The 52,531-nt window shown below is 63.8% G+C and carries 49 protein-coding genes and 2 tRNA genes; 35 read left to right on the plus strand and 16 right to left on the minus strand.

Translation table 11 applies throughout. From position 1 onward, the window contains the following. Positions 1-1,290: 1,290 nt before the first annotated feature. A complete protein-coding gene (locus AAGA11_11825; protein ID MEM9603545.1) occupies positions 1,291-3,084 on the minus strand; it encodes a hypothetical protein in 1,794 nt (597 codons plus the stop codon). A gap of 2,302 nt (positions 3,085-5,386) precedes the next feature. Here AAGA11_11825 and AAGA11_11830 point away from each other — a divergent pair. Both AAGA11_11830 and AAGA11_11835 read left to right on the plus strand, forming a co-directional pair. After that, entirely contained in the window at positions 5,387-5,920 is a 534-nt protein-coding gene (locus AAGA11_11830; GenBank protein ID MEM9603546.1) for a hypothetical protein, read from the plus strand. A gap of 215 nt (positions 5,921-6,135) precedes the next feature. After that, positions 6,136-6,615 carry a hypothetical protein gene (locus AAGA11_11835; protein ID MEM9603547.1) on the plus strand — a complete coding sequence of 160 codons (480 nt, stop codon included), beginning with the start codon at positions 6,136-6,138 and terminating at the stop codon, positions 6,613-6,615. A gap of 446 nt (positions 6,616-7,061) precedes the next feature. On the opposite strand, the gene AAGA11_11840 is transcribed toward AAGA11_11835, so the two are convergent. Continuing rightward, positions 7,062-7,138 (minus strand) — tRNA-Arg (locus AAGA11_11840). Positions 7,139-7,328: 190 nt separating this feature from the next. On the opposite strand from AAGA11_11840, the gene AAGA11_11845 reads away from it, so the two are divergent. Then, positions 7,329-7,823 (plus strand): c-type cytochrome, encoded by a 495-nt coding sequence (locus AAGA11_11845; GenBank protein ID MEM9603548.1) that lies wholly within the window; start codon positions 7,329-7,331, stop codon positions 7,821-7,823. 52 nt (positions 7,824-7,875) lie between these two features. Here AAGA11_11845 and AAGA11_11850 read toward each other — a convergent pair whose 3' ends face one another. Continuing rightward, entirely contained in the window at positions 7,876-9,042 is a 1,167-nt protein-coding gene (locus tag AAGA11_11850; protein ID MEM9603549.1) for a cation:proton antiporter, read from the minus strand. Between the two features lie 167 nt (positions 9,043-9,209). On the opposite strand from AAGA11_11850, the gene AAGA11_11855 reads away from it, so the two are divergent. The 3 genes from AAGA11_11855 (at position 9,210) to AAGA11_11865 (ending at position 11,169) form a co-directional block, all read left to right on the plus strand. Continuing rightward, positions 9,210-9,635: a rhodanese-like domain-containing protein gene (locus AAGA11_11855; protein ID MEM9603550.1), complete on the plus strand. Its 426-nt coding sequence runs from the start codon at positions 9,210-9,212 to the stop codon at positions 9,633-9,635. Positions 9,636-9,697: 62 nt separating this feature from the next. Then, on the plus strand, positions 9,698-10,162 hold the full coding sequence (gene secB / locus AAGA11_11860; GenBank protein MEM9603551.1) for a protein-export chaperone SecB: 465 nt from the start codon (positions 9,698-9,700) through the stop codon (positions 10,160-10,162). Between the two features lie 8 nt (positions 10,163-10,170). Then, positions 10,171-11,169, plus strand: coding sequence for an NAD(P)H-dependent glycerol-3-phosphate dehydrogenase (locus AAGA11_11865; GenBank protein ID MEM9603552.1), 999 nt, complete (start codon positions 10,171-10,173; stop codon positions 11,167-11,169). 7 nt (positions 11,170-11,176) lie between these two features. Here AAGA11_11865 and AAGA11_11870 read toward each other — a convergent pair whose 3' ends face one another. Then, positions 11,177-11,719 carry a hypothetical protein gene (locus tag AAGA11_11870; protein ID MEM9603553.1) on the minus strand — a complete coding sequence of 181 codons (543 nt, stop codon included), beginning with the start codon at positions 11,717-11,719 and terminating at the stop codon, positions 11,177-11,179. Between the two features lie 95 nt (positions 11,720-11,814). Continuing rightward, a complete protein-coding gene (locus AAGA11_11875) occupies positions 11,815-12,279 on the minus strand; it encodes a TrmH family RNA methyltransferase (protein MEM9603554.1) in 465 nt (154 codons plus the stop codon). 130 nt (positions 12,280-12,409) lie between these two features. On the opposite strand from AAGA11_11875, the gene AAGA11_11880 reads away from it, so the two are divergent. The 12 genes from AAGA11_11880 to AAGA11_11935 all read left to right on the plus strand — a co-directional run bounded on the left by AAGA11_11880 (position 12,410) and on the right by AAGA11_11935 (position 26,702). Continuing rightward, complete coding sequence (locus AAGA11_11880; protein MEM9603555.1) at positions 12,410-14,131, plus strand: AAA family ATPase; 1,722 nt, start codon at positions 12,410-12,412, stop codon at positions 14,129-14,131. A gap of 137 nt (positions 14,132-14,268) precedes the next feature. Then, a complete protein-coding gene (locus tag AAGA11_11885) occupies positions 14,269-15,822 on the plus strand; it encodes a hypothetical protein (protein MEM9603556.1) in 1,554 nt (517 codons plus the stop codon). After that, entirely contained in the window at positions 15,819-16,388 is a 570-nt protein-coding gene (locus AAGA11_11890; protein MEM9603557.1) for a hypothetical protein, read from the plus strand. Before AAGA11_11885 ends, AAGA11_11890 begins: the two co-directional genes overlap by 4 nt. Next, positions 16,385-17,983 (plus strand): GspE/PulE family protein, encoded by a 1,599-nt coding sequence (locus AAGA11_11895; GenBank protein ID MEM9603558.1) that lies wholly within the window; start codon positions 16,385-16,387, stop codon positions 17,981-17,983. The genes AAGA11_11890 and AAGA11_11895 overlap by 4 nt, the downstream gene beginning before the upstream one ends. Beyond that, positions 17,976-19,166 (plus strand): type II secretion system F family protein, encoded by a 1,191-nt coding sequence (locus AAGA11_11900; protein MEM9603559.1) that lies wholly within the window; start codon positions 17,976-17,978, stop codon positions 19,164-19,166. Before AAGA11_11895 ends, AAGA11_11900 begins: the two co-directional genes overlap by 8 nt. Next, entirely contained in the window at positions 19,163-20,482 is a 1,320-nt protein-coding gene (locus AAGA11_11905) for a hypothetical protein (GenBank protein MEM9603560.1), read from the plus strand. Before AAGA11_11900 ends, AAGA11_11905 begins: the two co-directional genes overlap by 4 nt. Beyond that, positions 20,475-20,996 carry a hypothetical protein gene (locus AAGA11_11910; protein ID MEM9603561.1) on the plus strand — a complete coding sequence of 174 codons (522 nt, stop codon included), beginning with the start codon at positions 20,475-20,477 and terminating at the stop codon, positions 20,994-20,996. Before AAGA11_11905 ends, AAGA11_11910 begins: the two co-directional genes overlap by 8 nt. Then, complete coding sequence (locus AAGA11_11915; protein ID MEM9603562.1) at positions 20,993-21,241, plus strand: hypothetical protein; 249 nt, start codon at positions 20,993-20,995, stop codon at positions 21,239-21,241. The genes AAGA11_11910 and AAGA11_11915 overlap by 4 nt, the downstream gene beginning before the upstream one ends. Positions 21,242-21,261: 20 nt before the next feature. Then, positions 21,262-22,413, plus strand: coding sequence for a hypothetical protein (locus tag AAGA11_11920; GenBank protein MEM9603563.1), 1,152 nt, complete (start codon positions 21,262-21,264; stop codon positions 22,411-22,413). After that, complete coding sequence (locus tag AAGA11_11925) at positions 22,413-23,126, plus strand: prepilin-type N-terminal cleavage/methylation domain-containing protein (GenBank protein ID MEM9603564.1); 714 nt, start codon at positions 22,413-22,415, stop codon at positions 23,124-23,126. Before AAGA11_11920 ends, AAGA11_11925 begins: the two co-directional genes overlap by 1 nt. Before the next feature lie 167 nt (positions 23,127-23,293). Further along, positions 23,294-24,553, plus strand: a complete 1,260-nt coding sequence (locus AAGA11_11930; protein ID MEM9603565.1) for an ABC transporter substrate-binding protein — start codon at positions 23,294-23,296, stop codon at positions 24,551-24,553. 49 nt (positions 24,554-24,602) lie between these two features. Further along, entirely contained in the window at positions 24,603-26,702 is a 2,100-nt protein-coding gene (locus tag AAGA11_11935) for an ATP-binding protein (GenBank protein MEM9603566.1), read from the plus strand. Positions 26,703-26,765: 63 nt separating this feature from the next. Here the strand turns inward: AAGA11_11935 and AAGA11_11940 are convergent, their stop codons facing one another. The 9 genes from AAGA11_11940 to hisD form a co-directional block, all read right to left on the minus strand. Then, positions 26,766-28,202: an aldehyde dehydrogenase family protein gene (locus AAGA11_11940; GenBank protein MEM9603567.1), complete on the minus strand. Its 1,437-nt coding sequence runs from the start codon at positions 28,200-28,202 to the stop codon at positions 26,766-26,768. 248 nt (positions 28,203-28,450) lie between these two features. Further along, positions 28,451-28,957, minus strand: a complete 507-nt coding sequence (locus tag AAGA11_11945; GenBank protein MEM9603568.1) for a YbaK/EbsC family protein — start codon at positions 28,955-28,957, stop codon at positions 28,451-28,453. 63 nt (positions 28,958-29,020) lie between these two features. Then, the gene (locus tag AAGA11_11950; protein MEM9603569.1) at positions 29,021-30,166 is read right to left on the minus strand and encodes a Gfo/Idh/MocA family oxidoreductase; all 1,146 of its coding nucleotides are present in this window, start codon (positions 30,164-30,166) and stop codon (positions 29,021-29,023) included. Continuing rightward, positions 30,167-30,856 (minus strand): sugar phosphate isomerase/epimerase, encoded by a 690-nt coding sequence (locus tag AAGA11_11955; protein MEM9603570.1) that lies wholly within the window; start codon positions 30,854-30,856, stop codon positions 30,167-30,169. A 90-nt stretch (positions 30,857-30,946) separates the two neighbouring features. Next, positions 30,947-32,125, minus strand: a complete 1,179-nt coding sequence (locus AAGA11_11960; GenBank protein ID MEM9603571.1) for an alpha-hydroxy acid oxidase — start codon at positions 32,123-32,125, stop codon at positions 30,947-30,949. Continuing rightward, positions 32,118-32,681, minus strand: coding sequence for a thiamine pyrophosphate-dependent enzyme (locus tag AAGA11_11965; GenBank protein ID MEM9603572.1), 564 nt, complete (start codon positions 32,679-32,681; stop codon positions 32,118-32,120). The genes AAGA11_11960 and AAGA11_11965 overlap by 8 nt, the downstream gene beginning before the upstream one ends. A 1-nt stretch (position 32,682) precedes the next feature. Then, the gene (gene comD, locus AAGA11_11970; GenBank protein ID MEM9603573.1) at positions 32,683-33,180 is read right to left on the minus strand and encodes a sulfopyruvate decarboxylase subunit alpha; all 498 of its coding nucleotides are present in this window, start codon (positions 33,178-33,180) and stop codon (positions 32,683-32,685) included. Between the two features lie 30 nt (positions 33,181-33,210). Next, positions 33,211-33,975 carry an SDR family oxidoreductase gene (locus tag AAGA11_11975; protein MEM9603574.1) on the minus strand — a complete coding sequence of 255 codons (765 nt, stop codon included), beginning with the start codon at positions 33,973-33,975 and terminating at the stop codon, positions 33,211-33,213. Beyond that, the gene (hisD, locus tag AAGA11_11980) at positions 33,972-35,273 is read right to left on the minus strand and encodes a histidinol dehydrogenase (GenBank protein MEM9603575.1); all 1,302 of its coding nucleotides are present in this window, start codon (positions 35,271-35,273) and stop codon (positions 33,972-33,974) included. Before hisD ends, AAGA11_11975 begins: the two co-directional genes overlap by 4 nt. A gap of 119 nt (positions 35,274-35,392) precedes the next feature. On the opposite strand from hisD, the gene AAGA11_11985 reads away from it, so the two are divergent. The 4 genes from AAGA11_11985 to AAGA11_12000 all read left to right on the plus strand — a co-directional run bounded on the left by AAGA11_11985 (position 35,393) and on the right by AAGA11_12000 (position 40,251). Next, on the plus strand, positions 35,393-36,415 hold the full coding sequence (locus tag AAGA11_11985; GenBank protein ID MEM9603576.1) for a LacI family DNA-binding transcriptional regulator: 1,023 nt from the start codon (positions 35,393-35,395) through the stop codon (positions 36,413-36,415). A 119-nt stretch (positions 36,416-36,534) separates the two neighbouring features. Next, on the plus strand, positions 36,535-37,500 hold the full coding sequence (locus AAGA11_11990) for an arginase family protein (protein MEM9603577.1): 966 nt from the start codon (positions 36,535-36,537) through the stop codon (positions 37,498-37,500). Further along, entirely contained in the window at positions 37,497-38,465 is a 969-nt protein-coding gene (locus AAGA11_11995) for an agmatinase (GenBank protein ID MEM9603578.1), read from the plus strand. Before AAGA11_11990 ends, AAGA11_11995 begins: the two co-directional genes overlap by 4 nt. 73 nt (positions 38,466-38,538) lie before the next feature. Beyond that, positions 38,539-40,251 carry a bifunctional sulfate adenylyltransferase/adenylylsulfate kinase gene (locus AAGA11_12000; GenBank protein ID MEM9603579.1) on the plus strand — a complete coding sequence of 571 codons (1,713 nt, stop codon included), beginning with the start codon at positions 38,539-38,541 and terminating at the stop codon, positions 40,249-40,251. A gap of 24 nt (positions 40,252-40,275) precedes the next feature. On the opposite strand, the gene AAGA11_12005 is transcribed toward AAGA11_12000, so the two are convergent. Next, positions 40,276-41,121 (minus strand): LysR family transcriptional regulator, encoded by an 846-nt coding sequence (locus tag AAGA11_12005; GenBank protein ID MEM9603580.1) that lies wholly within the window; start codon positions 41,119-41,121, stop codon positions 40,276-40,278. 173 nt (positions 41,122-41,294) lie between these two features. Here AAGA11_12005 and AAGA11_12010 point away from each other — a divergent pair, with 173 nt between their 5' ends. The 9 genes from AAGA11_12010 to AAGA11_12050 all read left to right on the plus strand — a co-directional run bounded on the left by AAGA11_12010 (position 41,295) and on the right by AAGA11_12050 (position 48,421). Continuing rightward, a complete protein-coding gene (locus AAGA11_12010) occupies positions 41,295-41,795 on the plus strand; it encodes a flavin reductase family protein (protein MEM9603581.1) in 501 nt (166 codons plus the stop codon). A 16-nt stretch (positions 41,796-41,811) separates the two neighbouring features. Then, the gene (locus AAGA11_12015) at positions 41,812-43,269 is read left to right on the plus strand and encodes an aldehyde dehydrogenase (GenBank protein ID MEM9603582.1); all 1,458 of its coding nucleotides are present in this window, start codon (positions 41,812-41,814) and stop codon (positions 43,267-43,269) included. 27 nt (positions 43,270-43,296) lie between these two features. Then, on the plus strand, positions 43,297-44,337 hold the full coding sequence (locus AAGA11_12020) for an LLM class flavin-dependent oxidoreductase (GenBank protein ID MEM9603583.1): 1,041 nt from the start codon (positions 43,297-43,299) through the stop codon (positions 44,335-44,337). Between the two features lie 3 nt (positions 44,338-44,340). After that, the gene (locus AAGA11_12025; GenBank protein MEM9603584.1) at positions 44,341-44,946 is read left to right on the plus strand and encodes an amino acid synthesis family protein; all 606 of its coding nucleotides are present in this window, start codon (positions 44,341-44,343) and stop codon (positions 44,944-44,946) included. Further along, complete coding sequence (locus AAGA11_12030) at positions 44,943-45,755, plus strand: alpha/beta fold hydrolase (GenBank protein MEM9603585.1); 813 nt, start codon at positions 44,943-44,945, stop codon at positions 45,753-45,755. The genes AAGA11_12025 and AAGA11_12030 overlap by 4 nt, the downstream gene beginning before the upstream one ends. Positions 45,756-45,765: 10 nt before the next feature. Beyond that, positions 45,766-47,454, plus strand: coding sequence for a thiamine pyrophosphate-binding protein (locus AAGA11_12035; GenBank protein ID MEM9603586.1), 1,689 nt, complete (start codon positions 45,766-45,768; stop codon positions 47,452-47,454). 6 nt (positions 47,455-47,460) lie between these two features. Beyond that, positions 47,461-47,835: a carboxymuconolactone decarboxylase family protein gene (locus AAGA11_12040; GenBank protein MEM9603587.1), complete on the plus strand. Its 375-nt coding sequence runs from the start codon at positions 47,461-47,463 to the stop codon at positions 47,833-47,835. 51 nt (positions 47,836-47,886) lie between these two features. Further along, positions 47,887-48,192 carry a YciI family protein gene (locus AAGA11_12045; protein MEM9603588.1) on the plus strand — a complete coding sequence of 102 codons (306 nt, stop codon included), beginning with the start codon at positions 47,887-47,889 and terminating at the stop codon, positions 48,190-48,192. A gap of 154 nt (positions 48,193-48,346) precedes the next feature. After that, positions 48,347-48,421, plus strand: a tRNA-Val gene (locus tag AAGA11_12050). 20 nt (positions 48,422-48,441) lie between these two features. Here the strand turns inward: AAGA11_12050 and AAGA11_12055 are convergent. Further along, positions 48,442-48,963, minus strand: a complete 522-nt coding sequence (locus AAGA11_12055) for a pyridoxamine 5'-phosphate oxidase family protein (GenBank protein MEM9603589.1) — start codon at positions 48,961-48,963, stop codon at positions 48,442-48,444. A gap of 95 nt (positions 48,964-49,058) precedes the next feature. Between AAGA11_12055 and AAGA11_12060 the strand changes: the two genes are divergently transcribed. From AAGA11_12060 to wecC, 4 genes are all read left to right on the plus strand, one after another. After that, positions 49,059-49,487, plus strand: a complete 429-nt coding sequence (locus tag AAGA11_12060) for a PIN domain-containing protein (GenBank protein ID MEM9603590.1) — start codon at positions 49,059-49,061, stop codon at positions 49,485-49,487. Continuing rightward, positions 49,480-49,704 (plus strand): toxin-antitoxin system HicB family antitoxin, encoded by a 225-nt coding sequence (locus tag AAGA11_12065; protein MEM9603591.1) that lies wholly within the window; start codon positions 49,480-49,482, stop codon positions 49,702-49,704. The genes AAGA11_12060 and AAGA11_12065 overlap by 8 nt, the downstream gene beginning before the upstream one ends. Before the next feature lie 408 nt (positions 49,705-50,112). Beyond that, positions 50,113-51,231, plus strand: a complete 1,119-nt coding sequence (wecB, locus tag AAGA11_12070) for a UDP-N-acetylglucosamine 2-epimerase (non-hydrolyzing) (GenBank protein ID MEM9603592.1) — start codon at positions 50,113-50,115, stop codon at positions 51,229-51,231. Further along, positions 51,221-52,471: a UDP-N-acetyl-D-mannosamine dehydrogenase gene (wecC, locus tag AAGA11_12075; protein MEM9603593.1), complete on the plus strand. Its 1,251-nt coding sequence runs from the start codon at positions 51,221-51,223 to the stop codon at positions 52,469-52,471. Before wecB ends, wecC begins: the two co-directional genes overlap by 11 nt. Positions 52,472-52,531: the final 60 nt, after the last annotated feature.

Here is a 52,531-nt window from a genome sequence, read left to right on the forward strand (position 1 = left end):
CGGGCGGCCTGTCGGCCGTCCCAAACGGCGTTGCCGTTTGGTCAAACGACCGTTCTTACCTGGACGGAGTGTGCCAAACAATAACGGCCACCCTGGGGTGACCGTTTTGGTTTGGCGCGCATCGACGAAAAGTTTTCGAACACGCTTTCTGAGGAATTTAGCAGATGGGAGACCTATCTCCAAGCAGAAAAAATCAATATTTCTCAAGCGCTTAGACAAGCGGTGGCTCGGAACGCTTCGGCTGGTGTGAGCTCACCACCAGATCGGGCCAAACCGCCCGACAAATCATCCCGCAACGCGGCATCACGCAGCCCTAAACCACGGGGGCTGACACGATGAGAGATGTTACAGATTTCAGCTTTGATGAAGAGCACGTCGCCGTCCGTCGTTCCCGGCGGGTGGTTGCGACTAACACTCCGACCCTTGCTGCGACGAGCCCGCCGGTTAATGACCAACCAGTTGTCAAAGACCAACAAGAGATAGAGGAGCCTGCAGCGCCGCCGGTCGCCTCTGAGTTCAACTTTGCTAGTGCTCCGAAGGTCACTGCTAAACCGGCCTCACCGCGCATCACGCTGCGCCTGACAGCGGGCGCGTTCAAGGAGGTGCAGGCGGTCAGGTCATGCTGTCGAGACACCTCTGCAACCGTGGTTTTCCCTTTGAGGATATCCAGCACAACCTGCGTCTTGCGCTTGGCTGTCCAGCGTTTGATATCGGACTCTGAATCCACCATGTCTTCTGCCTCCTCGCCGCACTATATCCTGTGCAGCTATAGAGGGGGTCAGTTCACCCATACCTTAATTCGATTCGCTTCCGAGCGATCCAATCAACGTTAGATTGACAAGGTGGGAATTGTCGATGACGATGGTGTGGCGAGTTGCGTATTTATGCCGATCCACTTGCTTTATCGAACCATATTCGCAATTCGGTTGCTACTGACAGCTGAGCAATTTATATTGTCTAGTGAGCGTGCCAGTGTAAGCAATCCGTTGCAATCAGTTCTTGGTTGTTGTACCAGCGTAACAGACGTCTTCTAACGCACCCGTGCTTGTGTATTGGCAGTAAACACCGTAGCTCGTGGGTTTGCAAGTGAAGGGATATGTGGTACTACTGATTGCAACAAATCTCATGTTTGAGAGTTCTACCAAAAACCTGCCTTAGGGCTAGCAGACGCAAAAAATCTAGCAATTCTTTAACTGATAGTGCAACGATGGGTCGCACAATCTGATTTCGTCGCCCACGTCAGCGATCTGCTAGTAGAAAACAAGCGGGCGCGCCACTCGCACGAACCGCTTACGAGATATCCCGAATGTGACTACCCTCGACTGATGATAAGCCTATATATCTTTTTGGAAGATTTATCTCGTCTGCTTCGAATGCATTTTTGAGAATTTCTACAAAGCCCTTCTCAGCTTCGATATTGGTGGTATATATCAAGAAAGTTGAGACGGATTGAGTTGGATGGGCTGTGGTGGTGTCGTGGACGATATCAAAAAAGGGAAATACACGCACGCTCGTTTGGTGTTTTTTTACTGCATATAGTCTTGTCACTCCAATAGTTTTACTCATTGAGCCCATCATGCCCGCAACGTCGAGCAAGAGCTGTCCTTTGTATGCATAGTTATTCGGAGTTGGAACCTGAGTCTTCATGTACTCAGAGCTGTTGTAGAATCTGAAGTCTGTGCAGAAAGTACCGTTGGCAGTGGCATATTGAAGGCCGTGCCTGCGAAGTAACTTGTCGACAAAAGGAGTCATTGCTCCTATTGCTTGATCAGAAAATATTTTTTGCACCTCCATTGGGCACAGCCTATGGCTTTTTTCAACTGCAACAAAAGCCCTGTAGGGCATAAATATTACATCTTGAGCTTCCTCCTCAATAGCTCCTTCGCGCCCATCAGGCGGCTCTCTTTTTAGAAAGCAGTACTCGGCTGTGAAGATATCATCTTCTCCGTTATTCTTGATTTCTAGTGAGGCGCTCTTAGAGAAAAACCTAAATCTACTATTAGGCCCAATATTATCGTCATGAACATAATATGTGGAAGCGTGATGAGAGTTTGGTATTATGCTGTGATTTCCAGTATATTCCGATAGATCGGTGCTCTGTCGGTAACCAGTTACGCATATGGCGTGCTGAGATAAGTTCTCGCTACCGTCGCTTTGGGATAGCTCGTCTTTGTTGACAATATAGTTTCCCGCTAAAACAACCGGCACTCCCAGATGGAGAAAAGGGGTGAGAAACTTGTTTAGTTTCTTGCCGGACAGCATATGGAGCGCATGCTTTCCAAGGTTGTTAAACGTCTCATCATGTCCATCTATTGCGGAAAGGTTCACGTTCGAGCCTGCTTCGTCACTCAGAAGTGCGCACAGTTGCGAGTCTGAAAGCCATAAAGCAACACCATCGCCGGTGTCCATTGGCTCTAAACCAGATGATTTAATAGCCTCTCCTATATGCCCAGACTCCCAGCCCTTTGCGGGAAAAATTCGATGTCCAGTCGAGTAGTTTTTGATTGCCGCTTCGGTTATCTCAGCTACAGTTGGTGTTCGGTAGTGAACAGAGTTTGCGGACGCATACAGCTGGGACCAGACAGCAACAGTGGAGCATACAGATACTTCCATATCCTGTTGCTGCCAGGGTATGCCTTCTATGCTTAGGTTTAAGGTCCCGATGCTAAAACTGTGTCTATAGGACCGACACATTATTCTCGGGTTGATTTTGGTTTGATCATCGTGGTACCACCGCAAAAGCGTCTTTCCTATTCTTGCCTGCGGTAGTGGCCTGACGACTATTGTTCCGAGTAGCTTTCCGCTTATTTCGTTTCGGATGTCTACATTTTCCGGATCCTGCAGTGTCTGCAGCAAGGCTTCATCTATACGAGTGGAAAAAAATGTTAGGCGCTTGCAGAAATCGTAATGTAACCCTGAGCTGAGCGAGAAGTACTTGTGGTAGTCGGAAGAGTAGTTGCGATCCACGTAGCCGGTTTCGACTATGAAGCAAGCCGCGGACTGACCTTTTAGATAATTGAATAGAAATTTAGCTTGATTACGTTCGCCGATGTGGTCGGTCAATTCGCCAAATTCGAAGTCCACGCACTGGATCGACTTCCTGCTCATTTTCTCGCCTAGATCCTTCCAAAATCCCAGGACACTAACTACACTTTTGTGCTATGTCAACGGAAAGGCAAAAGATATTCTATAGCTTAAAATTTCAGCGCAAAAAGAAACTGCTCCAGCTATTTAACGCCAGAGAATCAAGGTGATGTCGGTTTTGGATGTTCACGGCCGTTAGACTGTAGGGCCTCGTAGGATGCCCAGTAGGTCAACAGCATAGAGTCAATCAAAAACAGATTTGGACGTGCCTTGTGCATCGACTGTTGCGGCAGTCTAGTTAATTAAAAGTAGGCTTTATCGTCGATGCTGACCGCAATCTGCTGTTTATTCTGGACTCTTGGTTGTGCCCGTATTCTTCACGAAGCTTTCCTTTCAAAGCTTGGTATTCTTGAATATCAAACAAAGGGCCGTCTGTTTCTGTGGCTTTTGATGGGTCTGATGCAGCTAGAAACTGAACATGGCTATTGCCATTTCCCCACAAAGTGCAATATTTAGTTTTAGTAGTCATTTTTATAAGTATTCTTGTTATCTACTCAATGGATACATGAAGGCATTTGATTTGTATACAAATAATAATGATTTTTCACATTGTCTCATTGCGGTGATTCTCTGTGCTGTCGCGCTACATTGCTTTGACATGTCGCGAGAGGGCCAAAACTGTACGTGAAGCAGGTGTATCTGCCACTGACTATTGTCAGGTAATCCGGGATGCAAGCTCAAGCGCTTGGGCGACTCAATGTTGTCCAACCCCGATATCTTAATACATCTGTATCAGTTTTGTCACAAGTCGAGCAATCTATCCGCAGTAATACTGTCTAAAAAAACTCTAAAAAACAATACATATCAATGGTTTATGCCGTAATTGTTGTGAGACTGGCTTGCGCAATGGAGTCGCGAACCTGCAATGCTTGGGAGCCCGCCAGCGGGGCAAGCGAGGCCAGGAATCGTCGAATGGAATCGCTGTCAAAGCGTTCACGAATTGTTGCCTGAATTGCTACATGCTGCATGGGCTCTGAGGTGGAACGTTGTGTTCGACAGGAATACACGTATCATTCATCGATATATCGGCAAAGCTCGCAATATCTGTGCTAACTGCCGATCACAGCATTCGCAATGCACAAAATGAGCGCTTGTTGATTGTTAAATGCCCATCGAACAGATGTGTGAACCAATATGAAGTACATTTATACTACGCTAGCCCCTGCTATAAATTTGCAGACGCTCCCAGCCCCCCCAATATTGACTAGCGGAAAGGTTTTAATTCAATCGTGATGGGACTGGACGGGATGCAACGGGCTTGCCCTTGCCAAGGTGGTGTTGTCAGATAACACACATCTTGCAGGCCGCGACATTTTTTCGTGTCGTGGCCTTGTCAGACATTGCGCCTGGACAGGCGCTCGATTGATCTGATTTTCACAGGCAAAAGCTTCACAGCCATTTCTCCTCGCTCGCTCTCTTCCAAGGCCACTGCGCCGTAGCGCGTTCTTGTCGCGCGTTTCAATGGCACAAAGCGGCGCCCGTGCTCGTTGATATGGACTAGATTTTCCGTTGGAATTGGTGGTTCGTCTGACGCTTTGTCTGACAAGTCGGACAAAGCGCGCAGGAAAATTAACAAGTAAATTGAGTGTGTGCAAAATAAATTCACGCGCGCCGTGGCATGCTTCCGGTTGTACAGCGCTCACCCGCGCTCACCGCGCGTCACAGCGTGTTCTGGCGGTCGCGCCTGGGGCGCTGAACGCCCTGTTTCAGCGCGGTTTGGGCGCTTTGCAGCGTCATTCCGGGGTGGTTTTGCAGCCCGCGTCAGACAAATTGTTCGACATGTCTGACAAGCATGCTCATGCGGCTTGGGTGGCGCGGATTCAGGTCAAGTGCGGGTCATTGACACGCACCAAAAAGCCCGCTGGGTGACAGCGGGCTCAATGTCGTTCGTGTGGTTATGTAATTCAGTGTGTCAGGTGCGATACACACCCGCAGGGGTGGCAAGGTAATGGGGCCAGGACCTTGACAGACTCTATACCGCCGGTTTTCAGCGATGGGGACAAGCGCAAGCAGATCGCTACTATGACGGTCTTCTGGCCCATTTTGACAATCTCACAGACAATCCCTTTTTGTATCAAGCTGTTGATTTCATCCGCGAAGGGTACCGTCGCAGTGTCTACGGCAAGCACGCAGTGTATTACCGGTATATTCCCGCACACAAGGTGGAAACGTCGTGCATGACACTCCTAGGAGTGGTGGCTTCTGTCCCAAGTGTGGTAAACCGATATAGAAATGAGATGCCATGCAAAGCATACCTCAACATGTAGTTTTTCGACTGACAGACGGTGACATAAACGCTGTTGACGAATTCCTTGAAAACTTAGGAACCACAGAATCAGAAAGTTTGCACGAGGAACTAACACAAAACTTCTCCCAGGCGGCTGTCACTAACTTGGTTGCCGCTCTGAGGGATAACCATCGACTTCTAGAGCATAAGATCATCCAATCTGAAGACGATTTAAATAAGACCATATGGTCTGTTGCCGAAGACAGTGATCCCATCGCAGCCACAGTCCATTCCTGTGTTGAGAAAGATAAAGAATTTTTTCAGTTTGCTACATCACGAAACTCTTCGGACAACTTTCTATTTCTCGTTCTAACACAGGAGCGGCATTACGAACTACCGAGTCTTGTTGGTGGTGCTGTTATTGTCAAAAAAGGTTGCGATGGCCGAATGATTGAAGCCTATTACTACAACGACATTGATCAGATGTTGGCAACCTTTATGGCCTCAAATCAGTGGTACGATGAACTGAATTTAGACAGTATCAATTAGATCTCATTGCTACACATAACTTGACGCCAACCTTCATATGTTGCTAACAAAGAACTTGCAGCTTACCCAATTTATTGTGGCGAGGTCTCGTGAGACGCGTGGGAGATAGGAAGGACAAATTTGCATCCCACTGAGCTGCACATGAACTAGAGTGTGAACACTAAACTAGCAAAGCGTTTACTTCTGATCAGCTTTGTCACGACTGAACGCACAGTATGAAGATGAATTCTGATCTGTTCACTATGTTCGCCGCGCGGCGTTTGAACGCCACCGCGCTGGTGACCAGCGATGATGACGAAAAAACGCGCGATTTCCACATGTCCTTGAATAGTGCGTATCACCTGTTCAAGTGGACATTGGATACGCGCAATCCAAACGGTAGGCTGTTTCAGTACCACCCAGGCTTTATCACGACACCGACACCCAATGCTCTTGCTGATCAGGTTGATAGGCAGTATTTCATTGGGTTGCACGAACAGATGTTCGTCTCTGTCAGTGAGTTTGCCCTTTTTTGCTTTGCGCAAAGCGACTTCTTTGCTGAGATGGGTGATGCCAGCAAGGAAACTTCACCGCCACCGTGGGATGAGACAGTACCGGGCCTATGGCTGATTGACAACACCACGCAAGGTGGATCGGTAGGTGAAGAGCATAGCCATCAATTGATACCTACCGACCTCACGGCGCTTGCGCGCTAAATGTTTGATACGGTTTGGGAGCAACGCGAATTGCAGGCCGAGGCCCTCAAGGAGACACTTCGAACCCAGAAAAAGGCGCTCACGCAGCAGGTCGAAGAGCTGTTGGATCGGGTGGTTGATGCCACAGAGCCAGCGGTGATCGGTACTTACGAGCGCAAGATCAAGATGCTGGAAAAAGAACGTCGTCTGATCGAGGAAAACTGGCCGTTGAAAGCCGCACTGTGGGCGCGCGGGCGCGCACCAAAGTGGAGTTGTTCGAACGGGCGTTGCAGTTTCTCTAGAACCCTTGGAATCTCTGGTGTTCTGGCGCGTATTGGCACAAGCGACTGGTGCTACGGCTGGCCTTTACGCAGCGCATTCGCTACTGTCGTGAAAAGGGCTTTTCGAACCAGAAAACGGCCTTATCTTTCAAGGTGTTTGGGATATTTTGGGTGGTCAAGTAGAGATGGCGCACCCGGCAGGATTCGAACCTGCGACCCCCGCCTTCGGAGGGCGGTACTCTATCCAGCTGAGCTACGGGTGCGGCGTGTGGTCCAAGCGAGACCAACGTAGCGAGGCAGTCTAGCCTGTCAAAGCGCCGACGTCCACGCGCTGGTTTGTCGCTGTGCAGCGCGATTGCTACACTTTGGTGCAGTTCAGGATACAAACCTGACCCGTTCGACGTGCGCGTGCAGTGGGGCACAGCACCGCCGAACCCTCAAGAGGACGTTCGCGTGAGTACACTCGAGGTGGAAGGCCCATCCGACATCGAGTTTTTTCAGATGTTCGGCGTCGTATTGGGTGCGTTGACGTTGTTCACCGTCATCATTCTGGTGTTGGCCAACACGCTGGATGCTGGCAAACCGGTGAGCGCAATGGAGCTCAATCGCCTGGAATCGCGCATCGCGCCGGTGGGCGCTGTTCGGATGAGCGCTGACGACCCGGCTCCCACGGCGGCTGCGCCAGCAGCAGCAGACGCGGGTGAGGTTGTGGCGATGTCACCCAAGGAGATGGTTGATATGGCCTGTGCCGCATGCCACAGCGCCGGGGTGGCTGGCGCACCCAAACTCGATGACGCCGCTGCCTGGCAGGCTCGACTCGGTGAGCGCGGGATGGACGGCTTGATTGCCAGTGTGATCAACGGGCGTGGCGGCATGCCGGCGCGCGGCGGCTCGGCGCTTTCGGACGTGGATATCGCCAAAGCGGTCGAATGGTTGCTCGGCAACTGACGCAACGCAGGATCCGACGACAGCCTGGCTCGCGCGGGTTGCCTTTCGTCTATCAGTCGCGGCGCAAGCGGTCGTCGACCGCAATTGGCGTGGGATAGCGGGCGACGATCCAGTAGCTCGACACCAGAAAGCTCAGCACGGTCGCGGCCTGCACCAGGCCCGCGGCGCGTTCGCTCAGGAAGCCGGTGGCAGTGCCCACCAGGGCGATCAGCAACGTGAACTCGCTGATCTGCCCCATGCGTACACCGATTTCTCGGGCCACATTGGCCTTCTCCTGCTCGCGCCGCAGCAGTAGCGTGAACACCCAGGGTTTGAGCACCAGCAACCCGCCGGCGAGCACCACGGCGGGCAGCCAGACGTCGGCAACGAGGTCGAGGTTGAACCCGGCGCCGAGGGCGAAGAAAAACATGATCAGGAAGAAGTCACGCAGCGGCTTGAGGCTCTCGGCGATGTAGCGGGCAATCGGGTTGGCTGCGAGGGTGATGCCGGCGACAAAGGCGCCGATCTCGTGTGACAGGCCGAGTGCGCCGGCGAGCTCGGCCATGCCGAGGCACCACCCGATGGCGAGCAGGAACACGTACTCCTGGATCTGGTCGAATTTGGCGATCAGGCGATGCAGGGCGTAGCGCGAGAGAAACCAGGCGGCGCCGAGCAGGGTCGGTAGCAGGATCGCGAGTTTGGCCACGGCCAACGCCGGGTCACCCGGCTGGCTGAGGCCCTGCAACAGCAACAGAATCGCGATCGCGATGAGGTCCTGCAGCAGCAGGATGCTGACGATGATTTCGCCCATGCGTTGGTGGTGCAGGGCGCTTGTCGGCAACAGTTTCAAGCCGATGATCGTGCTTGAAAACATGCACGCGGCGGCGATCAGCAGGCTGTCGGTCAGGCCGAAGCCGAAGGCCCAGGCCACGCCGTACCCGAACGCGGCAAAGCCGAAGCAGGAGAGGCAGGTGACGACGACGGCCTCGCGGAACAGCTTGCCGAGGTCGGCGGGTTCGAGGTTCAGCCCGAGCAGGAACAGCAGGAAGATGATACCGACGTTGGCGATGTCGGCGACCAGGGAAGGGTCCGGCACCAGGTTGACGCCTGCGGGTCCGAGCAGCAAGCCCAGTGCGATGTAAGCGATCAAGAGCGCCTGGCGAGCATAAAGTGCCGCGGTGGCGAAAACGGCCGCACCAGAGAAGATCAGGAAGAACAGGAAGATGATGGAGTCGTGCACGGCGCTGTCATGCGGGGTGTTCTCCCACAGTGTAGGCCCATGCCGTTGCCGGTGGTCGTCGTGATCGGCGCACCGTGCCTTCGGTCGAGAAGGCAGCGTGGTAAACTGTGCGGCTGGCGCGCGCGAACGCCACACCGCGCGGCCCAACCCGACAGACAGCGTGACTCATGGATCAGTACATCGAATTCGTCTCGAACCACCCCTACATGTTCCTGGCCCTGGCCGCGACCATCGGCATGATTGTCTACGTCGAGTACGAGCGCCTGACCAGCGGCGGCAAGGCGGTCAGCCCGATTGCGCTCACCCGCCTGCAGAACGACGGCGCGCTGGTCATCGACGTCCGCGACGACAACGCGTTCAAGTCGGGCCACCTGATCGACTCCAAGCACATTCCGATGGCCCAGTTGGAAAAGCGCGTGGGCGAAATCGAGCGACGCAAGGACGACCCGGTGGTCCTGATCTGTGAGAACGGCATGCGGGCGCAGCGTGCGTGCAAGACCCTCAAGAAACACGGCTTCTCGACCCTTCACCACCTCGCCGGTGGCATCAACGCGTGGCAGAAAGCCAACTTGCCGACGGCCAGCAAGGCCTGAGGTCGCGCCGCGCCGCAACCGTGACGGCGCGCATCCCCCAATCAACCGACGAGTAAATCCCGATGGCCGAAGAGACCCCGGCGCCCAGCTTTCGAATCCACAAGGTGTACGTGAAGGACATCAGCTTCGAGTCACCTCGTGCCCCCGCCCTGTTCGTCGAAAATGCCGGTTGGCAGCCGAAGGTGCAGGTCCAGCTCAATTCCGAATCCTCGCCGGTCAAGGACAAGCTCTACGAGAGCGTGCTCACCTTGACGGTGACCGTGCTACAGAACGACGAGACCGCCTACCTGGTCGAGACCAAGTACGCGGGCTTGTTCGAGCTCGGCGGCTTCCCAGACCCGCAGCTCGCGCAGATGCTGGGCGCCTACTGCCCCAATGTCCTGTTTCCGTTCGCGCGTCAGCTCATCTGCGACACCGTTGTCGCTGGCGGATTCCCGCAGTTGCTGCTTGAACCGGTGAACTTTGACGCGCTGTTCCAGCAGCAGCAGGCCAAGAGCCAGGCCAGCGCCGACCCGACGCTGCAGTAGTCGCCGCCGTGACGGCGACTCGGCTCACGGTGCTCGGCGCCGGGTCCTGGGGCACGGCCCTGGCCCTGCAAGCGGTCCGGGCCGGTCACCACGTCACCCTCTGGGGTCGATCGCCGGAACAGCTCGCTGCGCTGCAAGAGCAGCGAGAGAACGCGCGGTACCTGCCGGGCATTGCACTGCCTGACGCCCTGGTCATCGAGACCGACCTCAGCCGCGCGTTGCGCGCCTGTGAGGGCGCCTTGATTGCCACGCCCAGCCACGCCTTCGGCACCACACTGGAGGCCGTCGCCGCGGTGGCGGCGCCGCCGCTGTTGTGGGCGACCAAGGGCTTTGAACCCGGCACCGGTCGCCTGCTGCACGAACAGATCGAGCAGCGGCTTGGCCACGCCCATCCGGCGGCCCTTGTCACCGGGCCGTCCTTCGCCCGTGAGGTGGCCACAGCGCTGCCGACCGCGGTCACGGTGGCGGCGCGCGACCATGCGACGGCGACGCGTTTCGCCGACTGGCTGCACGCCGGCGCGTTCCGCGTGTACCTGTCCAACGACCTGATCGGAGCCCAGGTGGGCGGTGCCCTCAAGAATGTTCTCGCGATCGCCGCGGGGATCAGCGATGGCCTCCGGTACGGTGCGAATGCGCGCGCCGCGCTGATCACGCGGGGCCTGGCCGAGCTGAGTCGCATCGGCGTCGCGCTCGGTGGCAAGGCCGAGACCCTCGCCGGCTTGACCGGGCTTGGCGACCTGCTGCTCACGGCCACGGACGACCAATCGCGCAACCGCCGATACGGTTTGGCGCTCGCGGCCGGTCAGGGGGCAGGCGAAGCCCAGCGGGCCATCGGGCAGGTGGTCGAAGGCCATGGCACGGCGCTCGAAGCGCACCGGCTGGCGCAGTCGCTTGGCGTTGACGCGCCGATCGTCGAACAGGTGCACGCCGTGTTGTACGACGGCCGTCAGCCCGAGGCGGCCGTTCGCGCCCTGTTGGCACGCAGCGCAACGGCGGAGACGCGCTGAGGGCCGGTCAGCGGGTCTCCGATGACCCGTTGTCGTCCGTGTCGAGCTGCCCGGACACCTTGCCGATCACCTGGGGCACCAGGCGCTCGCTGAAACCGGCGACAAAGGACCAGAAGATCAGTTTGGCGTTCTCGTGGTTGCTGATCGGGTAGCTGGTGCTCATCCAGTCGTAGAAGTCGGCGGTGTTGTTGATGGCTTGGTAGCTGTATTGGGGAAACAGCGAGCCCTCGAGCATGCCGCCCATGAACATGAACATGAACACCAGCGAGAACACCCCACCGTTGATCGGAATCAGGGTGATCGAGAGCCAGGACCGCGTCAGGGCGCGCATCTCGAGCTCGCCCATCTTGGGCAGGCGCTGCTGGATGCTCACGAAACCGCCGAGCAACCCGCACATGAAGACGAGGACGGAAAGGACAGGAGGCGCCTCCTCGCTCAGTGTCATCAGCACGTAGGCCAATGTCCCGATCAGCGCCAGACTGCCGCCGGTGAAGCAGACAAGCTTGCGGGTGATCAACTGCATATAGGCCTGGCGATCGGCGTCGCTCATGTGTGTTCTCCGTGGACCGGGGGGCTCAAGGGCTTTTCACAGCAATCGGTTGACCAGGTCACCGTGCGGCGGGGATCGGTGACACCGTGAACCTGTCAGGCGCTGCCCGGAAAACCCTGCTGTCGCCAACTTTCGTAGGTTGCGACGGCGGCCGCGTTGGCGAGGTTCAAGCTGCGGCCCGCCCGGCACATCGGCAAGCACAGGTGCCGGTCCGTCGGGATGGCGTCCAGCACCGCCCGCGGCAGGCCACGGGATTCCGGTCCGAACAGCAGCGCGTCGTCGCGGGCGTAGTCCGCGTCGGTGTAACGGCGTGTCACCTTGCTGCTGAATGCCCAGACACGGGTCTGCGGCTGTGCACTGCGGTAGTCGGCGAACGATTCGAAGACCGCGACCGTCGCCCATTCGCGGTAGTCCAGGCCAGCCCGTCGAAGCCGTTTCTCGTCCATGTGGAAGCCCAGTGGCTCGATCAGGCAGAGGCGGTACCCGGTGTTGGCTGCCAGGCGGATCAGGTTGCCGGTGTTCTGGGGTATTTCGGGTTCGAAGAGGACGATATCGGGCACGACGGGGCGGTCGAAGGCGGCAAGGCTTGCCGGGGCGGCGACGATTCTCCGGACTCGGCCCGATTTTGGCAATGCATTGGCAGTTGACTACGTTCCGCCAAACACCTGGCGGTTGAAGAGACGGTGACCCATGGCTACATCCTCCCCCGACCTCGCCCACGCGCCGTTCTCGGCGTCCCTTGAGCCGGCCTTTTTCTTTTCCGGTGCCGCTCGGGGCGACGTCTTGCAGACCCTGTACGCCGCGGTTGACGGTGGTGATCCTGTTTGCCTCGTCACGGGCGGGCAAGGCAGTGGCAAGAGTGCGCTGGTGTCGGAACTCGAATCCCGACTCGAGCACGTCGCCGACGTGCTCTATCTGCCTCAACCCCAGCTCCCGGCGATGGATCTCTACCGCGCCTTGGCGGAGCAATGCGGCCTGCGGAGCGGCGCGCTCGACAGCGACAAGGCGGTCGAACAGGCGGTCGAGCAGTGTTTGCAAGCGCGTCGCATGCAAGGCCGTCGCACCGTGCTGGTGGTCGAGGAAGCGCAAGCGGCCGCGTCGGCGACGCTGCGCAGCCTGCACCGCATGTGCCACAGCGGCGGAGCGGACCCGTGGTTGCAATTGCTGGTGTTCGCCGACAGCGAGGCAGAGCAGACGGCGCAGTTGCCGCGGTTGTTGACGCCGGTCTCTCACCACGTGGCGTTGGCGGCGCCGACGCCGGAAGACGTGGAGGCGTATTGCAACGAACACCTGCAACGGGCCGGCCGCGGCGCGATTGACGCGCCCGTCGCACGGTCGATTCACGCGCTGTCGAAAGGCTCGTTTCGGCGGATCAATGTCCTGGCTGCCGCGGCGCTCGAACACGCGGATCAGGCCGGTTCGGTGACGCTTGCCGAGGCGCATGTGGACGCTGCGGCCCGGCAGTTCGGCCTGGTGCCGTCCACGGGTGTGGTGTCGGCCGTGCGCGCCCGATTGCGCCGGGTGCCGCGCCTGCGCCGGCCAAGTCTGCCCGCGGTCGGGGCGGTGCCACGTTTGCTGCGCCTCGCCGCAGTGGGCGTCGCGGCGAGCGCGGCCATCACGGCCGTTGTCCTGTCCGTGATGCTCGATCAGTCGACGGACGCCGCGCCGCGTGCTGGTGTCGATGTCGAGCCCGCCGTGGCTGAGGTCGGAGCGGCGCGCGAGATTGAGCGGCGTGCGGTCGTCGAGGACGACGCACCGCTGGCATTGACCGACCCTGTGTCGCCTGTACCGTCAGCGCCGGCCGTCGCCTCGGCGGAGCCGTCGGCACTGCCCGGCGTGCCACGTCAATCACCGTCGCTGGGTGATCCGCGCATCGCTGCGCTCGGTAGAGCCATTGGCCGCTTGGCCACGCGCGTCTCGGATGTGGGTGACGGCGCCTTCGCACTGCGCACCGACGCGGGTTTCAACGGTGACTTCTCCCTGGTCAGGCGCGTCAACGACGCCGCGTTGCGCCTTGGCTCTGCACCGATGTCGAACACGGCACGCGCAGCGGGCGACCCGGTGACACTCGACAACCCCGCTCAGTCGCTGGACATGTGGTTCGGCCAGTCGGGTGATTGGCTGGCGGCCAGCGCGGCCGACCGCTACAGCATCCAGTTGTTGCTGGTGTCGCGTGACTCCGACAAGCTCGCGGATTTCATGGCGACCTTGCCACCGACACTCGACCGCCAGACGATCCGCGCGTTTCCCACCCAGCGCGACGGACGTGCGCTGACCCTGGTGGTGTTTGGCGACTACGCCTCGGCGGACGCGGCGCGTGACGCCATTGCGGCCTTGCCGCGGAGCCTGCGCCGCTTGCAGCCCTTCGTGCGCAGTGTCGGCAGTCTGCGTGGTGTCGTCGCCTCCGCCTGATGTGGCCCCACGTTGCGCGCGCAGCGTCTGTTGTGCGTCGCTGACGTATCGCCGCTGAGACGCCTGTGGCAGGCGTGAGCCGATTTGTGCAACTGTGGGAGTGGACGCCCACGCGGTGATCGCGCTTCACTGCCGGCATGGCAGCGTGGCAATACAACACAACGGCTTGCATTTCGGGACTCCTCCTGTGGGTGTCGCTGTCGGCGTGTGCCAACACGCGTGACCCGGAGCCCCCGTTCTCAGCCGACTGGCGCAACCCGGTGCTGCCCGCGCTGGTGCAGCCGGACCGCTACCCCGTTCCAGCCCCGGCGTCGACTGAGGCTGACACCCTCGTTGATACCGCCGTGCTGGCGGAGGACATAGCGCTAAACCGTTTCGATCTGGTGGCCGAGGGTGTGCCCTGTGGCGCCGTGTTTAACGAGTTGGCCGAACATGCGTCGGTGTCGCTCGCCGTGCACGTGCCGTTGAAGGCTGCTGTCTGGATGCGTGCGCAACAGCGGCCGCTGGACGAGCTGCTCGAATCGCTGGCGAGTCAATGCGGTTGCCGTACCGAGTTGCACGCGAACCGGCTCGACATCCTGCCCGATCGGGCTTTCCTCAGGCACTATCGCGTCGACTACCTCAACGCCACTCGGAGCTTCGAGACGGCGTACACGGTGGACCTGCATGTCGGCACCCCGAGTCGAGAGGCGGTTGCCAGTCGGGCGAGCTCGGCGTCTTCGCTGCAGACGGCGGTGAGCTCGCAGCCGTGGGACGCCGTTGTCGACGGCATCACGGCGCTTGTCGATGCGGCGGGTGACGCGGAGTCGCGGGTGGTCAACGTGAACCGTGAGGCCGGCTTGGTCAGCGTGTTGGCGCGTCAGTCTCACCACACGGATGTAAAACGCTACCTCGACCACATTGTCTCGCGCATGCAGCGCCAGGTGCTCATCGAAGCCAGTGTGATCGAGATCGCCCTCGATGAACGCCATGCCCTCGGGGTTGACTGGCAGCAGCTCGCACAACCTGACGGGTGGAGCTGGGTTCAGCACCTGGGCAGTCGCATCGAGGTCGGCGCAGAAAGCGGTGGTGCGGTGTTGCAATTCAACTCAACCGACACCCGCCACAGCGTGGCTGCGGCCGTGAAAGTGCTGCAGCAGTTCGGTGACGTGCGCGTGGTGTCGACACCGAGGCTGATCGCGCTGAACAACCAGCCGAGCGTGCTCAAGGTGGTCAACAACACGGTGTATTTTTCACTGGATGTCGACCGCGAAGTGAACGGCGAAACCGGCTTGGAACGGCAGTCCGTACGTTCGACCATCCACACGGTACCGGTCGGTCTGATGATGCACGTGACCCCGCAGATCGACTCGGGCGGTGTGGTGTCGCTGAATGTGCGACCCAGTGTGTCCAGGATCATCCGCTATGCCCGTGACCCCAACCCGACGCTCGCCGCGGTTGGAGTGCGAAACGACATTCCGGAAATACAAGTGCGTGAAATTGACACCAGCTTGCGCGTGCGTTCGGGCCAGACGGTGGCACTCGGTGGACTGCGTCAGCTGACCGATGGCAGCCACCGCGGTGCCGTGCCCGGACTCGAACGCCTGCCCCTGGTCGGGCGGCTCTTTACCGCGCGCGACAGTGCACGGCACCAGGTTGAGCTGCTGATCCTGCTGACGCCCCATGTGCTGCCGCTGGAGGACGTTGTATGACCCGCGCTGCCCTCAAACCTGCAATCCCGGTGGGGTGGGTTCGCCCGGGTGTGGTCGTCGCGTTGTTGATAGCCGTTTGCGTGGCGTCTGGTGTGGGTGTGCTGCGCGTCGCCCCCACACCGGTGCGAGACCGAGCTGAGCTGGAGCAGCGCCTTCGCGCTGCGTTGGTGTTGCAACGCGAGGCTGCCGCTTTGCTGTCGACGCCCATGGCCGCAGCGTCACTTGTCACGGCGGTTCAACTGCCACGCTTGCCCGCCGTCGAACCGCGCCGGCCGCAGCCTGCAGCGGCACCCAAGCCGACACCAATGCCACGCGTGCGCGTCTCGGTGCGTGCACTGAGTCCATCAGCGTCGGCCCTCGACCGTGTCCGTGTGCGGTGGGCGCGCGGCGATCGCGAGGCCGCGATCACCCTGGCTCGGGGTGCGGCTCTGCACCTTCAGGACGATGGCCTGGCGCGCGCGGTGGTCGCCATGTCCCGGCGCGCCGGTGTGCCCGTGCCCGTTTCGAGTGCGTTGGTGGCGAAACCGGTGGCGGGTGCGACGGCACCCACTGCGGCGTTGCCGTGAGCACCCCGGCCCAGACGGACCTGGTCCAGTCCCTCGTGCGAGCGGGTCTGTTGACGCGGCACGAACAACACGCCGTGGACAACCTCGTTCAGGCGCTCGGTGAGGGCGCGCTCGGTGCCGTGCGGCGGCTCGACACGGTCGATGCGCAGGTGCTCTTCGAGACACTCGACAGAATCAACCCCTACCCACAGGTGAATATCGACACGGTCGCGCCCGACGCGCGCGCACTGGCGCTCTTTTCGCCGGAGTGGCTGTCGGCGTGGCAGGTCATCCCCTTCGCTTTGTCCGACGGTGGCGATGAGGTATCGGTTGCGTGTGGTCAACCCGGCGACCTCGCAACCCGCGACGCGGTGCAGGCGCAAGTGCCCGATCTCACCGTCCTCTGGTTCCGCTGTGAGCCTCTGGACCTGGCCCGCGCACTGACGCGACTCCGCGCGTCGGCCGAGCGCCTGCAGGCCGTGATCGAGTCGGGTGACGACAACGCCGTGGCGATCGTCGATCAGCTGCTGCAGCGCGCAGTCATACACCGAGCGTCCGACATCCACGTCCAGCCTGAAGCCGGGTTTGCGCGTCTTCGCTTGCGCGTTGACGGTGTGCTCGAGACGGCGGCGCTGGTGTCGTCGTCTCAATGCCAGGCGCTCTGTGTGCGCTTGAAAGTCCTTGCCGGGCTCGATGTCGCAGACTCACGCGCCGTGCAGGACGGCCACGTCACGCGCGTGTTCTGGAGCGAGGAACACCGGTTCCGCCTGTCTGTGTTGCCGACCGACCAGGGCGAGGCGATCGTCCTCCGGGTGCTGTCGACGGACAGCCGGGCCTTGCCCCTCGACGCGTTGGGCATCGATGCCGAGAGCATGGCGCTGTTGCACGGTGCGTTGGCTCGGCACGACGGCCTGCTGCTGATGGCCGGTCCCACCGGCTCGGGTAAGACAACGACCTTGCACGCGCTCCTCGAAACGTACCGCGGGCCGCAACAGAACATTCTGACGCTCGAAGACCCGGCAGAGTACACAGCGCCCTGGTTGCGTCAGAGCAGCATCGATCCGCAGCACGGCATCGACTACGCCGATGGGGTCAGGGCGGCCTTGCGGCAGGACCCGGATGTGATCCTGATCGGCGAAATACGGGATCCGGAATCCGCGCGCATGGCCTGGCGCGCGTCGATGACCGGCCACCGTGTGCTCAGCACCGTGCACGCGTCCAGCGCCGTGGCGGTTGTTCCGCGGCTGGTGGACCTCGGCGTCTCGCGTGCGCTGATCGCCAACCAACTTGCCGCTGTCGTCTCGCAACGGTTGTTGCGACGGCTTTGTGTGCACTGCGCGCCGAGCACGCCGCCGCCGCTTGACGACGCTGTCGGTTGCGACGCGTGTCAGGGTCGCGGCTACCGAGGGCGGCTGGCTGTCGTTGAGGTGCTGCGGTTCGACGACGCCGTGTGCGAGGCCACGGAGATGAACCGGCCGTTGCGTGGGGCCCTCGACGCTGTCGGGTTCGTCCCGCTCGCGCGGCGTGCCTGGCAGGCCGTGTGTGCAGGGCGAACCACCGTGGCAGAGTACCGACGCGTGATCGGCGTGCCGCCGACGGGGCGCGCGTGTGACTAGTTTTGCCTACCGCGCAATCAGCGCAGAGGGCCTGAACGTGGAGGGCGTCTGTGACGCACACGACCTCGATGACCTGTCACGCCAGGTTGCCGCACGCGGTGAGGTACTGGTGCGGGCACGGGCAGCGCGACGGGGCTGGCGAGCCACGCCGAGCACTGCGGAACTGCAGGGGTGGCTCAGCCAGCTGACCGTGTTGATCTCCGCGGGCATCGCGGTGTCGGACGCGCTCGCGCACCTCGCGGACGCCCCGGATCGAACAGGGCCGGTTTCACGGCAGTTGTTGCATGCGCTCGATCGCGGGCTGCCGCTGTCAGACGCCATGTCAGCACAGCCGGGAGTCTTCAACGCGCGGGTCTGCGCGCTGGTGCGGAGCGGGGAGGCGACCGGTTCGCTCGATGCGGCCTTGTTGGCACTGCACGGCATCGCTGAGCGGCGCACCGCGATGGCCTGCCAACTTCGGCGTGCCGTGACCTACCCGGCGCTGACCTTGTTGGTGTTGATGGTGGCTACGCCGCTGCTGCTGGCGATGGTCGTTCCGCAGGTCGCCACGCTCGCCGCGCTGACCGGTGCTGCGTTGCCGTGGTACACGGTGTCGCTGGTGGCGACGGCCGATGCGATCACGGCATGCGGGCCGACAGTGTTGCTTGCGGTCCTCGTCGCCACAGCGGGGCTTGCGCTCGCGTGTCGACTGAACGCGTCCGTCGGCATGGGGTGCGCGCGTGCACAGTTGCGTGTACCCCTGGTTGGCACGGTTCTGTGTCAGGCGCATCTGGCAGTGGCCTGTCGGCAACTTGCGGCGATGCACGGTGCCGGCCTTGTGATCAGCGACGCGCTCGCACTGGCGGCCGAGGGCATCCCGAACCGCTATCTCGCACAGTGCGTGCGCGACGTGGCGATGGATGTCAGCGCCGGTCGGCAGGTGCACCAGGCCATGGCGCGTGGCGCGGTGTTTCCGCGTGTGATGGTACACCTCATTCGCACGGGGGAAGCGAGCGGTCGATTGGAGGACACCGTATCGCACGCGGCCGCTGTGCTGGAACACGCCGTGTCGCGCACCACAGACAGGGCAACCCGGGCGCTCGGGCCGCTGGTGCTCCTGGTGGTGGCCGGACTGCTGGTCTGGCTGGTCGCGGCGTTGTTTCTGCCTCTCTACGACACCCTGTTTTCGCTGGGCAGCGTGTGAGACGGCGGTACGCCATCCTCGAGCACGACACGCTGACCGTGCTCGGTCGGGGCGGGGTGCGCCGCTGGCCCGTGACCGCGCTCGCCACGGACCCGGGTGCCGCGGCCCGCGCCTGTGCGGGTGCCACCCTGGTCGTGGAGTCCGGCACGGTCCAGTCGGCGGTGCTGGACACGGCCGCCGTGCCACCGGCCGATCTGCGCCGCTACTGTCACCATGCCTGGCTTGAACACACGCGAGACGGGTGCGGCAGCTTGCAACGCGTGGGCGAGGTACAGCTGGTGCAGCGAATCGACGGCGCGTCCGGCCTGTCGGCGCTGATGGCGTGGGCCGCGCAACGCCGCGTGGGGTTTCGACGTATCCGGCACGGGGGCCAGCGCGCTGAGGTGGTGTACCGCTGCCTCAGGTCACCGCCGGCCGCCTGTGTGATCGGCTGGGAGGGCGATGCCTGTCGTCACCTCGCGGTGGTGGTGCACGGCACCCTCCTGTGGCACCGCCGCTTGCACCGGGCTGTGGTGTTGTCTGATGCCATGGCTGAAACACACGCTTTTGTGCAGGAGCGTCGGCTGGTCACGGCAGACACCAGGGTGACGCGGGTCTGGGTCGGTCCGTCGGCCGACGGCGATGGCGCAGAGCAGGTGGTCGACCCGGACGAGCTCGCGCGCACGCTGCGACTGGTGCCTGCGCGCAACGCCGCGGCCCGTCGGTCGCCAGAGCTGCCCGTGTTGGTGCTCGACTCGGCACGCAGTGATTTGCGCAACCCGGCCATGCGCTCCAGCGCCCGGTGGCGCGCGGGTGCACACTGCGCTGCGCTCGTGTCTTCTATTGCTCTGGGCGTGCTGCTGTCCGAAGCCTGGCGGGAACGCGCGGCAATCGCGCCGATGGCCTTCGGCGCGCCGACAGAAGCCGATAACAGCGGCCTCGGTACCTATCCGGCGGCTGTGCTGACTGCAGTGCAACGAGACCGCTGGCGGGCGGTGCAGGCGTGGGAGCATCGGCCTGGTGGCGACGTCACGGCCTGGCACGGCGCCATGTTGAGCGCCGCACGCGCTGTCTCAGCGCTGCCGTTGGGGACGCAGCTGCTGGCTGTCGATTGGGTGGCGGACCCGCCAGCGCAGCACCTGCAGCTGGTGTTCGCCCCGCCGTCGCGAGCGGGTTCGCGGCTGCCAACCCTGGCGCTCTTCCTCTCTGATGTCTTGCAGCGACAGGGGTGGGGTGAAAATCCGTCGCACCCAAACGGGCACGGTGCCACGCAGCGCGACACCGCGGGCGGGCTGACACTGTCGTTCAGCAAGGCACTCGGTGAGCGGCGTGAGTGAGCGCGCGCTGTGGGCCCTGACCGTGTTCAACCTGGCTGCGCTCGCCGCCCTGGGGTGGGCGATCGAGGCCGGTCGAGCGCACCGGGACGCGCGGCTGGACCAAAGGCGCGATTGGGTCGACGCGCAGCACGACCGCGCAGCCAAGCAGCACGCTGCGGCGGCTGGCTTTGTTGACGCGCTCGAGCGCGCGGGGCCCGTCAACACATTCGACCCCGCGATCTGGCGCTGGAACGCCGGCCAACTGGATGCCAACCGCTGCCGTGAGGCTGCCAGCCCCTGTGGTCTGTTGTGGATCGACGAAGACGCCAAGGCCGTTTCGGCTGATCGGTCACTCCGCAGTTTGGGGTGGCAGTTGCGCTGGCCGGTCGCACACGGTGTCGACGCGCTCGCGGCCCTGCGGTCACTTGACCTGGCACTCGGGGCCGTTCGGCTGAGCCGCTGCGGCGTGCAACGGGTAGGGTCGATACTGTGGCTCGACTGTACCGGCAGGGTGTTCGGGATGGTCGCGCCGTGACGAAGTGGCTCGGGTTGCTGCTGCTGGTGGTCAGTGGGGTCGCGTCCGCGACGCCGCTGACCGACCTGCGGCTGTTTTACACCCCCGAAGAACGGGCTGCGATCGACGCCCCGACGGTGGGTGATCCCAGTCTGCCCACACCCGACGTGGCGGGTTGGGTTCGCTCCTCGGCTGGTCGATCCGAGTTCGCGCCGGGTGACCGTGGCGGGGCTCGTTCCGGCCTTGTCATTCGGGCTGCGCCGTGAGGTGTCGGGGTGGGGTTGCTGTGATGGTGTTGGTGGCGCTGGGGTCGTTGAGCCTGCTATCCCTGCTGGTGTGGCGGGGTCCGCCGACGGCCGTGCCCATCGACGGCGAGACGCACCGATTGATGCAAGCGCGCTCGGCGCTGATCGAGTACGCCGTGAGTTACCCGCAGAACTACCACAGCAGCTCGGCGGGACCGGGCAAGTTTCCGTGCCCGGACACCAATGGCAACGGCAACAGCGGCCCCCGCTGTGCTGCGTTGGCGATGGGGTTGCTGCCGCGCGACTTTGCCACCTCGCTCGGGGCAGTCCAGGAGCTGCAGCACGATACCAGTACCGCAACCGAGCCGCTGTGGTGGGTGGTAGCCGGGCCGTACCGAAACCGGCCTGCACCGAGCGGCTCGCCGTCGCACGCGATGGTGTTGAACTCGGACACGGTGCCGGTGCTGACGCTCGATGGCGTCGCGGATGTGATCGGGCTGGTCATTGCGCCCGGTCCACCCCTGGCAGGCCAGGCGCGGCTGCCCGGCACGGTGCGTGTCGAGGACTACCTCGAGGGCGAGAACGCCGATGGCGACACCGCCTTTTCACGTGCGGCCGGCAACGACCGGATTGTCGCGATTCGGTGGCGCGATGTGATGCCGTTGGTCGAGCGTCAAGCGGTGGCGGCGGTGCGAGCGTCGGTGCGGGGGTACTACCTCGCCCACGGCCGGTTCCCCCACCTCGGCAGGCTCGGTGCGCTGGACAGTGCGGGTGACCTGCCGTGCTCGGCGTGTCACATGCAGGGGTGGGTCTCGGTACCGCGCTACCGGGCCGCTGCCGGTGCGGCGACGATGCAAACCTGTGTCGACGCGCTCGGCGGTGCGGTCGAGCAGCCGGTGGTCGACCTCCCCGCGTGGTTGGTTCGCAACTTCTGGCACACGCGTGTCTGGCTTCACCTGGCTGGCGACGACTGTGGCGCTGCGCCCCGGGTGGACGGGCGTGCGGTGTCGGGGGTGTTCGTCGGGGTGGGTCCGCCGCTGGAGATGCCGCCGAGCGGTGTGCGCCAGACACGCGCGGTGCCCGCGCTCGAGCACTACCTCGACCACCCGGTCAACACGGACGGCGACCACCTCTACACCCGGTACCCCGGGGGGAACGACACCTGGGTGCTGTTGTCGCCGGGTGCCCCCTGATGCCCACTGGGCGCGACCGTGGCTTCACGCTGCTCGAAGTGGCGCTCGTGCTCGTGGTGCTGTCCATCCTGCTGTCAGGGTTGTTGACCCCGCTGGGGTCGGCGCGCGAAGCACACCGCCGTGCGGTGCAGCGCGTCCAGTGGCAGCAGCTCGAGACTGCCCTGGTGGGCCACCTGTTGGCGCGTGGCCGGCTGCCGTGTGCAGCAACGGCCGACAGCGCCGGGCACGAAGTGATGTCGTCAACCGGGTGTCAGGCCTACGCTGGCTTTGTGCCGGTTGCGTCGCTGGGCGTCTCCGGTTCGGTTGACCGGCAGGGACGGTTGCTCGATGCCTGGTACCGTCCGCTCCGATACCGGCTATCCGCGTCTGACAACGACGGTGATGGACGCGCTGACTACGCCGTCACCGACGGTGTCGTGCTGCAGGCGCCGATCTCGATCCGGGCTGACAACCGCATCGTGCACGCTGTCGACGCGGCATGCGGCAGCACGGCGACCCGCGCCGACGGCGTGGTTGTGGTGTTGGTGTCGGAGGGGCAGGGCGCCGTGCGCAGTGCGGCTGAGCGCGAGAACCTCGACGACGACAACCGTTTCGTCAGCCGGGGTGTCAGCGACGTGCCGGCGTGTGCTTTCGACGACGCGGTGCACTGGGTGACGGAGAACCGCATTCTGACGCTGCTGCTGCGAGCGGGTGTACTGCCGCGCAGCGACTGACCATTCCGAGACAGGTGTTGGCGCATTCGACCGTCCGACGTCTGCTCGACCACACCGGATGTCTGACCGTGGGTGTGGCGCCATCAAGTTCGTCTGCGCCTCACCGATCTGTGCTCTGAGGTGACGCGCTGATCGGCAGGGAGCCGTGCGCGTGCCGATGTGTCCACATGAGCAAGGAAGCCCGGATGAAGCAGGGAAGCGTGGCGTGGCGTGTGGTGTGCCTGATGGCGTGGGCGTGGTTCGCAACGCCCGCCCAGGCGGCGGACACCGACCTGCCTGTGGCTCGCATCTACCTTGACGCCGACAGGCAACACCACGTGCAAGCCGCTGCGTCCATTGAACTTGGCGTGCGCGCGGCGCTGTACTCGGTGGGCAACCGGGCCGGTGGCTACCGGCTGGAGGTCGTGCCTCTGGACCACCGCGGCAACGTCAAGCGTTCCAAGTTGAACATGTTGACGTACCTCGCTGACGACGCAGCCCTCGCGTTTGTCGGCGGCATGCACTCACCCCCGTATTTGCGCTACAAGGCGTTCATCAACACGAAACGCGTGCTCACGCTGCTGCCCTGGTCGGCCGCTGGCCCACTGACGCGCGTGGAGAGCGGCGAAAACTGGGTGTTTCGCCTGTCGATCGATGACACAAAGGCCGCCGAGCGGTTGGTCGATTTTGCCCTCAATCAACAGGACTGCCAGCGTCCGGCACTGCTGCTCTGGGAGTCGGGTTGGGGGCGCACCAACCACAAGACCCTGACGACGTCCCTGGCGCGCGCCGGCCACGACGCGGTGCCGGTGTTTTATTTTCCGGGCAGCCTGGCGCGGACCGATGCCTATCTTCTGGCCACAAAGGTGTACGACGCGGGCATTGATTGCGCAGTGTTGGTCGCCAACGCGCCGGAGGGGGTGCAGGTGGTGTCGGAGTTGTCTCGGCTGCCCGAACCGCCGCGTGTCATCAGCCATTGGGGCATCACCGGTGGGGACTTCAAACACACCGTGGCAGCGCCCACCCGTGATCGAGTCGACCTGCACTTTCTGCAAACCTGCTACGCCCCGGTGGGTTCGGATGTGTCACCGTTGCTCGACGACGCCTGGCGGCACGCGCAGGCCGTGGGCGCGGACGTGCTGTCGCTGTCGCAGCTCGATGCGCCTGCCGGCTTCTTCCATGCCTACGACCTCACCCTGCTGCTGATTGCAGCGCTCGAGGAGAGCGGTGCGCAGCCCGACGTCGAGACGCTGCGGTGGCGGGTGCGCGAGACGCTGGAGAGCCTGTCCGAACCGGTCGCGGGGCTCATGCGGACGTACCGGAAACCGTTCGCGGCCTTTGCCGCGGCCACGCCGGACGCGCACGAAGCCCTGGGCCTTGATGACATGTGCATGGCTCGGTGGGATGACGACGGCCGGATGGTGACGCGGCTTGGGCGGGATCGTTGAGCATGCCGATCCAACCGTTGTCTCGGCAACACGAGACGGGCGCACAGCGATGAGCCCGTCTCGTGCTGCACTGCCCGCCTTCTGGACCTTCATCGTACTGGGTCTGATGGTATCGCTTGCCTTCGGCATGGCGGCCATCTGGCGTGCAGCGCAAGCACCCCTCGACAGCGCCCGCGACGACTTCGTGCTCATGCAGAATCGCCTGATCGAGGATTGGATCGATTTTCAGCTTGACAGTTACGTAGAGGGGCTGCGCTACCTGGCGTCCAAGCCTCTGGTGATCTCAACGGCGATCGGCGAGTCGATGGACAACAAGGGCCTGTCGCAACTCATCTCCCAGTTCGACCTGTTGCCGAGCATGACGCACATCGAGGTGATTGACGTGCTGGGCGAGCGGTTGGCCGTGCGTCCGGTCGCGCCGGAGTGGTACGGCGTCTACTCGGGCTCCGAGTTGCTCGACGTCGCAAACCGTCAACTCGGCAGCGCGGACATCAGCGTGGGGAACCGGCTGTCCAACGGGCAGAACATCGTACTGGTGACGGTGCCTGTGCTGTATTCCGGAAACGTTGAGGGCGCTGTCGTTGCGAATTTTCATCTTGATGTCAGCGCCACCGACTTCAGTGACATGGGGCTGCAATCGGCCACACTCATTGAAACCCGGTTGATGGAAGAGGTGCCGGTCTCGCATGGCGAAATCCTGCGTAGCCTCGACACGCCCGGTGTGATTCTCAAGACCCACTGGAATGACGACCGGCTACGCGCGAGCAAGAAAGCCCTGATCGCCACGCTGTCGCAGAGCCTGTTCGTCGCCATGGCGGTGGCTTTTCTGGGCTTGGGTGTCTTTGGTCACCTGATGATTGCCAAACAGCGTCGTGTGTTGCGTCGTTCGCACGCCGAGTTGCTCGCGAGCGAGCAACGCGCAAGTGAACTGGCCGAAGTGGCTGAGAACGCCAACGACGCCGTCGTCATCGCCGACCGGAACGGCCTCGTGCTTTGGATCAACCGCAGCATGTCGGCGTTGTCGGGCTATGGCCTCGAGGAGATGCGGGGGCGGGCGCCGGGGACGCTATTGCAGGGCCCCGACACCGACCCGGACGACGTGGTGCTGTTGCGCGACGCGGTGCGCGAGGCAAGGCCCGTGCGCACGGAAGTCTTGAACTACACGAAGTCAGGCGACGCGTACTGGGTCGAGATCGCGTTGACGCCCGTTCTGGAGCCGAACGGCGATGTGCGCCGGTTCATCGCGGTCGAACGTGACATCACCGAACAGAAGCAACGGCGCGAGTTGGAAGCGCAGTTGCACGCGGCGCGCAAATTGGAGGCGGTTGGGCAGTTGGCTGCTGGCATTGCCCACGAGATCAACACACCCTGCCAGTACGTCGGCGACAACATCGTCTTCTTCGCCGATGCCCTCGATGAGCTCACGCCGGTCATGGAGGCGGTTGCCCAGCTTGTTGAGGCCCCGTCCGGCGCGGCACCGGATGCGGCGGTTTGGGCCGACGTCAAACGCCTTGCCAGTGAGGCGGACCTCGCCTTTCTGATGGCTGAGTTGCCTGACTCGATTGGCCAGGCCAGGGAGGGTGTGTCCCGCATCTCGGAAATCGTTCGTGCCATGAAGGACTTCTCCCACCCCGGCACGGAAAAACAGTTGATCGATCTCAATCGGTCGGTCGAGAGCTGTCTGACCGTGTCACGCAGTGAGTGGAAATACGTCGCCGTGCCAGCCCTTTCGTTGGCGCCCGAGCTGCCACGGGTCCGTGTGAGTCCGGGAGAAATCAACCAAGTGTGCGTCAACATCATCGTCAACGCCGCGCACGCCATTGCCGATCGCCATGACGGCCAGACGGGGGTGCAGGGCCAGATATCCGTTTCGACACGGCAGGAGGGCGACACTGTGGTGATCGAAATCGGCGACAACGGCTGCGGTATGCCGGAGGACGTGAAAGACAAGATTTTCAACCCATTCTTCACGACCAAGGAAGTCGGTCGGGGCACCGGTCAGGGCCTGGCCATCGCCCACGACATCGTCGTGAAGCGGCACGGCGGCGCGTTGCGCGTCGAAAGTGAAGAGGGGGTGGGGACCCGCTTTCTGATTGAGCTGCCATTGGGACAGCCCGACCAGGTGGTGCCGTTCGAGGACGCCGCCTGAGGCTAGCGTGTGCCGGACGGCTCGGTCGACCGACCCCGTTACGGGGTCGGTTTGAAGGCGGCCTTAGGCTTCGATGCCGGCGACCGCCTTGACCTCGAGAAAGTCCTCCAGGCCCCAGACGCCTCCCTCTCTGCCGTTTCCGGATTGTTTGTATCCGCCGAACGGTGAGCAGGCTCCGAGTGACTTGCCGTTGACTTCGACCATGCCCGAGCGCAACTGACGTGCCACCCGGCTTGCACGTGCTGTGTCCTGGGTCTGGAGGTAGTTGGTCAGGCCGTAGGCTGTGTCGTTGGCGATCGCGACCGCTTCTTCCTCAGTGTCGAACGGGATGATTGAAAGCACAGGGCCGAAGATCTCTTCGCGCGCAATCGTCATGTCGTTGTTCACATCGGCGAACACCGTGGGTTGAACGTAGTAACCCTTGTCCAGCCCCTCGGGCCGACCGGGGCCACCTGCAACCAACCGCGCACCCTCGTCGATGCCCTTCTGAATCAGCGCTTGAATCTTGTTGTATTGCAGCTCCGACACGACCGGGCCAATGTGTCGGCCGTCGTTGGCGGCGTTGTCCACAGCCGTCTTGCCTGCTGTTTCGGCTGCGATTCGCACAGCCTCGTCGTAGTAGCCTCGCTCCACCAGCATGCGGGTCGGCGCGTTGCAGGACTGGCCACTGTTGTTGAAACAATGGCGAGCCCCGCGCACCACGGCCTTCTCATCGGCGTCAGCGAAAATCAGGTTGGCGCCTTTGCCACCAAGCTCGAGACTGACGCGTTTGACCGAGGGCGCGGCGTTCTGGGTGATTGCCGTGCCAGCGCGCGTGGATCCGGTGAACGAGATCATGTCGACATCCGGGTGCCCGGAGAGCTGCGTGCCCACGCCGGTGCCGTCTCCGTTGACGAGGTTGAACACACCGGGGGGGAAGCCCGCTTCGTGCATGAATTCAGCAAACAGGTACGACGAGAGCGGGGCAATTTCCGACGGCTTGAGCACCATGGTGCAGCCGGCGCCGATGGCCGGTGCGACCTTGAGCGTGACCTGGTTCATCGGCCAGTTCCACGGCGTGATCAGGCCGCAGACCCCGATGGGTTCCATGATGATGTGATTGTCTGGCGCATGCGCTCCGAGTGGCCGTTCGAAAGAGAAGTCTTCGAGCACCTTGAGAAAGTTTCGCAGGTGGTAGGTGCCTGCACCGGTTTGTGCTTGTTTCGCCAGCGCGATGGGCGCCCCCATCTCGAGGGAGATCGCCTCGGCCATCTCGTCGCCGCGTGCGTCGTAGATGTCGGCGAGTTTGGTCAGCATGGCGACACGCTCGGCCTTGGGCGTGGCGGCCCAGGCCGGGAACGCGGCACGCGCTGCTGCGACGGCCGCATCGGTGTCCGACTGGTCGCCCAGTGAGATGACCGCACAGACCGACTCGTCGGATGGGTTGATCACGTCGAAATCACGGGCAGTGTGGGGCGCGACCCAGTGTCCGTTGATGTAGAAAAGGCGTTTGTCGAGCATGGCAATTCCTTGTATCGGGTTTGACACCGCACCGGTGTGATGAAGAGGCGGCGCGAGGGTTTGGCTGGTGTGTCCAGCAGGGTAGACAGGCCAGGTCCGGAGCGCGTCGCCGGAATACCTCGATTATCACGTCCTGAGCCTGCCCTGCGCAATCGGACGTTGCGCTCTTGTCCCGTCAGTGTCGTGTCAGTGGGTTGCCTGTGTGCGCCGTGGCCGGTGACAGACGCCCGGTGGCTGGTCGGGGGGCGTCAGTTCGTGCCACCTGGCGCGGGCGAAATCGGTTTGCCGAGGGCCTCCACCACTTCGGCGTTCGGCAGGGCGGTGAGCAGGTCCGGCGCCGCGATGATCTTGCTGCGCCGGTCGCCACCGCCGAGCACCACACGCTCGAGTGTCATGATGGCGGCGTCGATCCAGAGTGGCAGGGTCTCCGGCAAGCCGATCGGGGTAACGCCACCCAGCGCCATGCCCGTGAGCTCAAGCGTTTGCTCCGGGCTTGCAAATGAGACCCGACGTGACCCCAGTTTCTTTCGAGCGACCTTGTTGACATCCAGGCGGCAACTCGCAAGCACCAGGCAGGCTGCGTATCTCTGCTCCCCGCTCTTGCCTCGGATCACCAGGAGGTTTGCCGATTCGGCCAGGCTATAGCCGTACTGTGCGCAGAAGGCCGCCGTGTCAGCGTGCTCTGGGTCGCACTCGATGATGCTGTAGTCAGCGCCTGTCCGCTCTAGAAACGGGGTCAAGGGATGGGTTTGCATGGGTATCTCGTTCGCATTCCTTCGGGAATCGGTGCGGTGGTACACGGGTACCCATTCGCTTTTTCAGCGGGGGCGGAGCAGTTCAGTCGCCGCATTGGCCGAAAGCGCAATAGGCCGCCCGCAGCTTGTCGACACGTGCACGGTATCGCCGTTTTCGGTGGCGGTTTGGATGGCCAGTAGCACTTCCAGCACGTGTGTGGCCAACGCCAAGGTGCACCTGTGTGGACGATTCTGTCGTATCGCGCTGGCCATGTCAGCCAGACCGACGCCTCGGTAGTTTGCTCGAGGCTGGTCGGCGGCATCGGCTTCATTCTCGACCGCCAGAGGGTGTTCGATTGCAAGACGCTGACCGGTCGGGTGTCGGTCGGTGCACAACACGATCGCGCCACCAAAGAAGTTCGGGTCAGGCAACGTCAGGCTGCCGTGCTCGCCGTACAGCTCCATCGGGAGGTGGCTGTGGTGTTGCACGTCCCAGCTGGTGCCCAGGGTGACCACGGCGCCGGAGGCGAAGCCGAGGACCGCGTGCACTGTCGTTGGCGTCTCGACCGGGATCACCTCCCCGGCGCGCGGTTCGGACAGCACCGTGCGCTGGGAGCGGCCGCGGTTGCCCAGCGCGACGACCTGCTCGACCGGACCGAGCAGGTGCACGAGTTGGGTGACGTAGTACGGTCCCATGTCCAGCACCGGCCCGGCACCCGCCTGAAAGAAAAACGCCGGGTTCGGGTGCCAGTGTTCCATGCCTCGGCCCATCATGTGGGCAGTGCCGCTGGTGATGCGCCCGAGGATGCCGTTGTCGACAAGCTGCCGGGCGCGCTGGTGGGCACCGCCGAGGAAGGTGTCGGGCGCGGCGCCGACGCGGACGCCGTGCGCGTCCGCAGCCTGCGCGAGCGCAGTGGCCTCCTGCAGGCTGCTCACGACCGGCTTTTCGCAGTAGACGTGCTTGCCGGCAGAGACCGCTGCGTGCGCGACAGCGAAATGGGCGCGGGGCGGCGTCAGGTTGGCAACCACGTCGATGTCGCCCTGGGCCAGCAGCGACTCGACAGAGAGCGCTGTCAACCCGTGTTCGGCCGCGCGTGCCCGGGCGGCCTCGGGGTTGAGGTCGGCACAGGCCACGATCTCGATGTCGCCGAACGACGGAGCCAAACGGAGGTAGGTGCGAGCGATGTCGCCGCAACCGACGAGTCCGACGCGCACGGGAGCGGTGCGCATTCAGCCCTCGGCAAGCGCGGTCAGGGCCGCGAGTGAACGCGCGGCAAACCGGGCGTCGTCGGACGGGCGATCGTGTTCCACGACAAAACTGGCCGCCTGCGTGTTTCGGCACAATGGCCACAGCGTGTGCCACGGCATCGTGCCGTCGCCAACATCGGTCCAGCCGTCCTCGTCGGTGTGCTCGCGCGCGGGCGCGAGGTCTTTGATGTGCAGGGAGGTGATGCGGTCGGCCCAGTGCGTGAGCCAGTGGGCCGGGTCGCCGCCGGCTCGTGCTATCCACGCGAGGTCGGCCTGCCAGCCGATGTGTGGGGCCGCCTGAAGCAGCAGAGCCATCGGCTGTGCGCCGTCGGCCAGGGGGACGAACTCGAAGTCGTGGTTGTGCCAGCCAAACGCGATGCCGTGCTCGCCGAGCTGCTCGGCGACACGCTCGAGGCGGGCGCCGAGGTGCTGCCAACCCGCGCGGTCAACCGGACGGTCAGCGGGGGCAAGGTAGGGGGCGTACACCTGCGATGCGTTGAACAGCGCCGCCAGTCGCACGCACGCGTCGATCGAGGATTCAAGCGCATCGAGTGGCCAGTGCAGGCTTGGCATGCGGAGTCCGGATTGCAGCAGCAGGTCACGCACGGTGGCGGCGTCGTCGAGGATGGCAGGGTAGCCTTCGACCTGGGTATAGCCGGTGGCGGCGAGCATGCGCAGTGTACGCGCGAGGGGTGGGTGCCCGCGCGAGCTGTACAACTGATAGGAAAACGGCGTCACTTGGTCCCCTGGTCGGCCGGGGAGTCAGGTGTTGTCCTGCCTGACGCCCACCCGACGCACGTCCGCAGGCGTCCGACAGCGCAACTGCGTGAGTATCTGCTCGCACTCATCGTACAGCAGGCCGAGTGCGTGGTCGGCCCCGCGTGCACCCAGGGCACTGACACCGTAGGCCGCGGCGCGGCCGCTGAACACGGCGTCGGCGCCGAGGGCAAGGTACCGGGCGATGTCGGTGCCACTGCGCACACCCCCGTCGACCATCACCGTGCACTGGGCGCCAACGGACTCGGCGATGGCGGGCAGAACCGTTGCCGGTGCGGGCGCCGCGTCGCTCTGGCGGCCGCCGTGGTTCGAGACGATCAACCCGTCGGCACCCGCCGACACGGCGGCGCGTGCGTCCGACACGCTCAACACCCCTTTCACCACCAGGGCGCCGTCCCACCGGCTGCGCAGGTCGCGCAAGGTGTCAAGGTCGACCGGCTTGCGCAGCGCGAAGCGAATCTCCGCCGCGGTGCGTTTCAGGTCGCCCTGTTGCAGGTAGGGTTGCAGGTTGGCGAATTGCGGCAGACCCTGGCGTGCCATCGCGAGTGCCCAGCGCGGCTTCAACGCGGTCTGCATCAGCGAGCGCAGGTCGATGCGGGGCGGCACGGCGAGGCCGTTTCGGATGTCGGCTGGCCGGCGTCCGGGCGTCGGCACGTCAACGGTCACGACCAGCACCGAGACGCCCGCTGCGCGCGCCCGGGCGAGCAGGTCGTCGCGGATGTGCGCGTCTGCCGGGGCGTACAGTTGGAACCACAGGTGGTCGCCCGCGACCGACGCCGTGTCCTCGATCGAACTGGTTGACATGGTACTGAGCACGAACGGCAGGCCCAGTGCCTTCGCCGCGCGCGCCTGGTGGCGTGATGCGTCGGGCCAAAACAGACCACTGAGGCCGAGCGGGGCGACGCCGAACGGCGCGCGGTAGGCCTTGCCGAACAGCGGGGTGCCGAGGTCGACGGTGTCGCAGTCGCGGAGGTAGTCCGGGCACAGCGTGACCCGATCCAGCGCCTGGGTGTTGGCACGCACACCGATGTCGTCGGCGCAGCCGCCGGCAAGGTAGTCCCACACGAAGGACGGCAACCGGCGCCGCGCCAGCCGCTCCAGGTGCGCGATGGACGCCGCCCGCTTAAGCAAAGCGGGCGAGCGACCGGGGATGGCCTCAGGCATTCGCGGCGCTGAGTGCGGCCATGAAGCGGTGGCGGATCACGGCCGGGTCGGTCTCGATCACCGGCAGCTTGATGTTGCCCGACTCGCAATGGCACACGATGACGGTTTTCTTCTGGCTGTCGATGGCTGCTTGCAGCGCAGCGGGGCCCTCGGTGTCCTGGCACTCGACCACGTTCTCGCAGCCACAGGCGCGGGCCACGTCGGCGAGCGAGGTCCTGGCGCCGGCATAGGTCGGCTGGTCACCGGTCGAGCCGTAGCTGCCGTTGTCGACGATGAAGAGGACGTAGTTGTCCGCGTCGTTGTTGCCGATGGTGGCGAGGGTGCCGAGGTTGGTCAACACGGAGCCGTCGCCGTCGATGGCAATGATCGTCTGTGGCTGGTTCAACGCCAGACCGAAACCGATCGACGAGGACAAGCCCATGGTGCCAAGCATGTAAAAAAAGGTGTCCCGGTCACCGAGCTGGTGCAGTTCCTGGCTCGGCAGGCCGATGTTGCACACCACGAAGTGCTTTTCGAGGATCGGGTAGAGGGTCTTGAGCAGTTCGGAGCGGATCATCTCAGTAGCCTCCCCAGAAGTTGGCATCGGTCAGAATCGCGACAGGTTTCTTGCTCATGAAGCAGTACTTGAGGATGGCGTCGAACTCCTCGGCATCCGATTCATTGTGGAAGTGGTAGGTCGGAATCAGCAGCTGGTCCAAAAGTGCCTTGGTGTGGACAGCCATCTCGACCTGGCAGGACACCGGCTCGCGCAACTCGCCCCGGTAGCTGATCAGCATCGGCAAGGGCATGCGGTAGAACTGGGTCAGGGTCACGAGCGTGTTGACGGTCACACCAATCGCCGTGTTTTGCATGATGATCGCCGGTCGAGTGCCAGCCATCCACGCGCCGGCGCACAAGCCGATGCCCTCGTCCTCCTTGTTACAGGGCACGTGTTTGATATCCGGGTGTTTGTCGACGCCCTCGATCACGCCGCCGAGCTGCTTGCACGGAACGGTGGTAACAAAACCGATCTGGTTTGCCGCGAGGTCGTTCACCAGCGCATCACTGATGGACATGTCAGAGTCTCCTGTTGGGGGACGGGGTGGTCATTTGGCAGTGAAGCCGCCGTCGACTGGCAGCACTTGGCCGGTCACATAGGCAGAGGCATCACTGCAGAGAAAGATCAGCGGTCCGACCAGGTCGGCGGGTTCGCCGTTTCGGCCGACGCAGGTCTGCGCGGCCAACTTGCCGGCGAGCTCGCCGTCCTCGAACACGGGTGCAGTCAGCGGCGTGCGGAAAAAGCCGGGCGCTACAGCGTTGGCGTTGATGCCGTCGCCGGACCAGGCTTCCGCCATGGCCCGCGTCAGTTGGGCAAGTCCGCCCTTGGCAGCGCCGTAGGCGATACCGGCGTGGAAGGCCCGAAAGCTCTGCAACGAGGCAAAGTTGACGATGCGGCCCCAGCGGTTCTGCTTCATGCCGGGCACCAGTGCCTGACTGAGGTAGAACGGGGCGCTCAGGTTGAGGTCGAGGCTGAGCCGCCATTTGGCTGGCTCGACGTCGTCGGCCGGTTGTCGGGTGTTGATGCCCGCGGCGTTGACCAGGATGTCCGGCGCGCCAAAGGGCGCGGCGATGTGCTGCGCCACCGCGCTCAGACTGTCGAGGTCGGCGAGGTCGGCACACACCGTCGCGGCGCGGGGCCCGGCGGACTCGCGCCAGGCGCTGAGCTCGGCGTGGCGGCGCGCGACGCCGACGACCTGTGCACCGGCGGCAATCAGCGCATCAGCCGCCGCCTGCCCGAGTCCCGAGCTCGCGCCCGTGACGCAGGCGATGCGCCCGGTCAGGTCGAACAGCTCCGCGGGTGCGCGTTTCACGGTGCCAACTCGAAGTCGGTGTCCGGGAAGTACTTGTGCAGCCGCACGTCGGCGGCGCGTGCGTGGCCCTCCATACCCTCGAGGCGCGAAATCCGCGCCGTCGCTTCGGCGACCGGCATGGCCCCCTCGCGCGTCGCGCGCTGCCAGGTCACGACCTTCATGTACTTGTGCACGGACAACCCACCGGTGTACTTCGCGGCACCGGAGGTCGGCAACACGTGGTTCGGGCCGGCGGCCTTGTCGCCGTAGGAGACGGTGGTCTCTTCGCCGAGGAACAGCGAGCCGTAGCACTTGAGGCGTTGCAGCCACCAGTCGAGGTCGGCAGCCTGGACGGTCAGGTGCTCGGGCGCGTAGTCGTCCGACACCGAGGCCATTTCCTCGCGGTCGTCGCAGAGGATCACCTCGGCGTAGTCGCGCCAGGCCGCTTCGGCGTTGCCGCTGTTGAGTTCGGGCAGGTCGGCGATCAGCTCCGGCACCCGTGCCATGACGGTTTCGGCCAATGTGCGGTCGTCGGTGACCAGCCAGACCGGCGAGTTGTAGCCGTGCTCCGCCTGGCTCACGAGGTCGACAGCGACGATCTCGGGGTCGGCGTCGCCGTCCGCGAGAATCAGGCTGTCGGTCGGGCCGGCAAACATGTCGATGCCGACCTGGCCAAAGAGGATGCGCTTGGCTTCGGCCACATACTGGTTGCCCGGTCCGACCAGGATGTCTGACTTGGGTAGGCCGAACAGCCCGTAAGTCATCGCCGCCACGCCCTGCACGCCGCCCATGGCAAGCAGGGTGTCGGCGCCGGCGATGTGCGCGGCGTAGATGATCGCGGGTGCGATGCCGGTGTCCGGCCGTGGTGGTGAGCACGCGGTGATGTGGTTGACGCCGGCCACCTTGGCGGTGGTCACGGTCATGATCGCCGAGGCGATGTGGCTGTAGCGGCCGCCGGGCACATAGCACCCGGCTGCGCGGCAGGGAATGCAGCGTTGGCCTGCGGTCACACCCGGCGCCACTTCGGTTTCGAACTCGAGCAGCGAGTCGCGCTGTGCCTCGGCAAAGCGCGCCACGTTGCCGTGGGCGTACTGGATGTCGCGTTGCAGTTGCGCCGGCACCTGTTCGGTTGCCGCCTTGATCGCCGCCGCGTCGAGCAGGACATCGCCCTCGTACTTGTCCAGGTCCTTGGCGTACTGCAGCGCCGCGGTATCACCGCCCTCGGCGATGGTGTCCAGCATGGTGCGCACCTGGGCGTTGACGGTGTTCTGATCCGCTGTGGCGGTGTGGGTCGCTTTCTTCAGGTAGGTGACGGTCACAAGCGAATCCTCTCGGTGTGCTCGCAAAGGTGTGCGTTCGATGCCGACAGTGTAAGCGCTTGCATTCTTGCGATGCAAGCGCTTACATATAGGCCCCCCTCGGTGGCAGACGGTGACCCATGGCGGACTCGACTCTCCCCACGCTCGAAGACGTTGCACGGCTTGCCGCGGTGTCGACCGCGACGGTCAGCCGGTGTCTCAACGCGCCCGAACGCGTCGCCGAGCGCACCCGGGAACGGATCGAAAGTGCGATCGAGACCCTGGGTTACACGCCCAACTTCGGTGCGCGCGCGCTGGTGATGCGGCGCACCGGCATCGTCGGCGCGGTGATACCGACCCTGTCCAGCGCGATCTTTTCGCAGGCGATCCAGGCGTTTCAGCAGGAACTCGACCGGCTCGGGTTCACCCTGATTCTCGCGAGTTCGGACAGCGATCGGGACACCGAGGCGCGGCAGATCCGGGCCCTGATCGCACGCGGCGTCGACGGGTTGTTTCTGGTCGGTGCCGAACGCGATGAATCGGTGTACCACTTCATGCGGCAACGTCAGACGCCCTATGTGATCGGCTGGACCACCGAGGTGTCGCCTGGCCAGTGCTGTGTGGGCTTCGACAACGCAGCCGCAATGGCGCGCCTCACCGAGCGCGCGCTCGCGCTCGGCCACCGGCGTTTCGGGGTGATTTCCGCGCCGCTCGTCCACAACGACCGGGCGCGCGCCCGCGTCGCCGGGGTGCGCGACACACTCGCGCGCCACGGGCTGCCTGAAACGGCGTTGCAGGTGGCCGAGGTGCCCTACGAGATCGACGCCGCCGGTCAGGCCTTCGACCGGCTGTTGGCTGCGTCGCCACAGCCGAGCATCGTCATGTGCGGCAATGACGTTCAGGCCGCGGGCGCTTTGCGGCGGGCGCAGGCGCGCGGGCTCTCGGTGCCGGGTGACCTTTCGATCACCGGCTTTGACAACCTCGAGCACGCCGAGCTGGTTGAGCCAGGCATCACAACGGTTGCAGTACCGCACGTGGAAATGGGCAAACGCGCCGCCTCGGCACTCGCCGCCCAGGTCGCCGGCGGGCACGTCGACAACCGGACACGCCTGCCCACCGACATCGTCGACCGCGCATCGCTCGGGCCCGCGCCCCCACACTGAGCCGCCCGGCGCCGCAGGCGTCGTGGCACACTGTCGTGCAGTGCGCCACCGATCCGGGGCGGACAACACGACGGAGACGGCCGGTGGCGGAGATACCCGGGGACCCCTACGAGCGCGCGATGATGGAAAACCTCTATTGGTGGGGTATTCCGACGCTGTTCCGGTGTGAGCACGCGCCCGCACAGAAAGACGATATCGCGCTGGTAGGCGTGCCGCATTCGACCGGCAACGGCACGACCGAGCGTGACCAACACCTCGGGCCCCGTGCGCTGCGCAACGTGTCGGCGGTGCAGCGGCGGGTCCACAGTGTGTTCGAGATCGACCCGTGGTCGGCGGCGCGGGTGGTCGACCTTGGCGACGTGCCGTTTCCGCGCGCCAACGACAACGAAGACTGCATCGAGCGCATCACCGCGTTCTACCGCGAGATTGACGCCGTCGGTGCCCGGCCCGTCTCGATCGGCGGCGATCACTCGATCACCGGTGGGATTTTGCAGGCTTTCGGTGCGGCTGCAGTGAGCGGTGGACAACCCGTGAGCCTCTTGCACCTCGACGCCCACACGGACGTCTTCACCAAAGTCGACCACTTTCTCGGCGCGCGCAAATCGGCTGCGCACTGGGGCGCTTACCTCGCCGATCAGGGCCGCGTCGACCCCAGCCGATCGATGCAGATCGGGTTGCGCGGTCACCCGCGCAGCCAGGACTGGCTTCAGCCGTCGTACGACTACGGATACAACATTGTCACCATGCGGGAGTTCCGCGAGCGCGGCCTGGCCGAGGTCGTCAGCCAGGCGCGCGAGGTGCTCGGTGACCGCCCGGTCTACATCACCTTCGACCTCGATTGCCTTGACCCGACGATTGCGCCTGCCGTGGCGAACCTCGAGACGGCCGAGAAAGGCTTTGACATCGACGAGGCCATGGGGCTCTTGCGGGCAGCACGCGGTCTGAACATCGTCGGTGGCGACGTGGTCTGCATGATGCCGACCAAGGACAGCCCGAATCAGATCACCGCGCTCACGGCTGGCGCGGTGATGTTCGAGATGATTTCGATGATGGCCGAGAACGCCGCTGCGCGAGGTGCCGCATGACAATCGATCCCTTCTTCCAGCCGGTGTCGGCGATGGAGCTCGCCCGCTTTGCCGGTGTGCCCACGTTCATGCGTCTGCCCGCGCTGACCCCAGAGCACCCGCGCTACGGCGATGTCGACATCGGCCTGGTCGGTGTGCCCTGGGACGGCGGCACCACCAACCGCGCCGGCGCGCGCCACGGCCCGCGCCAGCTGCGGGACTACTCCACCATGATCCGCGCGATGAACGCCGCGACCGAGGTCGCGCCTTTTCAGCGGGTCAACTGCGCAGACCTCGGTGACGTCCCGCCCAACCCCGTGGACATCGAGGACAGCCTCGCCCGTGTCACCGCGCACTTCGGCGCCCTGCGGCGCGCCGGCATCGTGCCGCTGACAGCGGGTGGGGACCACCTCGTGAGCTTGCCGATCCTGCGTGCGCTCGCGGTCGATGGCCCGCTCGGCCTGATCCAGTTCGACAGCCACACCGACCTCTTTGACAGCTACTTCAACGGCAGCAAGTTCACCCACGGCACCCCGTTTCGGCGCGCAATCGAGGAAGGCCTGGTCGACCCCAAGCGCTTTGTTCAGATCGGCATTCGCGGGACGGCCTACAACACCGAGGATGTCGATTGGGGGCGCGAGCAGGGCGTTCGGATCATTCGGATCGAGGAGCTTTTCGACCGCGGGATCGCGGATGTGATGGCCGAAGCGCGGGCCATCCTTGGCTCGGCGCCGTGCTACTGCACCTACGACATCGACTTCGTCGACCCCACCTTTGCGCCCGGCACCGGCACGCCGGAAATCGGCGGGCCAAACAGTTTTCAGGCACAGCAGGTGATCCGTGAGCTGCGCGGGCTGAACCTGGTGGGCGCAGACCTCGTGGAGGTGTCGCCACCCTTCGACAACGCGGGCGGGACGGCGTGGCTGGGCGTGTCCCTGATGTTCGAACTGCTCTGTGTGCTGGCCGAGTCCACAACGAACTCTTAGGCGTGTGACTGGCGTCGGAGGTACACTCGCGCCCGCCGCCACCTCGCCGTTGCCACTGCACCTGGGAGAACCTGTGACCCCATCCCTCAACCTCGGCCCCGTCCCCGAGTTGTACGTGTCGGCCGACAGCGCCGAAAAACTCAAACGCGAAGCGGCAGACTTGCCGAGTTGGGACCTGACGCCGCGTCAGATCTGCGACCTCGACATGCTCATGAATGGGGGTTTCAACCCTCTCAAAGGCTTCCTGGGTGAGGCGGACTACAACAGCGTGGTCTCGGACATGCGCCTCGGCAATGGCGCGCTCTGGCCCATGCCGATCACGCTCGATGTCTCGGCCGACTTTGCGGCATCACTGGAGGTGGGGCAGGACATTGCCTTGCGGGATCAGGAAGGGGTCATTCTCGCGATCCTGTCGGTCTCAGACCGCTGGACACCCGACAAGTCCCACGAGGCAGCCCAGGTGTTCGGTGCTGACGACCTCGCGCACCCTGCGGTCAACTACCTGCACAATACGGCCGGTGAGGTGTACCTCGGCGGGCCGATCACCGGCATCCAATCGCCGGTGCACTACGACTTTCGCGCGCTGCGCAACACGCCGAACGAGATGCGCGCGTTCTTTCGCAAGCTTGGTTGGCGGCGAATTGTTGCCTTCCAGACGCGCAACCCCTTGCACCGGGCCCACCAGGAGCTGACGTTCCGCGCCGCGCGCGACGTGCAGGCCAACCTGTTGATTCACCCGGTCGTCGGCCTGACCAAACCGGGCGACATCGATCACTTCACCCGGGTGCGGTGCTACGAGGCTGTGCTCGAGCACTACCCGGCGAGCACCACCTCGCTGAGCCTGTTGAACCTCGCCATGCGCATGGCCGGCCCGCGTGAGGCGGTCTGGCATGGGCTGATCCGACGCAACTTCGGTTGCACGCACTTCATCGTCGGGCGTGACCACGCGGGACCGGGCAGCAACAGCCAGGGTGAGGACTTCTACGGCCCCTACGACGCGCAAGACCTGTTTCGCGAACACCAGGATGAAATGGGCATCGAGATGGTCGATTTCAAACACATGGTGTACGTCCAGGAACGCGTCCAGTACGAGCCCGCCGACGAAGTCGAAGACGGCGCCACGGTGTTGAACATCTCGGGGACAGAGTTGCGTCGGCGGTTGGCCGAGGGCCTCGACATTCCCGAGTGGTTTTCGTTTCCCGAAGTGGTGGCGGAGCTGCGCAAGACCAAGCCGCCGCGCTCGAAACAAGGGTTCACGGTATTTTTCACCGGGCTTTCCGGGTCCGGCAAATCCACCGTCGCCAATGCGTTGATGGTGAAACTCATGGAACTCGGCGGCCGACCGGTGACCCTGCTTGACGGCGATGTGGTGCGCAAACACCTCTCCTCGGAACTCGGCTTTTCCAAGGTGCACCGCGACCTCAACATCCGCCGGATCGGCTACGTGGCCTCCGAGATCACCAAGAACGGTGGCATCGCCATCTGTGCGCCCATTGCGCCCTACACCGCGACTCGGCGCGCGGTGCGGGAGTCGATCGAAGACCACGGTGCTTTCGTCGAAGTCCACGTGGCCACCTCGCTCGAGGAGTGTGAACGGCGTGACCGCAAGGGCCTCTACAAGCTCGCGCGCGAGGGCAAGATCAAGGAGTTCACCGGCATCTCCGACCCGTACGAGGCACCCGAGAACCCGGAAATGCGGCTCGACACCGAGGGCCAGACGGTCGACTACGTGGCCCAGCAAGTGATCCTCAAACTCGAATCACTCGGGCTGATTGCGGGCAACTGAGGCGCCTGTCACCGGCTGACGACGTCAGTCGGGGGGCGTTGAGGGCGGCGCGTTCAGCGCCGCGTGCAGGTGTTGCCAGCGCGTCGCGGCGGGCTCGCTGACGAGGAAGAAGGTGGGGCGCTCGAACGTGGGCGCGTCCAAGCGGTGCAGCGTGCCGCGTGCCAAGTGCGGCTCGACCAGGCTGGCGGGCAGGTACGCCGAGCCGCCGTGCGCCAACAGGTGATCCAGTCCCCACACCGTGGAACCCAGGTGAATCTTCGCGACCGCGGCGTCGGTGTAGGCGGCGGTGTGGTCTCGCGCAAATTGGTCGCCGGCGTCGACGTAGACGTAGCCGGGCTGGTGGGTGACCGAAGCCGCCGCGTCGGGTGAGACCAGCACCAGGGTTTCGATCGGCAAGGGCAGGCTCTGCTGCGCGGCTGTGGACGACGGTTGAAAGCACAGTGCGCAGTCGATCACCCCGTTGGTGAGCGCCTGTTCAAGGTCGCTTTGCGTGCCCGGCACCGCCGACAGAACGGTCCGCGGCGAGTGGTGCATCAGGTGGGTGAACAGCCGTGTGCCAAGGGTCGGCCAGAGATCGGGGTGGCAGCCGATGTTGCAGACGTCGTCCGCGCCGTCGGGCAGCGCGGTTTCCTGTTGCGCTTGCCACCACAGGTCCAGCATCGCCTCGGCGTAGCGCTTGAACTTGACCCCCGCGGCCGTGAGCGTGATGCCGCGCTTGTGCCGCAGCAGCAGGGTGGTGCCGAGCGCCTCCTCCAGCGACTGCAGGCGCGCTGTCACCGTGGATTGGGTGACGTTGAGACGCTCGGAGGCACGCACCAGACTGCCGGTTTCCACGATCGCGAGGAAGGTCTTGAAGGCCGCGAGTTGCATGGCTCGTAAATTCGATAAAAGCGAATTATGTCTGCAGTATTATTCGTTTTTCAAATCGATAGAGAGCTGCCACAGTATCGGCGTTCCCGTTTCGGAGCCTGGCAGTGGCAGCTCAGTGTGCAGAAACCGTCGGTACAGCCGACCCCGTCCCGCGTGCGGCCTTCATTGGGGCGATGCGCGCGGTGGCCAACACCGTGACGGTGGTTACCACCGAGGGGCCCGCGGGCCGGCACGGCGCCACGGTCAGCGCGTTCTGCTCGGTGTCAGCGGACCCCCCGTCGGTGTTGGTCTGTCTGCACGCCGAGAGCCGCATTGCCCGCTTGGTGAAACACAACGGCAGCTTTGCCGTGAACGCGCTGGCAGCAGATCAGCCCGACCTGGCGCTGCGTTTTGCCGGCGGCGACGACGCCACACTCAGGTCGGTCCAGGGCTGTGAGACCGGTGCCTGCGACCGCTTCGACGCTGTGGCGCTGGACCCGCTCGCGTCGCAACCGTCGCTCCACGGCGCGCTGGTCTTTTCCTGCCGGGTACAACAGTGTCAGCAGGTGGGCAGCCACGAGGTGGTCGTCGCCGAGGTCGTCGGCGTGTCTGGCAGCGTCGATGACCCACTCGTCTACCGCGACGGCGGCTTCGTTCGCGTGGTCAGTGACGAGGAGAGCGGTCGCCGTGGCTGAACTGACGCGCTACCGCATGTTGATCGATGGCGCCTTTGTCGACGCCGAGGACGGTGCGGTGTTCGAGAGCGTCAACCCGGCCACGGGCGAACCGTGGTGTGAGGTGCCCGCGGCGACGGAAGGGGACGTCAACCGGGCGGTGCAGGCGGCGCACCGCGCGTTTTCCGAAGGCCCCTGGTCGCGCATGACCGCGAGTGAGCGGGGCGCGTGTCTGCATCGCCTCGGCGATGTGCTGGCCGAGCACAGCGAGGCGCTGGGCCGCACCGAAAGCCGAGACACCGGCAAGCTGTTCAAGGAGACGGCGTGGCAGGCGCAGTACATCGCGCGCTTCTTTCACTTCTATGCGGGTGCGGCAGACAAGCTGACTGGAGATACACTGCCGATTGACAAGCCTGACTTGTTCGTCTTCACCGCGCGCGAGCCGCTTGGGGTGGTCGCGGCGGTGGTGCCCTGGAACTCGCAGCTCTTTCTGACCGCGGTCAAGATGGCGCCGGCGCTTGCGGCCGGCAACACGCTGGTGCTCAAGGCCTCCGAGCACGCGTCGGCGTCGATCCTCGAATTTGCCGCGCTGATCGAGAAAGCCGGCATCCCGCCGGGCGTGGTCAACGTCGTGACCGGCTTCGGCGAGCCCTGCGGTCGGACACTGACCTCGCACCCGCTGGTGGCACGGGTGGCCTTCACCGGCGGCCCGGCGTCGGCGCGCCACGTGATCCGCAACACGGCGGAGAATTTTGCCGAGCTCTCGCTCGAACTCGGCGGCAAGTCGCCGTTCATCGTGTTCGAGGACGCCGACATCGAGAGCGCGGTCAACGGCTGTGTCGGCGGCATTTTTGCCGCGTCGGGCCAGAGCTGTGTGGCCGGGTCGCGCTTGTACCTTCAGTCCGCGATTGCGGATGACTTCCTCGACAGATTGGAGCGGGAAGTGGCGAAGATTCGCATCGGCGACCCGCAGGACCCCGACGTGGAGATGGGCCCCTTGTGCACGGTGGCGCAACTCGAACACATCGAGGCGCACGTGGCACTAGCGCGACGCGAGGGCGGCACGGTGCGGTGTGGCGGAGCGCGACCGCCTGGCCGCGATGGACACTTCTACCAACCCACGGTCATCGAGTGCCCACGGCAGGACATGACGATCGTCGACACCGAGCTGTTCGGGCCGGTCCTGGCAGTGCAGCGCTTCGAGACCGAGGCGGAGGCACTGGCACTCGCCAACGATACCGTGCACGGGCTGGCCGCCGGCATCTTCAGCCGCGACAGTGCCCGCTGCTTGCGCATGAGTCGGGCGGTCAAGGCCGGGATTGTCTGGGTCAACACCTACCGGGTGATTTCACCCGTCGCCGAGTTCGGCGGCATGAAAGGGTCCGGCTACGGGCGCGAGAGCGGGTTCCAGGCCCTGTGGGACTACACCCGGCCGAAGACCGTCTGGATGAACACCTCGAGCAAGCCCTTGGCGAGCCAGTTTGTCGGGCGCTAGGTGCTCGGCATCGAACGGAGACAGCAGATGAAATTTCACCTCGCGATCAACCTCGAGCGCATGGACGAGCGCCTGGACATGGCGTCGGTGCGCGACCACACGCTGGAGATGGTGCAGATGGCAGACCGGGCCGGTTTCGAGACCGTCTGGGCCGCCGAACACCACGCGCTCGAGATGACCATCGCACCCAACCCCTTTCAATTGCTGACCTGGTGGGCCACGCACACGTCGAACATCCGGTTGGGCTGCGGGGTGGCCAACGCCGCCTACTGGCACCCGATCAACCTCGCCGGTGAGGCGGCGATGGTCGACCTGATCAGCGGGGGGCGGCTCGATCTCGGCCTGGGGTCGGGCGCCTACCAGCGGGAATTCGACCGCATGAAACCCGGTCTCGACCAGAAGGACAGCTGGCGTTACATGCAGGAGATGCTGCCGTTGGTGCGCGACTTGTGGCGTGGCGACGTGGCGCACGACGGCGCGCACTGGCAGTTTCCCAGTGCCACTTCCTGCCCGAAGCCGGTGCAGGCCGAGGTGCCGATGGGGGTGGCGGCGCGGGCGCCGATCACCTTCGACTACGCCGTGGCAAACGACTGCAACATCATGAGCTGGCCGCTGACCATGCCATTCTCCGAGGCCGAGGCGTACCGCGCGCGGCTCGAGGACGCGGTCGAACGGCTCGGCAAGCCCTTCGAGGGCACCTGGGCGCTGATGCGTCACACCGGTGTCTACACCACCGACGTCGACCGCCAGGCCACCCTCGACGCCGTGCGTTCGGTGCTTGGCATGTTCGGCAACCTCATGATGAAGGCGGGGGACGTGGTCAACGGCTTCCCGGAGAAGATTCCGTTCGAGCAACTCGACGGCAACGTGCGCGTCGACCCGGAGATGCTGGAGACCAACCTGGTGTTCGGCTCGCCCGAGACGGTGATCGAAAAGCTGCACGGCTACGCCGGGCTCGGGGTGGACGCGTACATCTACTACGCCTCGATGGGGCTCGACCACGACGTTCAGAAACGCTCCCTGCAAACCTTCATCGACCGGGTCATGCCGGCATTCTCCAAGGACTGACCCATGAGTGAATCGCATCTCGACATCAGGCGCACGCTGTTGCACGTGCAGACCACGCACATCGAGGGTGGCAAGGCCGTGCCGATGCCGACGAAGCTGGTCGCCGCGCTCGCGATCATCCGCAACCCCTGGGCGGGCAGGGGCTTTGTCGAGAACCTCCGCCCTGAAATACAGGCCTGCGGACCGTCGCTTGGCAAGCTGCTGACGGACATGATCCTGGACGTCACCGGCGACACGCTCGAGGGCTACGGCAAGGCCTCGGTGGTCGGCATGGGGGGAGAGCTCGAACACGCCCAGGCGCTGACCCACACGCTGTGGTTCGGCAATCAGTACCGCGAGGCCGTCGGCGCGAAGACCTACCTCGCGTTCAGCAACCTGCGCGGTGCGGCCGGCACGTCGGTGGTAATCCCGCTGATGGACAAGCACGACGCGGGTCGCCGCTCGCACTACCAGACGATCCACCTCGCGGTGCCCGATGCCCCGGCAGAGGACGAAGTGATCGTCGCACTGGGCGCGTCCGTGGGCGGCCACCCGCACCACCGCATTGGCGACCGCTACCAGGACCTCGCCGAGATGGGCCACGACCCCGACAACCCGGCGGGCGTGTGAGTGCGCTGAGCCGGACACCCGGCGGCACGGCCTGGTGCGAGCACGGGGACCCAAAGGCCCGTCCGCTGGTCTTGATCCACGGGCTCGGCTTGACGCTCGGCACCTGGGACGGGCATGTCGACGCGCTGGCCTCACAGTACCGCGTGATCCGCTACGACCTCGCCGGTCACGGGGCAAGCGACGCGCCGGCGCGCAAGCCCGATCTCGCACTCTATGCTGCCCAGCTGATCGAGCTGATGGACACGCTCTCGATTCCGCGCGCGGCGGTGTGGGGCTTTTCGCTCGGTGGCATGATCAACCGGCGTGCTGCGATGGACACCCCGGATCGCATCGTTGCGCTGGGCATTCTCAATTCACCGCACGAGCGCGGCGAGGCGGCGCAGGCGCTGGTTGAACAACGCGCACTCGACACGGCTGCAGGTGGCCCGGCCGCGACCCTCGACGCGACGCTTGCGCGCTGGTTCACGCCCGCGTTTCTCGAGCGCGGCGACCCCTGGGTCGCACGGGTGCGGGACTGGGTGCTCGCCAACGACCACCAGGTGTATACCGAATGCCGGTGGGTGCTGGCCAACGGCGTGGTCGAGCTCATTCGGCCCGAGCCGCCGCTCGCCGTGCCGGCCCTGGTGATGACCTGCGAGCACGACTCGGGCAGCACGCCCGCGATGTCAGAGGCGATCGGACAGGAAATCGCCGGCAGCACAGTGCGCGTCGTGCCGGCGTTGCAACACATCGGTCTGGTCGAACAACCCGACGCGTTCACGGCGCCCACGCTGGCGTTTCTCAACGCGCTGTCGGACAGCGCATGGTGAGGACAGGACAATGAAAACTCAGTCAGGCGGCCAGGCTGCGGTCGAGGCCTTGCAAACTGAATCGGTCTCCCACGTGTTCGGCCTGATCGGCTCGGCCACCATGGAGATGTTCGACGCCTTATACGACGCTGACGGCATCCACTTTGTCGGCGTGCACGACGAACGCACGGGCTGCCACATGGCCGACGGTTACGCGCGCGCGAGCGGCCAGGCCGGTGTGGTGTTGGCTGGCCAGAACGGGCCCGGCGCGACCAACCTCGTGACCGGCTTGTCGCAAGCGGCCGCGGCCTTCTCGCCGGTGGTGTCGATTGCCGGCGCGCTGTCGAGCGAGCACGTCTACCGCGGGGCGTTTCAGGAGGTCGACCAGCAAGCGTTGTTTACGCCTGTCACCAAACAGACCTGGACCGCCACATCGGCCGCGCGCGTGCCGGAGATGTTTCGTGAGGCCTTTCGGGTGGCGCTCACGCCGCGACGTGGGCCGGTCCAGCTCAACCTGCCACGCGATGTGCTGTCCGCGACGGCTGAGGTCGAGCCGCCGCAGTCCCCGGCGGCCTACCGTAACCAGCGGTCACCCGCCGCGAACCGCGAGGCCATCGACGAGGCGGCGGCGCGTTTGCACGCTGCCAGACAGCCGGTGATCGTGGTCGGGGGTGGGATCAAGAACACCGGCGGCCACGCTGCGGCCCTTGCGCTGGCCGAGGCGCTGAACTGCCCGGTGGTGAGCTCGCCTGGGCACGGTGACGCGGTGCCTTTCGCGCACCCCTTGAACGCCGGGCAAATGGGGCCGCGGGGCAACCCGGTCGCCAGTCGGTTGGTCAAGGAAGCCGATGTGATCCTGGCGCTTGGCACCCGGCTCGGTTTCAACAGCACCTTCTACTCCTGGGACAACCTCAACCGCGCGGCCGACATCATCCAGGTCGAGCTCGACCCGCTCGCGATCGGCCGGCACTTTCCAGTCGCGCTTGGCATCTGGGCCGATGCGCCCACGGCGGCGCATCAGCTCGTTGCGGCGCTGCCCGCCGCGGCTGCGCGCGCCGAGGTCGATGCCTGGACCGCCCGGTTCCAGGCAGAGCGACGTGCCTACCTTGGCAACCGCGACGCCGACGCCGACCTGAACGACACGCTCATTCAGCCATCGGGCCTGTTCAAGACCTTGCGCGATGTGCTGCCGCAGGACGCCATCCTGACGCTCGACGCGGGCACCCTCTGCCTGCAAGCCACCGACGCGATGAATTACTGGCAGCCGCCCGCGTTGTTTTCACCGCTCGACTTCGGGCTCGTCGGTTTCTCCTTCGCCTGCGGCCTCGGCGTCAAACTCGCCCAGCCGGCGCGGCCAGTGGTCAGCCTGATGGGCGACGGCGGTTTCGGCATGACATTTTCCGAACTCAGCACCGCCGTCGACCACGGTATCAACACGGTGACCCTGGTGATGAACAACCAATGCTGGGGGGCGGAGAAGGCCTACCAGCGTGATTTCTTCAACGGCCGCTACATCGGTGCCGACGTGTCGAGCCCCCCGTTTGACAAGGTGGCTGAGCTCTACGGTGCGGTGGGGTACAAGGTCGACCGCCTGTCGCAACTTGCCGACGCAGTCGAGGCCGCGCTGGGGTGTGGCAAACCCGCGGTGGTCGACATCGCGGTGGACCCGGCGGCGCTGTACAGCTTCCGACGCGACAGCTTCAAGCACCGAGGGGGGTGAGCACCCGTGGATGACACCGACCGCTACCCGGCGACCGCGGCCCATCGGCGCAGCGGAGACTGGAACCCGCTCTGGGACCAGATGCACGCGCTGGACCCCGATTTTCTCGAAGCCTACCTCGCGTTCCGCTCCGTGCCCCACACGAACGGCCCGCTGGACGCGAAAACGCGTGAGCTGATCATGATCGCGATCAACGCCGCCACCACTCACCTCTACGGGCCCGGTGTGCGACGGCACATGCAGAATGCGTTCAAGGCCGGCGCGACGCAGGCCGAGATTCTCGAGGCGATACAACTCACCACGGTCATGGGCATCCACGCCTGCAACCTGGCGGTCCCGATCCTGATCGAGGAGGCGGAAAAACACGCCGGTGGAGCGTGAAGGCGTGGCGCGCGGTGTGCGAGACTGGTTGAAACAGACGGAGGGCACGCCGTGACAGTGCGATGGGTGGTGATGCACTTGCCAGGGCCTGCGTGGCAGGCCGGGGTGGATTTTCGAGAGCAGGTCGGTGTGATGGACCATGTCAGCCACTACGCTGTCTGGCACGCAGACGGCAAGCTGGAGGCCGGCGGACCGTTTCTCGACCCGGCGGGTGGCGGGATGATGATCGCATCCGAAGACGTCAGCGAGGCGGAACTGGAGGCCTTCGCCGCGGCCGACCCGGCCGTTGCCAGCGGCCTGCTGAGCTATAGGGTCCGCCCCTGGTACCGGGCAATGACGCAGGCGCCGACCGACTGACCGTGGCGCGACCCCTGTCGGTTATCGACCGCGTTCGTCGGGGTCGAATGCCGCCGTGCCGGTGCGACGCGCCACCGATCGTCTCGCGTGCGTGGCGGCGCGAACAGGCATCTGATACCATTTAGTGGGTCAGCGCGCTGCGTTGCATCTCTGGGGGCGATTAGCTCAGCGGGAGAGCACTGCCTTCACACGGCAGGGGTCACTGGTTCAATCCCAGTATCGCCCACCACCCCACCTTTTTCTCGACAGTCACCCTGACGTGTTCGGTTTGAAGCGGTCCGGGCCGATGTGGTCCAGCGTTGTCAGGCCGTCGCCGCTCAACTCGTAGGCCTGGCCAAACCCCTCGATGAATCGGCCTGATTGCGGGACCAGGCGGTAGAGCGAAAAATCGCTCAACTGTCGCATCATCGTGACGGTATCACCAAACTGCGCCGTGAACGCGTCCAGCACGGTGTTGGCACGCACCGACTCACGCTGTTCCACTTCTGCAGCGCACAGCAGGCTCTGGCGTCGCCTGGCAAATGCATTGGACGGCGACGCGTCCGGGTCGATGACCAACACGCTGAGCTGACCGGTGCGCTGGATGTTGCCGGTGTGCGGCGACAGCGTGCTGAGAAACAGCCAGAACGTGTCTTCGAAGTACAAGCAAGGTGCATGGCTCGCCTCCGGTGTGCCGTCTGTATTTTTTGTCGCCAGAAACAAGGCGTTACAGGCCTGGCGCTGTGCAATCATGCGGTCGCGGGCTTGTACTCGTTGCTGATCAGTTTTCATCATGTAGCAATATGCGTCATTGACGCCACGTGACGGTGTGTGGCTCCCTAGATGACGCCGCTGACAGCGGCGACAATTCAAACAGGGTATGGAATATGGAACGTTATGTACTCGACGCGCGTGTGGTGCGCGCGGCTTTGTGTGATCCCGATGGCCACTCGGCCGCGCTGCTCTCGCACGCGCTGGCAGACCAGTCGGTGTTGCTGACGAGCTACCCACTGTTCACGGAGTACGAAGCGCAGTGTATGCGACCTGCGATGTGGGGACCAATGGGTCTGTTGGCGTGGCAGGTGGGCGACTACCTCGACGGCCTGGCGGCGTTGATGCGGGTGGTCAGGGTGTCGGCGGCGTGGTTGCCGAAACTGAAGGATGTTGTGGCCGAGCTGGCCCTGGTGACGGCGGTGCAGGGGGACGCCGATGCGATCGTGTCGCTCGATGCCGCGACCCTGGCAGACGCTGCCCACCGCTTCGACATCGAGGTGCTCACACCGCAGCAAGCGGTCGCGCGAGGTGCCCATGTCTGAGCTCGTCACCTGCCGTGTGCGTTTGCCCCGCGGTTTGCAGTCCAAGGTCAGTCTGGTCACGCGCCAGGAGGGCAGCACCGTCAACCAGTTCATTGCGCTCGCGATCGCCGAGAAGCTCTCCACGGTCGAGGCCCTGAAGGCGCTGCGACGGCGCGCAGACCGGGCGGACATGAAGTCGTTCCGCCAGATCCTGAAGCGCAGCTCGCAGGCGGGCTGATAGCCCGTCCATGTGATGCCCCTGCGGGTCGACGGTGCGGGTGCAGGAGTGCGTGCCCGCGCCGTCGACGCCGACTTGCCCGTGGTGAACGCCGCTCGGTTGATCCAATCTGGGCTGCGTTGTCTGGAACCAGTCCCAGGTGCGTCTACCTGCCGTAGGCTCATCCCTCAACACATTAGGTGTCATCGCTTGTCGTTTTCACTGGCACGATAACGGCACGCGCTCACTGGCTGAGTGCGCCACTATCCTCACGCCGCGAACGGACGACATCGCCTATGGCATTGGGCGGAGTGGCAGGCCGCTGGCCTGCACCCGTGGAGCCAGCAGGCAATTTGCTAGGGGTGCCCCATACTTCAAAAGCCCAAGCGGCTCCAGCAGATCAACTGCACAGACGTGAATCTAGAAGCGATGAAAGTACTACTGGTATTTGGCACACGACCCGAGGCCATAAAAATGGCGCCCTTGGTGCGTCAACTTGCTGACGCAGAGGGCGTGGAGGCACGTGTGTGTGTGACGGGTCAGCACCGCGAGATGCTCGATCAGGTCATGTCGCTGTTCGAACTCGAAGCACACTACGACCTTGCCATCATGAAACCGGGGCAGGACCTGAGTGATGTCACAAGCGCAGTGATTCTCGGATTGCGATCGGTGATCGCGGATTTCAAGCCCGATCGGCTGCTCGTGCACGGCGACACCACGACGACGCTGGCCGCGAGCCTCGCGGCGTACTACGCGCAAGTGGCAGTTGGCCACGTGGAAGCGGGCCTGCGCACCGGTAACATCTACTCGCCCTGGCCCGAAGAAGCCAACCGCAAGCTGACCGGCGCGATTGCCGACAAACACTACGCCCCGACTGAGGAGTCCAAGCAGAACCTGCTGCGCGAGGGCGTGGCTGAGGCCAATATTCTGGTCACGGGCAACACGGTCATCGACGCGTTGCAGTGGGTTGCGCACAAGCTCGATGCAACCGACGCCTTGCGCGCCGAGATGGACGCGCTGTTCCCCTTTCTCAGCACAGAGCGGCGACTGATCCTGGTCACGGGCCACCGGCGTGAGAGCTTCGGCGACGGATTCGAGCGGATTTGTGAGGGGCTGTCGCGCATTGCAGCGCGGGGTGACGTGGATGTCGTCTACCCGGTGCACCTCAATCCCAACGTGCGAGAGCCCGTCAACCGCATTCTCGGCTCTGCCGAGAACGTCTTCCTCATCGAGCCGCAGAGCTACCTGCCGTTTGTGTACCTCATGAACCGCAGCCACACCATCATCACGGATTCAGGCGGTGTTCAAGAAGAAGCACCGTCGCTTGGCAAGCCGGTGCTGGTGATGCGGGACACCACCGAACGGCCCGAGGCCGTCGCGGCGGGACCGGTGAAACTCGTCGGGACCGATGCCGAGAAAATCGTCGAGGTGACTGGCTCACTTCTTGATGACAAGCAGCTGTATCAATCGATGAGCGTGGCCCACAACCCCTACGGAGACGGCCGCGCGTGCGAACGCATAGTTGAGGATTTGCAGCGTGGCGACTGAATTCAAGCGGGTGTCGATGATCGGCCTGGGCTACATCGGGCTGCCTACAGCCGCCCTGATGGCGTCACGTGGCCTTGAGGTGATCGGTGTGGACGTCAACCAGAGTGCGGTTGACACGATCAATGCCGGCGACGTGCACATCGTCGAACCCGACCTCGATATTGTGGTGCGCAGCACCGTCACCACCGGGAATCTCAGGGCGACAACCGCTGTCGAGCCTGCCGACGCGTTCTTGATTGCCGTGCCCACACCCTTCAAAGGGGAGTACGAGCCCGATCTCAGGTATGTCGAAGCCGCGACGCGGTCGATCGCTGGGGTGATCGAGGCTGGCAACCTGGTGATCCTCGAGTCCACCAGCCCTGTCGGCACGACCGAGAAAGTCGAGCAGTGGCTCAAAGAGGAGCGACCCGACCTCAAGTTCCCGTCCGAGCACGGGGACAACACCGACATTTTTGTCGCGCACTGCCCTGAGCGGGTGCTGCCTGGCCACGTGCTGCAGGAGCTCGTGTCCAACGACCGCATCATCGGAGGCATCGGGCAGCGCAGCGTCGAGGCGGCAACCGCGCTGTACCGCCTCTTTGTGAAAGGCCAGTGCATTCCCACCAACGCTCGCACAGCCGAGATGGCCAAGCTGACGGAAAACGCCTTTCGCGACGTCAACATCGCCTTCGCAAACGAGCTGTCGTTGATTTGTGAAAAGCTCGAGATCGATGTCTGGGAGTTGATCGCGCTGGCCAATCGCCATCCGCGGGTCAACATTCTCCAGCCTGGCCCCGGAGTGGGCGGGCACTGCATCGCGGTTGACCCGTGGTTCATTGTTGACAGCGCCCCCGAACTCGCTAAATTGATCAGCTCGGCCCGCCACATCAACGATGGCAAACCGGGCTACGTGATTGACGCCGTGACCCGCTCCTCAGACCGTTTCAAAGCACCGGTGGTGGCGCTGTTTGGCCTGGCGTTCAAAGCCAACATCGACGACTTGCGAGAGAGCCCAGCCGTGCACATCGCCGAGCAGCTAGGGCAGCACCTGGATGCGCGCGTGATCGCGGTTGAGCCCAACATCGAGTCGTTGCCCGCGTCGCTCGCTGGGGCAGGCGTCGAACTCGCGACGATCAACGACGCGCTCAACACGGCGGACATTGTGGTTGGCCTAGTCGACCATGATGAATTCAAGTCCTTGTCAAGAGAAAAGCTTCAAGCCAAAGTAGTGCATGATTTCCGTGGAATGTGGGCTAAATAACATTTAATGACAAGAATACTAAAAAAAACGTCGCGCCCAAAAAGAAAAAGCAAAAAAATA

This window comes from Pseudomonadota bacterium (assembly GCA_039196715.1).
Classification (GTDB): Bacteria; Pseudomonadota; Gammaproteobacteria; order CALCKW01; family CALCKW01; genus CALCKW01.

Bases quoted from the DNA above. Each gene is read 5' to 3' on its own strand.
- AAGA11_11830 (MEM9603546.1), top strand. From the start codon at position 5,387: ATGCAAAGCATACCTCAACATGTAGTTTTTCGACTGACAGACGGTGAC.
- AAGA11_11835 (MEM9603547.1), top strand. From the start codon at position 6,136: ATGAAGATGAATTCTGATCTGTTCACTATGTTCGCCGCGCGGCGTTTG.
- AAGA11_11855 (MEM9603550.1), top strand. From the start codon at position 9,210: ATGGATCAGTACATCGAATTCGTCTCGAACCACCCCTACATGTTCCTG.
- secB (MEM9603551.1), top strand. From the start codon at position 9,698: ATGGCCGAAGAGACCCCGGCGCCCAGCTTTCGAATCCACAAGGTGTAC.
- AAGA11_11870 (MEM9603553.1), bottom strand. From the start codon at position 11,719: ATGAGCGACGCCGATCGCCAGGCCTATATGCAGTTGATCACCCGCAAG.
- AAGA11_11880 (MEM9603555.1), top strand. From the start codon at position 12,410: ATGGCTACATCCTCCCCCGACCTCGCCCACGCGCCGTTCTCGGCGTCC.
- AAGA11_11885 (MEM9603556.1), top strand. From the start codon at position 14,269: ATGGCAGCGTGGCAATACAACACAACGGCTTGCATTTCGGGACTCCTC.
- AAGA11_11890 (MEM9603557.1), top strand. From the start codon at position 15,819: ATGACCCGCGCTGCCCTCAAACCTGCAATCCCGGTGGGGTGGGTTCGC.
- AAGA11_11925 (MEM9603564.1), top strand. From the start codon at position 22,413: ATGCCCACTGGGCGCGACCGTGGCTTCACGCTGCTCGAAGTGGCGCTC.
- AAGA11_11930 (MEM9603565.1), top strand. From the start codon at position 23,294: ATGAGCAAGGAAGCCCGGATGAAGCAGGGAAGCGTGGCGTGGCGTGTG.
- AAGA11_11935 (MEM9603566.1), top strand. From the start codon at position 24,603: ATGAGCCCGTCTCGTGCTGCACTGCCCGCCTTCTGGACCTTCATCGTA.
- AAGA11_11940 (MEM9603567.1), bottom strand. From the start codon at position 28,202: ATGCTCGACAAACGCCTTTTCTACATCAACGGACACTGGGTCGCGCCC.
- AAGA11_11945 (MEM9603568.1), bottom strand. From the start codon at position 28,957: ATGCAAACCCATCCCTTGACCCCGTTTCTAGAGCGGACAGGCGCTGAC.
- AAGA11_11950 (MEM9603569.1), bottom strand. From the start codon at position 30,166: ATGCGCACCGCTCCCGTGCGCGTCGGACTCGTCGGTTGCGGCGACATC.
- AAGA11_11955 (MEM9603570.1), bottom strand. From the start codon at position 30,856: ATGCTCGCCGCCACCGGCTATACCCAGGTCGAAGGCTACCCTGCCATC.
- AAGA11_11960 (MEM9603571.1), bottom strand. From the start codon at position 32,125: ATGCCTGAGGCCATCCCCGGTCGCTCGCCCGCTTTGCTTAAGCGGGCG.
- AAGA11_11965 (MEM9603572.1), bottom strand. From the start codon at position 32,681: ATGATCCGCTCCGAACTGCTCAAGACCCTCTACCCGATCCTCGAAAAG.
- comD (MEM9603573.1), bottom strand. From the start codon at position 33,180: ATGTCCATCAGTGATGCGCTGGTGAACGACCTCGCGGCAAACCAGATC.
- AAGA11_11985 (MEM9603576.1), top strand. From the start codon at position 35,393: ATGGCGGACTCGACTCTCCCCACGCTCGAAGACGTTGCACGGCTTGCC.
- AAGA11_11990 (MEM9603577.1), top strand. From the start codon at position 36,535: ATGATGGAAAACCTCTATTGGTGGGGTATTCCGACGCTGTTCCGGTGT.
- AAGA11_11995 (MEM9603578.1), top strand. From the start codon at position 37,497: ATGACAATCGATCCCTTCTTCCAGCCGGTGTCGGCGATGGAGCTCGCC.
- AAGA11_12005 (MEM9603580.1), bottom strand. From the start codon at position 41,121: ATGCAACTCGCGGCCTTCAAGACCTTCCTCGCGATCGTGGAAACCGGC.
- AAGA11_12010 (MEM9603581.1), top strand. From the start codon at position 41,295: ATGCGCGCGGTGGCCAACACCGTGACGGTGGTTACCACCGAGGGGCCC.
- AAGA11_12015 (MEM9603582.1), top strand. From the start codon at position 41,812: ATGTTGATCGATGGCGCCTTTGTCGACGCCGAGGACGGTGCGGTGTTC.
- AAGA11_12020 (MEM9603583.1), top strand. From the start codon at position 43,297: ATGAAATTTCACCTCGCGATCAACCTCGAGCGCATGGACGAGCGCCTG.
- AAGA11_12025 (MEM9603584.1), top strand. From the start codon at position 44,341: ATGAGTGAATCGCATCTCGACATCAGGCGCACGCTGTTGCACGTGCAG.
- AAGA11_12035 (MEM9603586.1), top strand. From the start codon at position 45,766: ATGAAAACTCAGTCAGGCGGCCAGGCTGCGGTCGAGGCCTTGCAAACT.
- AAGA11_12055 (MEM9603589.1), bottom strand. From the start codon at position 48,963: ATGAAAACTGATCAGCAACGAGTACAAGCCCGCGACCGCATGATTGCA.
- AAGA11_12060 (MEM9603590.1), top strand. From the start codon at position 49,059: ATGGAACGTTATGTACTCGACGCGCGTGTGGTGCGCGCGGCTTTGTGT.
- AAGA11_12065 (MEM9603591.1), top strand. From the start codon at position 49,480: ATGTCTGAGCTCGTCACCTGCCGTGTGCGTTTGCCCCGCGGTTTGCAG.
- wecB (MEM9603592.1), top strand. From the start codon at position 50,113: ATGAAAGTACTACTGGTATTTGGCACACGACCCGAGGCCATAAAAATG.